Genomic DNA, 56,843 nt, shown 5'->3' on the forward strand with positions numbered 1-56,843 from the left:
AGTGACTGGCGTTATGCCGATTTGCGTTACCCCAACGGCTTTGCCTTGCGCATGCCGCGCAGTGGCGCCTGAGAATAAGACTGCCAGAAAGAAGTTCAAGGAAAAGACATGAGTAGAGTCAGAGAAGATAAAAATTTAATCGTGGGGCTGGATATCGGCACCTCGAAGATTGTTGCGATTGCGGCCGAGATTTTGCCGGAAGGCACATTGAAGGTAATTGGTGTCGGGCAACATGCTTCCCGTGGCTTGAAAAAAGGCGTGGTGGTGAATATTGACTCCACCATGCAGGCGATTCAGCGTGCGATTGAAGAAGTCGAGCTGATGGCGGATTGCAAAATTAATACCGTGTACTCAGGCATTGCTGGCAGCCATATCAAGAGCCTGAATTCACATGGCATGGTGAAGATTAAAGAGAGCGAAGTGTCGCAGATGGATATCGACCGCGTGGTGGAAACCGCCCGCGCGATTGCCCTGCCTGCTGACCAGCAGATTCTGCATATCCTGACCCAGGAATTCATTATCGACGGCCAGGAAGATGTACGCGAGCCACTGGGCATGAGCGGCATCCGCCTCGAAGTGCGTGTGCATATCGTCACTGGCGCCATTGCGGCGGCACAGAACATCGTCAAGTGCATCAAGCGCTGCGGGCTCGAAGTGAGTGACCTCATTTTGCAACCGTTAGCGTCGAGTGAGTCTGTGCTCACTGATGATGAAAAAGAACTGGGCGTGTGCCTGGTGGATATTGGTGGCGGTACGACTGATTTGGCTGTGTTCAAGAATGGTGCCATTCGTCATACGGCGGTGATCCCGATTGCCGGTGACCAGATTACTAATGACATCGCGGTGGCCTTGCGCACGCCGACGCAGTCGGCAGAAGAAATCAAGGTCAAGCATGGCTGTGCCTTGCGCCAGCTGGCGGATCCGCGTGAAGTGGTGGAGGTGCCGGCGGTGGATGGCCGTGAGCCACGCCAGTTGTCTTGCCAGGCCTTGACCGAGGTGATTGAAGACCGGGTGGAAGAGATTTATGAGTTTGTGCAGCAAGAGCTGCGCCGCAGCGGCATGGAATCCATGATTGCCTCCGGCATCGTTATTACCGGCGGCGCGGCACAAATGCGTGGCATGGTTGAGTTGGGTGAAGAAATTTTCCATACCCCGGTACGCCTGGGCGTGCCCAGGGGTGTGGAAGGATTGTCCGAAGTGGTGGGCAATCCACGTTATGCCACCGGCATAGGCTTGTTGTTGATGGCCAAGCAGCAGGTAGAAAAACAAATGGTGGGTAATTTGCAATCTGGCTCAGTTGGCAGATTGCTGGAGCGGATGAAGAGTTGGTTTACCGGTAATTTTTAGGGTTTTGTTGTTTTTTAATATGTTTTAGGGCGAGTGTGCGGGGCAAACCAATCACTCAAATAATAGGCAATGGAGGGTTAGTATGATTGAGATTTTTGACAAAGAGAATGACGGCGCCGTGATCAAGGTAATTGGTGTCGGTGGTTGCGGTGGTAACGCCGTTGAGCACATGATGACCAAGAGCGTGACTGGCGTTGAGTTTATTTGCGCCAACACCGACATGCAGGCACTGAAGAAGAGCCATGCCAAAGTCGTGCTGCAAATTGGTTCTGATATCACTAAAGGTCTGGGCGCTGGCGCCAAGCCGGAAATCGGCCGCGAAGCTGCTTTGGAAGACCGCGACAGCATTGCAGAAACCATTGATGGTGCCGACATGTTGTTTATTACAGCGGGGATGGGTGGCGGTACTGGTACCGGTGCGGCACCAATTATTGCCGAAGTGGCCCGTGAAATGGGTATCCTGACTGTGGCCGTGGTGACCAAACCTTTTGCGTTTGAAGGCAAGCGCGCCAAAGTGGCACAAGAAGGCCTGGAAGAACTTTCACAGTATGTCGACTCTCTTATCGTTATCCCTAACGAAAAGCTGATGGATGTATTGGGTGAAGACGTGACCGTGGTTGAGGCCTACCGTGCTGCCAACGATGTGTTGCACAACGCGGTGTCTGGCATTGCTGAAATTATCAATTGCCCAGGCATGGTTAACGTTGACTTTGCTGACGTACGCACCGTGATGTCTGAAATGGGCATGGCAATGATGGGTTCTGCAGAGGCCAGCGGCCCTAACCGCGCACGTATTGCCGCCGAACAAGCAGTGGCCAGCCCATTGCTGGAAGACGTCAACCTGGCAAACGCTCGTGGCGTGCTGGTTAACATCAGTGCCAGTGGCAGCTTCAAAATGCGCGAATACTATGATGTGATGAACACCATCAAAGAATTCACTGCAGAAGATGCAACGGTGATTGTGGGTAATGTGATGGACGAAAGCATGGGTGACAACCTGCGCGTGACCATGGTGGCCACCGGCTTGAACGGATCACTGGGCAAGCGCCAGGCCAAGCCTGAGCTGAAAGTCATGACTACGCTGCGTGATGGTACGACTAACCAGCCGATTTTTAACACGGTTGAAGAAGACGAGCCGGCAGTGTTTACCAGCAACAGTCGTCGTGCCCAGGTAGAAGCGATGAAGAACTCCGGGATTGAAGAATATGATATCCCAGCGTTTTTACGTAAACAGGCCGATTAGTGATGAGGTCTTGATTGGCTTATAATGAAGTCAATCAGTTAACACAGAGAAAACCATGTTAAAGCAACGCACGCTTAAACAATCGATCAGCGCCACCGGCGTTGGGCTGCACAGCGGTGAGAAAGTCACGCTGACGCTCAAACCTGCGCCCGCTGATCACGGAGTGGTGTTCCAGCGTGTCGATTTGCCCGATACGCCTGCCATGCGGGTCGCCCCGACGGCAGTGAATGACACTCGCCTGAGCTCCGCCCTAGAGTTTTCAGGTGCGCGCGTTGCAACCGTGGAGCATTTGATGTCTGCCCTCGCCGGTTTGGGGGTAGATAATGTGCTGATAGAACTGACGGCCGCTGAAGTGCCCATCATGGATGGCAGTTCAGGGCCGTTTATCTATTTGCTGCAGACTGCAGGTCTGCAAGAACTGGAAGTGCCGAAGAAATTTGTGCGCATCCTTAAACCGGTAGAAGTGATTGATGGCGATAAATGGGCAAAATTTACGCCGCACCATGGCTTTAAAGCCGAATTTACCATTGATTTTGCACACCCTGTGTTCGAGTTCTCCGGCAAAACCGTGACCATCGATTACGATAGCCAGAGTTATGTCGACGAAATCAGCCGTGCCCGCACGTTTGGTTTTATGCACGAGGTGGAATACCTGCGCGCGAATGGTTTAGCGAAAGGTGGCAGCCTGGATAATGCGATTGTGCTGGATGAATATAAAGTCCTCAATGGCGGTGGTTTGCGCTATGACGATGAGTTCGCCAAACACAAGGTACTGGATGCGATTGGCGATCTGTATATTCTGGGCTACCCGATTATTGGCCAGTTTACGGCCTTTAAATCTGGCCATGCGCTGAATAACCAGTTATTGCGCGCTTTGCTGGCAGATGAAAGCGCTTGGGAATACTGCACCTTTGACAATGATGCACAGGCGCCGGTTGGCTTTCTTAAACAACGCGACTATTTTAGTCCGGCACCCTTGCTGCCTGCCTGATTCATATGTGGTGGATACGTATTTTATTTGCAGTACTGGTGATCAGTACGCTGGTACTGGTACTGTTAGGATGGCAAACCGGCCAGCCACGTTATTGGCGCTGGCTCAAAACCGTCTGGCGCAGTGGCTTTGTGCTATTGCTGCTACTGTTGCTGTTTTTCTTTCTGAGTCGGTTGGCCAGAATTTAATTGTCATCACGTTGTGTACGTGATCGTTGACACATGAAGACTAGACTCACTTCCTTCCTTATTTTTGGCGCCTGTTTGCTCGGTTTGGCCAAGTCAGTCTTCGCTGGAGATGGCGATGTCTATCTCCAGGCCAAGCAGGCCTATCAAACCCGCAACCTGTCACAACTCGCTGAGGCTACTGAAACCCTCAGGCAGCGTCGTTCACCCTTATTGCCCTACCTGCAATACTGGCAAATGATCCTGACCATGGACCAGCTGTCTTACACCCAGGTGCAGGTATTTTTACAGGAAAACAATGAGTCCTTGTTGTCGCAGCGCGTACGCGAGCTGTGGCTCAAACGGCTGGGCCGCGTGCAGTTCTGGGACCAGTTTATCGAGATGCGGGCGCAAATGCCGATGTATTACAGCATCAATGATGTGGGTAACCAGTGTTACCAGGTACAGGCAGGCATTGCGCTGGATGACCCCAATGCCTATGAAGATGGCAAAAAACTGCTGCTGGCGGGTAAGGACTTGCCTGCAGACTGCCAGGGCATGCTGGAAGCCTTGCAGCAAGTGGGCGTGCTGGATGAAAAGCTGTTGCTGACCTTGTATCGTGATGCCTTGTTTAGCAATAAAACCGGCTTGGCCAAAGTGTTGGCCAAACGTAGCAGTAAAACCGATGCAGGGTTGCTGAAACAGATTGATGACATGGCGCAGAATCCGGCCCTGGCCCTGAAAAAAGGCGGCATTCAAGAGCGCTCGCCCTATGCGCGTGCGCTGTACATGTATGCGATTCATCGCCAGGCTAAGGCGGATCTTGGCGTGGCTAAAACCAGCTACCAGAAATACAGCGGTTTGCTCGATAACGATGAAAAGCAACTGGCTCAGGCCTATATGGCACTCGAAGCCGCGCGCAAGCATGAGCCCGAGGCATTGCAGGGCTTTGGCAAAGTCAATGCCGCGTTGTTGAGCAGTGAGCAGTGGGAATGGTATGCACGCACTGCCTTGCGCCAGCAGGACTGGGGCACGGTGCTGAAAGTCATTAATGACATGCCAGCCGTCTTGGCTGAAGAGTCCACATGGCGTTATTGGAAAGCACGGGCTTTGATCGCCAAAGGCCAGGTGGCAGACGCCAACCAGATACTGGCCAAGCTTTCCCAGGAGCGCCATTTTTATGGCTGGCTGGCGGCGGAAGATTTGGGGCCGGTAGTCAGTGAGCCGATGGCCACCTATCAGCCCAGTGATGAAGAGGTACGGCAGTTTGCCAAACAACCCGCAGTGAAACGCATGGAGGCCCTGTTCGATGTAGAGGCCCGCTATGAGGCGCGGCTGGAGTGGATGTATCTGCTGGAAGCGCTGGATGATCCTACGCGCATTGTCGCCGCACAATATGGTTTATTAAAGGGCTGGTACGATCTCGCTGTGTTAGCTGCAGACAAAACCAGCCGTACACACAATTTTGAATTACGCTATCCGACGCCGTATCGCGATTATTTGCAAAAAGCCTCGCGTAGCCGCGCCATTGATGAAGCCTGGGTCTATGGCATCATTCGCCAGGAAAGCCGTTTTATGCACTACGCCAAGTCATCGGTGGGGGCAGGTGGCCTGATGCAGGTAATGCCTGCTACCGCCAAATGGATTGCTAAAAAACTCGGCTGGAGCAGTTATAACGATGGCATGTTGCACGACATTGATACCAATGTGAACCTGGGGACTTATTATATGCGCTATACACTGGATACCTTTAACGGCCAGGAAGTGATGGCGACGGCGGCTTATAATGCAGGTCCCAGTCGCGCCAGGCGTTGGGCAGCCAACGCCCCCTTGGAAGGCGCCATTTACGCAGAAACCATCCCGTTCAGTGAAACACGCAATTATGTGAAAAAAGTGTTGGCCAATGCGCATATGTACGCCCCGCGGCTGGGCCTGCCCATGCTGACACTTAAAAAACGTTTGGGCACCATCCCTGCCCGCAGTACGGGTGACGTTGAAAACGTGACCACCACTATCAGCATTTCGGAGCAGGAGTAGCTTGCATCTGGATTTTGGTACAATAGGGCTAATCGCAAGACGGATCAGGAATAAGCATGATGAAGACAGTGACTGTATTAGGTGGTAGCGGCTTTGTAGGCAGTAGTGTAGTTGCCAGGTTAGACCAGGCAGGCTATCAGGTCAAAGTACTGACGCGCCGCCGCGAACAGGCCAAGCACCTGATTTTGTTGCCCAATGTGCAAGTGGTTGAAAGCGATATCCACGACCAGGCCGCACTGAAGGCGCAATTGCAGGGCAGTGATGTGGTGATTAACCTGATCGGTATTTTGCATCAGACCAGCGACAATGGTTTTGAAAAAATGCATCACCAGTTTCCACGCCGTGTCGCGCAATTATGCGAAGAGTTAGGCATTCCACGTTTGTTGCACATGAGTGCCTTGCAAGCTTCTGTGAATGCGCCGAGTGAGTATTTACGCAGCAAAGCGGCTGGCGATCAGGCCGTACTGGAATTCAGCAAAAAACTGCATGTCACCATTTTCAGGCCATCGGTTATTTTTGGGACCCGCGACCGCTTTATTAATTTATTCGCCAAACTGATACAAGTCATTCCGGTGCTGGCGCTCGCCATGCCGCAAGCCAAGTTTCAGCCAATTTGGGTAGAGGATGTCGCCGCTGCCATGGTCAATGCTGTGGATGAACCCGCAACTTATGGCAAAACCTATGAGTTGGGTGGCCCGGCCATCATGACCTTGCAGCAAATCATGGAAGCGGTGATGAAGACGATTAACGTACAACGCCCCATTATTGGCCTGAGCCTGAATATGTCCTTGTTGCAAGGCAGTTTTATGCAGCTGCTACCGATCAAACTCCTCTCTCGCGACAATGTGAAATCGATGCAGGTGGATAATGTCTGCCAGCAACCGATGGCCAACGAACTGTGTGTGGTGCCTACGGATATGTTTGCGGTGATCTCGGGTTACCTGGTGAAGAACAATCCGCGCGGCGCTTATGACCAGTTTCGTGCCGCTGCCGGTCGTGTCATTAACGCCAGGCGCTAACCAGGCATGCAGATTTACCAGGTAGGCGGCGCGGTCCGCGATAGTCTGCTTGGCTTGCCGGTGAAAGACCGTGATTATGTGGTCGTCGGTGCCACCCCTGAACAAATGCTGGCTGCTGGCTATCGCGCCGTTGGCAAAGACTTCCCGGTGTTCCTGCACCCCAAGACTCAGCAAGAGTATGCGCTTGCACGTACCGAGCGTAAAACCGGCAAAGGCTACAAGGGATTTAGCGTCTATGCTGATCCTGAAGTGACGTTGGAAGAAGATCTCGCGCGACGCGATTTTACGATCAATGCCATCGCGCAAGCGGAAGATGGCAGCCTGATAGACCCTTTTAGCGGCCAATTGGATATCCAGAAAAAAGTCCTTCGACACGTCACCGATGCTTTTGGTGAAGATCCGGTGCGTATCTTGCGCGCCGCCCGTTTTTTAGCGCGGTTTACCGAGTTTACTGTCGCGCCGGAAACCTTGTCCCTGATGCGCGAGATGGTGGCTGCCGGCGAGGTTGATGCGCTAGTGCCTGAACGTGTGTGGCAGGAAATCGCCAAAGGTCTGATGGAAAAACAGCCTAGCCGTATGTTCGAGATGTTGCGTGACTGCGGCGCGTTGAACATCATCCTGCCTGAGCTTGACCGCTTGTGGGGAGTGCCGCAAACGGCTACGTATCATCCGGAAATCGATACCGGCATTCACGTCATGATGGTGATTGATTATGCTGCCAAGCAAGGCTACAGCTTGCCAGTCAGGTTTGCTGCGTTGACCCATGATTTGGGCAAGGGCACAACACCTGTAGAGGTATTGCCGCGCCATATCGGCCATGAGTTGCGCAGTGTGGACCTCATTCGCGAAGTGGTTGCCCGCTTGCGGGTACCTAATGACTGCAAAGATCTGGCACTGGTCGTGGCTAAATATCATGGAAAATTGCACGCCGCCCGGCAAATGAAAGCCAGTACTTTATTGCAGTTTCTGGAAGAGCTCGATGCTTTCCGCCAACGTCCACGTTTCGCGGATTTTTTGCTCGCTTGTGAGTGCGATAGCCGCGGGCGCTTGGGGCTGGAAGCGTGCCCCCTCGAAGATGCAGCGCATCTGACCATTGCCTTGCAAGCGGCACTCACTGTAGATGCAGGTGCCATCGCCAAACAATGCAGTTCCCCTGCCCATATCAAGCAATCTGTGGCCGAGGCGCGTATACACGCCATTCAGGCCGCGCTGCATTAGCGCCGCCAGGCCTGCTTCAAATACTTTTTACCTCAATCCGATTCCTGCCATTGCGTTTGGCTTGATACATCAGGGCATCCACAGACTCAACGAATGTTTTGAGGTCATCGGTTTGGCTGGGCGTGATGCTGCCCGCACCAACACTAATCGTCAGTATCTGGCTGACTTCTGATTTTGCATGCGGGATTTGCTCTTTGAACACCAGGTTACGGCAACGCTCGGCAATTTTGCTGGCCGAGACGTCATTGGTCTCTGGCAGGATCAGCGCAAACTCTTCACCGCCAAAACGGGCAAAAAAATCCTTGGCGCGCACACCCGCCTGCGCCAGTGTCTGAGCCACCTGCTTGAGCACTTCATCGCCTTGCAGGTGTCCGTAAAAGTCATTGAACTGCTTGAAGTAGTCGATATCAATCATGATCAGTGACAACGGCTGCTGGTGTTGTCTGGCTTCCAGCCATTCACGTTCCAGTACCGTATCAAACATACGGCGATTGGCGACACCGGTCAAGCCGTCTTTGTAAGAAAGCTCTTCCAGTTTTCTTTGCATGATCAGCAATTGCTCTTCGGTCTTTTTGCGTTCACTGATATCAAACATAAAGCCGATGAGCGCTTCGGGCTCACCGCTAGGCGCCCGTATGACATGCACAACATCACGTATCCAGACAAAATCACCAGTGGCCGTCAGTGCGCGGTAATCCGCTTCGTGATCCAGGCCTTGCAACGATTGCTGGACGCAAAAGTTGAACACACGCTCACGGTCTTCTTCATGAATACGGTTAACCCAGTCTTCAACTGATTGCCAGCTCGATGGTGCCCAGCCCAGCAATGGCTCGATTTGTGGGCCGATGTAGCTGAATTGCTTGCTAGCCCAGTCTATCTTCCACGGGATGGCCTTGGTCGATTCGAGTAACGTTTTGTAGATGTCACTGTCGTTGGGAGGGGAGTTGTCCATATCACGCAAGTATTTATCACTATGTATGGCTTAGAGTAGCGGACTGCGGCAAACGTCGCAATAGTCCATTAGCGTCATTCACGTAATAAAGCGTTAACTTGGTTAGCCATGGGTTGCCTTGGTAGCAGGTGTTACGCGGCATCCAGAAGGGTACGACTCAGTGGTAGGTTATTGATCTATTGGTCATTGCCACAATACATATGTATTCGTTTCTGGTGCGCTTATTTAATTGAATCCGGTATGGCACCACTGACGTTCACAAGGGATGCCATCGCCATCGCCATCCATTTCAGCGCTTGGGCAGCGAGACAGCCACTGTTTTGCTTCCGCACATGAGTGCATTTGTGAGCAGTGAGTATGCCCATCACAAGTGGCATTTAAACTCTCCTGCATGGCAGGTTCAGCCTCGTGTGTCGGGGTAGCTATTGCTGTGTTGTCATGCACGACTGTTGTCGTTTGCGGTTGTGGATTATGTGCCTTAAGTGAGGGAAGAATAACATTATCAAAAGCAATGTAACCTGCGCAACATAACATCACTATGCTGAATATTTTGATAATGTTCATGGGCTCAGTGTTTTTTGCTCAAGCATCTGACTTTACTGAATATTCAAATAATGCTGAATCAACAGCTTGGCCAGGAAACCTACCATGCCTAATGTGAGCGCGAGAAACAAGGCGAATGTCCCAGTTTTACCCGCTTTGGATTTCCAGGCCAGGTTGCCGACAATAAAAACGATGAACAGAATGAGGCCGGCAAGGCCCCAGCTCATGCCAAACTCGGTCAGCTGGGCTTCATTCATGCCAAAAACAGTGGTTTCCATCTATAACGCTTTCTTACTATTGCTTATTGCAAACAGCCGGTAATCAGTTGTGTGACGTGCTGTTCAAGGTTGTCGCTGGGTTTACGCTTGAAGCCGCTTTTGGCAAAGGCATGCCAGCGGCCAAGTACAAAACTGATCATGGTGTTGGCGGCGATGCCAGCATCGGTGATTTTATTGCCTTGAGCCTCAGCAATACGCAGTGACTGCTTCAGGCTGGCTTCGAGGCGGTCCAGTAACTGGTTGATGCGGGCTTGCAAGGCGTCGTCTTCATTGACCAGCGCATCGCCTATCAGCACGCGTGACATGCCCGGGTTGCGTTCGGCAAACTTGAGCATGGTTTGCAACATCAGTTGCACTTGCTTGAGGCCGTCGGTTTCATCGGTGGTGATTTTATTCATCACGCCAAACAGCGCGCCTTCAATAAACTCAATCAGGCCTTCAAACATTTTGGCTTTGTTGGCAAAGTGGCGATATAACGCTGCCTCTGACACATCCAGTTTGGCTGCAAGCGCGGCGGTCGTGATTTTTTCACCGCGCGGTGTTTGCAGCATGCCTGCCAGTGTTTCCAGAATTTGCTGTTTGCGGTTTGCGCGTACTTCTTTATTGATGGTTGCCATAATGATTTCGGGACCCAACCCCATGCTGATGTTGTTATTTTGACCGCTATTTTAACTGTATTCGCTCAGCACGGGAATGCATAGGGTGCTTTTTTCAATGCACTGTGAGTGAGTGCCAACACATGCGGCAACCTATATTGCACAAAGTTTGGTTTGTGCAATCGACGGCTGATCCATACGGTGCGCATGCCGAGTCGTTTAGCCGTCATCAGGGCAGGCAGGCTGTCTTCAAACAGGGTGCAGTCTGCGGCACGGCATTGCAGTTGCCGCAATAACAGGCGAAAACCACGGACGCTGGGTTTGGCATGGAAACGGCTGGATTCGACGCTGAATACCAATGAAAAACAATCGGCAATACCCAGCACTTCCAGCACATGCAGGGCGTACACGCGCGGCGCATTGGTGAAAACACATTTGCGCCCTGGCAAGCGGTGAATCAATTGACGTAATTGCTTGGTGGTTTGCACCATGTTGTCAGTCAAAAAGGCGTGCGTTGCGGACAGGAAATGATGGGGATTGACACCATGATGGCGCATCAGGCCTTTGAGGGTAGCGCCATAAACGCGCCAGTAATGCTGGCGTAGCTGGTGCGCGGCCGCTTCTTCCATATCCAGCGTCTGCATGATGTAACGCGTCATGGATTGATTCATGACCGGGAAAATATGCGCAGAGGCATTGTGCAGGGTGTCATCCAGATCAAAAATCCACACCCTGCGCGACATATATTGCAATGCTTGATTTGTTAGTACGTAAGTAGGCGCTTACTTGGCTTTGATTAATGTGCCGACACCTTCATCGGTCAACACTTCCAGTAATAACGCGTGTTCTACGCGGCCATCAATAATATGCACCGATTTAACGCCGCTGCGCGCAGCATCCAGCGCTGAGCTGATTTTTGGCAGCATGCCGCCACTTAAGGTGCCGTCTTCTACCAGGTCGTCAATTTGTTTGGGCGTCAGGCCGGTCAGCAATTGACCATTTTTATCCAGCACACCAGGTGTGTTGGTGAGCAAAATCAGTTTTTCGGCATTGAGTATTTCTGCCAGTTTGCCCGCCACCACATCAGCGTTGATGTTGTAGGTTTCGCCATCACGGCCAACCCCAATCGGCGCCACCACAGGAATAAAGTCGCCGCTATCGAGGAAGTTGATAATACTCGGGTCTATGGCAGAAATTTCGCCAACCTGGCCAACATCAATCATCTTGCTCGGGTCTTTGAGGTCTTCCATCAGCAGCTTGTGCGCATGGATAAAGTTACCATCCTGCCCGGTCAGGCCCACGGCCTTGCCGCCATGGCGGTTAATCAGGTTCACGATCTCTTTGTTCACCTGGCCGCCGAGTACCATTTCCACCACGTCCATGGTTTCTTCATCAGTCACGCGCATGCCCTGGATGAACTCGCCTTTTTTGCCCAGTTTATCCAGCATTTCATTAATTTGCGGGCCGCCGCCATGTACCACCACCGGGTTCATGCCGACCAGTTTGAGTAACACCACGTCTTGTGCGAAGCACTCTTTCAGGCGCTCGTCAGTCATGGCATTGCCGCCGTATTTAATGACAATGGTTTTATCAAAAAAGCGTTTGATATACGGTAGCGCTTCAGACAGGGTTTGTGCTTTTTGGCTGGAGGTCGAGGTTTGCATAGGTCAAACTTTCATTCAATCATCAGGCGATTGCAGTCAATCGGGTACAGGCAGAATTTTAGCTAAAAACTCATAACGATTTGATGAAAACTTTGGATTTTCTTTGAAAATTATAGAGTTTTTGTTTTTCGTGCGGTAATTGGTCAACATTTTGCTCGGTAAAACCGCGCTCCAGGAACCAGTGCTCAGTGCGCGTGGTCAGGCAAAATAACCTTTTAAAGCCTTTTTGGCTGGCTTGTTCCTGGCAATAATTAAACAATTTATCGCCACGGCCACCGCCACGATAGGTCGGGTCTATCGCCAGGCAGGCAAATTCCACCATTTTTTCCTGGGCAAACGGATACAGCGCCGCACAACCAATCACGCGGTTATCGTGTTCCATCACGTAGAAATAATTAATTTCCATCTCGATGCGTTCGCGCCCGCGCCGCACCAGGATACCTTCGTTTTCCAATGGTTCAATCAGCATCAGGATGCCGCCGACATCATCAATATTGGCCTGGCGCATGGTTTCCAGTGGCAGCTCGGTAATCATGGTGCCTATGCCTTGTCGCGTAAACAGCTCCTGAATAATGGCGCCATCAATGTGGCGCGAGATCAGGTGTGTCCTGGTCACGCCATGCTCGCAGGCGCGCACGGCGGCAGGCAGGTAGTAATTGACGTCTTCCGAGTAATGAATAGGCACATCGCTCTCCTGCACATTGCGCAGCAGGTTTTTGGCTTTGGCCGAAGTCATTTCACGTAACAGTTCGCCACGCAGGTTATGCACGCCTTCTGAGTCCATCAGGAAAATCAGTTTTTCGGCATCCAGCGCACTGGCGGCGCTGACCGCCACATCTTCCAGTGTCAGGTTGAAGGTTTCGCCGGTGGGTGAGTAGCCCATGGGGGATAAAAGCACCAATTCGCCGTCATCTAGCCGCTTCTGGATGCCAATAGCATCTATCTTGCGTACTTCTCCGGTATGTTGCAAATCTACGCCATCGCGCACGCCTAATGGTTTTGCCGTAACAAAGTTGCCACTGGCGACGCGGATATCACTGCCCGCCATCGGCGAGTTGGCAATGCCCATCGAGAGTAAGGCTTCAATTTCGACGCGGATGGCGCCATTGGCTTCTTTCACTGCCTCCATGGCGGCATCGTCAGTAATGCGCAGGCCGTTGTGCAATTTTGGCGTCAGGTTGTCTCGCTTGAGGCGTTGTTCAATTTGTGGCCGGGCGCCATGCACCAGCACCAGTCTCACTTCCAGGCTGGCTAACAGGTTAAGGTCATGTGAGAGTGCGACAAATTGCTGCTCGCTGACCACTTCGCCACCAAAGGCAATCACAAACGTGCTGCCGCCAAAGGCGTGGATATACGGCGCCGCCGAACGGAACCAGTGCACAAAGTCTTTGCTATTGGCACTGGAAAGAATGGCCGGTGGCGTGTTGGTCAGTGAGACGGGTGTCAGGTTGGCGTCATACAGGCGGCCAGGTGTGGTGTTCAATGCCTGAGCCGCTGCGCGTAGCAGGACTTCTGAAATACCAATTTCGCCACGTTCAATGCGTGACAAATTACTTGCGTCTGTGCCCATACGTGAAGCCAGTTGTTGCAAGGTTAAATTTTGCGATTTACGCAAATCTCTGATGTTTGATCCAAGCATTTGTTATTTATTCATAATGATTATGCAAAATAATAATTAAAAATGGTTTTTATTGCAAATAAAATGGGGGTGAGGGTAGGGGTTTTATTTGTGTGCATTGGTCGTGCATTCAATGCACAAAAAAATGACGGCAACAGCCGTCATATGAGGTCAAGAACAGAGAGACTACGTCAACATCAACTTGCTGGCGCCGGGCGCATTGAGCGGTACATACGGTTGCTCTGCCGTTTGCTCAATACCAGTTGCCAGAGTTGCCCTTGCCGGGCGCGGAAATAGCCTGCGCAACACATCAGGTAGTATTTCCACATCCGGTAAAAACTTTCATCATATTTAAATTGCAGTTCCGGCCAGGCGCGATTGAATTTGTCCCACCAGGCCATCAGCGTGCGGTCATAATCGGGTCCGAAATTATGCCAGTCTTCGATCAGGAATTTCTGTTCAATGGCCTGGCTGATTTCGCTGGCCGAAGGCACTTTGCCATTGGGGAAAATATAGCGGTCTATCCAGGCGTCGGTATGTAAGGCGGTTCTGTGGTTGCCTATGGTGTGCAGTAAAAACAGCCCGTTATCCTTAAGCAGTCGGTGCGCCGTTTCAAAATACATGGCGTAATTTTTTTGCCCGACATGTTCGAACATGCCCACGGATACGATCTTGTCGAATTGGCCGTGCAGTTCGCGGTAATCCTTTAATTGGATATCCACTGGTAATCCGGCGCAACGTTCTTTGGCCACGGTTTGTTGCTCGACCGAGACGGTGATCCCCACGACTTGTACGCCATAGTATTTGGCCATGTGTCTGGCCAGGCCGCCCCAGCCGCAACCGATTTCGAGCACACGGTCACCAGCTTGCAAATCAAGTTTTTGGCAGATCATGTCCAGCTTGTTGAACTGCGCTTCTTCCAGGGTGTTGGCGTGCTGCCAGTAGGCACAGGAGTAGCTCATGCTGCTATCCAGCATGGCTTCAAACACATCATTGCCAATATCGTAATGTTGTTGCGCCACCTGGTAGGCACGGTGAGGCGCCTGCAAGTTAAATAGCGTGTGGCGGATCACTTCGCCCAGCAAGGTCAGTTTGGCCATACCGCCCATTTTTTCATCAATGTCGGCACGCATCACGCGGTGAAAGAATTCGTCCAGGCGTTTGCAGTCCCAGCGGCCTTCGATAAAAGCCTGCCCAAGGCCAAGCGTGCCTTTGGTCAATACGTCGCGGTAAACACTTTCTTCATAGACCTGAATATCCCATGGCGCATTGCCATTAATGGTCACGCCGGTTTCAGCGAGCAGGCGGGTGAGCGTCTCGGGTGGCGCAGGCTGCTGCGCCATATATTGGTTGGTCGTGGTTTTCGGCATAATCGTCTGATAATCCCAAATAACACAAAGCGAAAGGGTGGCGGGTTAGTAGCATCTTAAAAACAGTCGCTGCTGCTGACAACTCGTCATATGACGTATGACAGCATGCATCATAAAAATTCACACGAAATGCGTGATTTCACGTGTGAATACGCGAAATAATATTGAATTTATGGCTGTAAGATGACAAACCAGAGTGACAGGCTGCCGATGCTGAGCAGGGTGCTCATGAACACGGCTGCGGCGTACAGAGCGCCGTCCAGTCGGTAGCGTTCGCAAATGACAATACCAAACACCATGGTAGGCATGGCGGCGAGCAGAATGCAGGCTGTGAGCTGGTCGCCATGCAGACCCAGGGCGATGGCGGTATATTGCGCCGCCAATGGTGCAATCAGCAAACCGATCACGCACACGGGCAGCAATAAGGGAATCAGTTTGAGTTTAAAGGTATCCCAGCGGATGCTCATGCCGAGGGCGATCAGCATCAGCGGCACCACGCCGCCTGCCAGCGTGTGCAGCGCATGGCCGATCATGATAGGTTGCGGCACATGACTCACGTTCAATATTGTCGCCAGCAGCAATGCCCACAGTGGAGGTACGCGCATTAACTCCCTGATCGGGTGCGATTTGTGTTCAGATTGGCCATAGGTTTGCGCCATCAGCATGCCCAGCGTCAGCAATACCGGCGTACAGGCGAACAGATCAAATTTAAGTACGATTTCATGCGTCCAGTCGCCAAGTACTTCGCTGGTCACGGGGAGCCCTAGATAAGTCGCGTTGGGAAACGTGGCCGCCAGCATCAATGCGCCTTGTTGCGCACGCGAAATAATCATGACGCGCTGCAACAGTTGCAGCGTCAGCCACATGCACAAGGCGGCCACTGTGAGGCGACTGAGCGCGGTGAGCGCAATGCTGAGTGTGCTGGCATCAAATGGCGCCTGCCATAAGATATCCAGCACCAATGCAGGTAGCAATATGTAAAACACCAGGTCGGTCAGCGCGCGGCGGTGCGCAAGCGCAGACATATGGTCAGGCGCCATGCGTTGCCAGAGCATCCCGGCAGCGATCAATAGCGCCATTTGTAACATGACTTGGAACATGGGGCGATGCTACCTGATTAAAGAGTCAAAAAGAGTCATTAAAAGTCACCTTCTATTGCAGGCGGATTCATTTTCTCGATTTTTTTAAGCCATGGTTGATGCAAAAAACCACTTTTGATGCTGACCTTTACTGAATCATTTTTTTCTATGTGATTATAAAATTGACCTGAAATACTGAGGTTATCCGGTAAGGGTGGTTGGTTCGGGCTAACAACCAAATGATATGTATGGTATTTGCCATTCTTTACGCGATGTGTCACGGAATATTTATCTGTTACATGGAGTACACGGGTCTCGTAGGGGCTGTGGTCAAGCCGAATATTGGCATCGTACATCCAGCCGTAACACGCAAAGGCCAGTCCAGGAAAACCAAACATACATATTTCAGCGAGTATCAGGTGTCGGCGGGCAGAAACCGTGATTGAAGTCAGGCAAAAAATAATGATGAGTATTGCACCTATGAGGGCGGTAATGATGGCATAAGGGGCCAAATCCCATGGGTGGAGTAATTCGTTGTCGTGAAAACCAAAGAAACGGATAAATTCCAGTCCTCCTACTACAGCCAGTGCTGAACTGAGGGCCAAGGTAATGGCTGCGTTGCGCTGGTTAGGCACTTTCCAGAAGTGAGGGTTTAACTCTTTTTGCTGCCTTAATGCGTTCGCCAGGGATTGTAGAGCGGGTAGTTTCTCATCAATAAAATTGTCTTTAGCAGGCCGATCCTTGGCGGGATAAGAGAGCTTCAAAAAAAGATGCTGCCCATCACAAATTAATTCGCTGCCAGGATGAAATGAAATATTGTTCGCATCTGTTTGGAGTGCAAGAATGATTTTTTGTGAGAGTTCTGGTTGTTGGCCAATCAGGTCTGCATCTTCCTGGGTAATGCAGCTCAGATAAATGCGCTCATCAAAGCTTTTTTCTCCAGTCTGGCATTCATAAGATAATCCTGTAAATTTTGCCCACTTATCAAAGCCTCTTTCAAGTCTGGCAGAAAACTGTAATGAGGATGAACAGGGAATTTCGAGACGACCAGTCGCTGGCGCTTTATCAGTTGCATCGGACCAGTTGTATTTGTATTTTCCATGAACCGGGATAAGGCTTTTATCCCGGTCCTGCAAGGCTGAATGCAGGGACGTTTTCTGATGCAGGCGGATGATAATTGCGATGACAGTGGTAAAAACTCCCAAATAAAACCACATTAAAAATCGCCCCACAGTGACTGCATGCTGGCGATGGCGGTGAGCGCGGCGGTTTCGGTACGTAAAATTCTGGGGCCGAGGACGATAGACTGGAAGTGATGTTTCGTGGCGAGTTCAATTTCAGCCGGGCTCAAGCCACCTTCAGGGCCAATCAGCAAATGAATGGCGTGCTCAGGTTTGTTTAAAACTGCCAGCCGTTTGGCACCTACCGGATTGAGTAATAGATTGAGGCAATCTGGTGTGGCATGTTGGCCCAGCCATTGCGCTAGCGTAACAGGCGCATGCACCAGCGGCACAGTAGCGCGCCCGCTTTGCTCGCATGCCGCGATGGCTACACCTTGCCAGTGCTCAGTGCGTTTCTCGGCACGGTCGCCGCTGAGTTTGGTCACGCAACGCTCTGTGCTAAGCGGGTAAATCTCGGTCACGCCGAGCTCTACCGCTTTCTGGATGGTGTAATCCATACGGTCACCGCTGGAGATGCCTTGCAGCAAACGAATATTGAGTGGCGATTCCTTATTCACTTCATTTCTGCTTAACACTTCAACCTGTGCGGACTTTTTCTCTATGCTGGTGAGCGCGCACTGGTAGTCAAAACCATCGCCGCAAAACAGTGTCAGCGTATCGCCCATTTTCAGCCGCATGACCCTCACTGCATGCGCCATGGCGTTTTCACTCAACGGGGCTTGCTGGCCGACAATCAATGCAGTCGGGCTATGAAATCGTAAATTACTCATGACTGGCATTGTAACCAAAATGCCACTATTTATGGCGCTAGCGTGGTACGCATGACGATGCGGGCGCGCTGTCCACGAGATTCACCTCGGCGCCTTAATCACGTACCATATTGTTTTAGAATTTAATGGCAGGAGTATTCTGATGGCAAGTATTAGCCCACCCGTATGTGATTTTGGCTGGAAGGCCCCTCTGTTTAATCTGTTTAGCACCGATAAAAAGGCGGTCAGCATTAGCGATAGCATGGGTTCAAACGGCTTGTTGGTGATGTTTATCTGCAATCATTGCCCGTATGTCAAAGCCATACTGCCGCGGCTGATTGCTGATGTACGCGAGTTGCAAACCTTGGGCATCAATACCGTGGCTATTTCGAGTAACGATGACTTCGAGTATCCTGAAGATAGCTTTGAAAACATGCAAAAAATTGCCACCGAGATGCAGTTTCCTTTCCCTTATTTGTGGGATGAGCGGCAAACTGTGGCGCAAGCTTATGGTGCGGTCTGTACGCCTGACTTCTTCGGCTTTAATAAAAACTTCGAGCTGCAATATCGTGGCCGCTTTGATGAAAGCCGCAAGGAGACCGCGCCTGGAAGTACGCGCGAGCTGTTCAAGGCCATGAGACTGGTGGCAGAAACAGGGAAAGGGCCACAGGAACAGATCGCAAGTATCGGTTGTTCGATTAAGTGGAAAGAATAAGTCTTAACCGGGCGTTCCATCGATACGTGGTTGACTGAGTATCGGCCAATAGACGATAGTAAATAGCGTGAATGCGGCGATCCAGCCACCAGCCGCCAGCATCACGGATAGGCGGTAAAACTCAGGCAGCACGATGGGCAGGAGCACCCGGCTCAGGGTAGCGAAAATCACCAGGCCAAATACGCAGACCACGCTGCGTGGTGGTGTGTGGATATTGCGGCCGGTGTGACCTAATGAGACGCGTGCCATCATGGCCAATGTAATCACGCCGATGCCGCCAATGGCCCAGCAGTGGATAGCAAGAATGACGGAAATGCTGTGTGCGAAAAAGCTGGTGGCATAAAGTAGAAATCCCAGATTGATTAACCACAATCCACAATAAAAACTCCATAGCAACGGTACTTGCCAGATACCTGGCGTGTGCCAGCGCCATAATCTAAACCCGGCACTCAAACTGATAGTGAGTCCTAACACTGCGTTAAGTATTTCGGCGTTAACGGTCAAGATATTGATCAGTAAGGCTGCCAGGCACACCATCAGCAATCGGTCTATCCAGACGCTGTTTTTTAGGGCCACTTCTTCTTTTACGCCGCGCTCGATAAACATCGGCAAGATGCGGCGGCTGATGACCATAATCAGGCTGACATTGAGCAGCAGGCCTATCCATAATGCAGCGTGTGCGCCATTGGTGGTCAAGCCTAGTGCCTGGGTATAAAAAGCGGCATTGCCTGCCGTGAGAAAAATGATTTTCGACAGCACGCCAAGTTGCCGCCATTGTTTGACCTTGATAATCGGACGGGCGACTGCGGCGATGAGCCATCCATTAAAGAGCAAATCGAATATTGCTGCCAAGAGTACCTGGCCGGGGGCGACCAGCATCACACTGCGGGCAATGGCCCAGCAGGCAACGAGACCCAGCAGCGGGCGGCCATGCAGGGTTTGTATGCCGGTCCAGTTTTTAACTGCCGTCAGCAAAAAACCGGCAATCACGGCAAAAGCAAAGCCATACAGCATTTCATGGGCATGCCACTGCGAAGGGGAAATCGTGGCCAATGGCTGGGCATACAGCTGAAAATAGTTCGCCATCCAAACCAGCATAGACAGGGCGGCAAAGCCTGCCGCCAGCAGGAAGAATGGCCGAAATCCGAGGTTCCATAACGCAAATCCTTGCGCGGGGCGCTTGCGGCTAGGCGGGGAAATTTGAATCAGCGGCTGCATTGATGCTCCTTGGAGACTGGCAATGCATATCAGCATATCAATTTAAAGTTGCATTGTAAATGAAACATATTTAGAATGCAGGCATGCAACTCAACAAATTTACCGATATTGGCCTGCGCGTACTCATGTATTTGTCGCAGTCACGCTTTGGTCAGCAGGTGACCATAGACGAGATCGCTACGACGTTTGATTTACCGCGTAACCACCTGATTAAAGTGATTACACGCCTGAATAAACTGGGCTGGATCAAGGCGACACGTGGCCGCAATGGCGGGTTGGAGTTGAATCCTGAGTCGCTCAATTTGCGCATAGGCAATATTTTGCGCGAGCTTGAGAATACGACTGAGTTGATTAATTGCGAGAAGCCGGTGTGCCAGTTTCATGGTAATTGCCTGCTCAAAGATGCTTTGCAGACAGGGTTGGAGTCTTTTTATACCCATATGAATCAACATCGCCTGCTGGATATCGTCAACAACAATACCAGGGACAAAATTATTTTTATGCACAAAGCCCATGCGGCATAGATTGTAGTGATTTGCGTGAGCGGTCTTTTTTAAAAGGCCATTTTTTTACATTAAATGTTTCATTTTAAATGCTAGTTAAAGGAGTGTTTATGTTATCCAGTGCCGCCCGTCCGTATATCCAAGCCAGTGTGCCCGTGTTGCAAGCGCATGGTTTGGCGATTACCACCACGTTTTACAGCAATATGTTTAACGCGCATCCTGAGTTGAAGCATTTGTTCAATATGGGCAACCAGGCCAATGGTAGCCAGCAGCAATCGCTGGCCGCGGCGGTATTTGCTTATGCGGCCAATATTGACCAGGCCCATGTGCTGCAGCCAGTGATCGACCGCATAGTGCACAAACATGCTGCGGTAGGCATCAAGCCAGCGCATTACCCGATTGTGGGGCGTCATTTACTGGGAGCGATTGCCGAGGTGTTGGGTGAAGCCGCCACGCCACCGTTGATCGCGGCTTGGGATGAGGCTTACTGGTTGTTGGCTGGGGAGTTTATCGCTGCCGAAGCCAGGTTGTATCAAAGCACCGGCTATACGGCAGACCAATGGATAGCTGCGCATATCACTGAGGTTAACCCAACCGCAGACGGTATTCTGTCGATTCAGTTGGTGGCCGAAGATCAGGCATTGCCCGCGTTCAAGGCCGGGCAATATATCAGCGTTGCTGTTACCTTGCCTGATGGTTTGCGTCAGATCCGCCAATACAGCCTGTCAGATGCCGAACAAAATGATGGCTACCGCATCAGTGTCAAACGTGAAGCAGGCGATACACACACGCCACAGGGTGCGGTGTCTAACTGGCTACATCAGCAGGCAGCAGTGGGTGGGCACTTACTGATCAGCCATCCTTATGGTGAATTCACGCCCGACCTCAAGGCAAAGCAGCCGTTGGTGCTGATTTCGGCTGGTGTTGGTATCACGCCCATGTTGTCGATGTTGAAGACGCTGGTGCGTGACCAATCCACACGCGATGTCTGGTTTTTACATGCTGGCCGCAGCTTGCAGCATGTACCGCATCTAGATGAGCTGATTGCCAGTACCGAGCAACTGCCAACACTGAATTTGGCCTTGTATATTGAAGACAAGCCAGGCTTTGCGACCGAGCGTTTGGTACAGGCCGGGCGCATGCGTTTGGCCGAGTGGCCATTCAATGCCGCACTCAATGCTGAATATTACCTGTGTGGCCCGCTGCCGTTTATGATCGAACAATGGCAGGCATTGCTGGCGCTGGGCGTCCCACCACAGCACATTCATCGCGAAGTGTTTGGCCCCGAAAGCCTGAACCAGGCGGCTTAGCGGCATGTACAAAAGCAGCAGTATTCACAAACTGGCGTTAGAATGACGGTCTTCGATCAGCGCCTGGAAAGGGTTCAAGCATGCAAAAACAACTTAAGTGGGGCATTCTCGGGGCTGCGCGGGTCAATGAGCGGTTGCTGCCCGCCATTGTTGAGGCCGCAAACTCGCAACTTGTGGCGGTTGCCAGCCGCCGCGCCGGGGCAGCCAAAGCGACGCTGGATAAATATGCGCCCAACCTCGGCGGTGTCGCTTGCTATGACGACATGGATAGCCTGCTGGCTGACAGTAATGTTGAAGCCGTGTATTGCCCGATGGCCAACGAGGAGCATGCTGAATGGGCGCTGAAGGCGATTCAGGCGGGCAAGCATGTGCTGATTGAGAAACCGATGACCACCAATCTGGCCGATATCGATACCATTGAATCTGCGGCTAAAGCCAAAGGCCTGACGGTGATGGAAGGCTTTATGTACCGCTTTCATCCGCAGCATGCCAAAGTGGCCGAGCTGGTGGCCTCCGGCCTGATCGGAGATGTATTGTCCTGTCGCGCCAGTTTTTCATTCCTGATGGCGCCGTCGCGTATGTACCGTATCAACCGTGATATGGCAAACGGTGGCGGAGCGATGTGGGATATTGGGCCTTATGCGATACACGCTTTGCGCTGGTGTTTTGGCAAAGACAATGTGCCTGCCGAACCGCAACATGTGGTGGCGTATGGCAAACTGAACGAACATGGTGCTGATGTGGTGGCCAGCGGCGTGCTCGATTTCGGGCCGGATGCGCAAGGTCGCGCGCGTTTTGGCAACTTTGACGTTAGCTTTGAACGTGGCCGCAAAGCTGAATATGAGCTCATAGGCGATAAAGGTTGGATCAAGTGCCACAATATGTGGGCGTACCCAGGTGATGATCCGGTGATTAGCTGGGAGGCCGGTGGCAAATCAGAAACCATCGTGTTGCCTAAAGCCAACCACTTTAATTTAGAGATTGAGCATTTTAGTGATTGCGTGCTTTATGGCAAAGCGCCTTTGCTGACGTTTGATGATGCGCGTGGCAATTGCAAAGCGATTGAAGCGGTGATCACCGCGTTAAAACGCTAAAGTTAGCTTAATAAAAAAGGATGCCTGGGCATCCTTTTTTATTATTTAAATCTTGGCAGGCTTTTATATTTTGCCATGCTTTTAGATCTTTCCATCTAAGCCCATCTGGTAATACTTATGCACGATTTTCTCCTGGTTTTCCAGTAACCAATCAATGCTAGGCTCATGACGCAAGGCTTTCTGGATCGCCTTGAAAGTCGCTTCGCGGTGGATATCAAACAGGGCTTTATGGTCGATTTTCTCTTGTTCCAGAATCGCCGGACTTAGCCACACGGAGACGATAATGCCCAGGTCGTTGGCTTTCTCTTTTGGGATATCACCGCTACGCACCGCATCCAGCACGCCGTTGGCAATTGCGCCTTGCACCGTACCCATCAAGATATTGGTATAACGTGGGTCTTTCACCGTCACCTTGCTCACCATCAGGGTTGCCGGGCGCACCATAATGTCGGTATTCATAATTGCCAGCACACGGGTGTGGCCTTTAACCTGGTCACCGAGCAGGTTGGCAAATGCCGTGCCCATAGGCCCGTTCATTTCGCCAATCGCCACTTCCGGCTCCGCTGCGGTTCCGGGTGGGCCGCCAGCAACCAGAGCTTCACCTACACGCATGATAATTCGTTCGTCAGACATCATTACTTCCTTTGCTATCAATGTTTTGTCATGGTAGGGGAAACCCTCGCTGAAAGCTACCCTTGCTGGCAGCAGAATGACCTTTTTCATAGGTCAGTCATAGCAAAACCATCATGAGAAAAAGGTGATTAACGCTTGAAGAAAAACAGGTTCTAGTGAATAATCTAGCCTTTCCGTAAAAGGCGGGTTTTCTGGCCTTTTTAAAGAATTCAATCAAGGTTTTGCAGCATTTTGTGTAAGACCGCTCACTTTCACTCTAGGGAGAAAACAATGGCAACTCGTGTCGACTTGTGCAACGCCATCCGTGCTCTGAGCATGGACGCTGTACAAAAAGCAAATTCCGGTCACCCAGGCGCACCTATGGGCATGGCTGAAATTGCTGAAGTAGTGTGGAACCACAACCTCAGCCACAACCCAACTAACCCACAATGGGCTAACCGTGACCGCTTCGTGTTGTCTAACGGCCATGGCTCTATGCTGATTTACTCCTTGCTGCACCTGACAGGTTACGATGTATCTATCGACGACATCAAAACTTTCCGTCAATTGCACTCCAAGTGTGCTGGTCACCCTGAGTTTAGCTACGCACCAGGCGTAGAAACCACTACTGGTCCATTGGGCCAAGGTATCGCTAACGGCGTTGGTTTCGCGATGGCTGAAAAGTTGCTAGCTAGCCAGTTCAACAAGCCAGGCCACGACATCGTTGACCACTACACATACGTGTTCCTGGGCGACGGTTGTATGATGGAAGGCGTTTCTCACGAAGCTTGTGCTTTGGCTGGTACATGGGGCCTGGGCAAACTGGTTGCTTTCTGGGATGACAACGGTATTTCTATCGACGGCCACATCGAAGGCTGGTACACAGACGACACTGCAGGCCGCTTCAAAGCATACGGCTGGCACGTTGTTTCAGTAGATGGTCACGACCAGGCTGCGATTCAAAAAGCCGTTGACGAAGCTAAATCAGTAACTGACAAACCATCACTGATCTGCTGCAAAACCATCATCGGTAAAGGTTCTCCAAACAAATCCGGTTCACACGACTGTCACGGTTCCGCACTGGGCGACGCAGAAGTTGCTGCAACCCGTGCTGAAATCGGCTGGCCACATGAGCCATTCGTAATTCCTGCTGACGTATACGCTGGTTGGGATCAAAAAGCCAAAGGTGCTGCACGTGAGTCTGCATGGAACGACAAGTTCGCTGCTTACGAAAAAGCATTCCCAGCAGAAGCTGCAGAATTCAAACGCCGTATGGCAGGTGAATTGCCAGCTAACTGGAAAGCATTGACTGACGCAATCATTGCCGAAACTAACGAAAAAGCTGAGAAATTGGCTACTCGTCAAGCTTCACAAAAAGCAATTACTGCTTTGGCTCCAATCTTGCCAGAATTCCTGGGCGGTTCAGCTGACTTGACAGGTTCAAACCTGACAGCAGCTAAAGAGTTCAAACACGTGAGCGGCAAAGAGCCAGGCAACTACATCTCTTACGGTGTACGTGAGTTCGGTATGGCTGCCATCATGAACGGTATGGCATTGCACGGTGGCTTGTTGCCATACGGCGGTACTTTCCACATGTTCTCTGACTACATGAAAAACGGCATGCGTATGTCTGCGTTGATGCATCAACGTGTGGTTTACGTATTGACCCATGACTCTATCGGTCAAGGTGAAGATGGTCCTACACACCAACCAGTTGAAAACACTTCTGGCTTGCGTCTGATTCCTCGTATGGATGTATGGCGTCCAGCTGACTCTACAGAAACAACCGTTGCATGGGTTGCTGCAGTAGAGCGTACTGAAGGCCCAACCAGCTTGGTATTGAGCCGTCAAGCTGTGCCAGGTATCAAGCACGACAGCAAAGACTTCGACTTGATCCGTAAAGGTGGCTACGTATTCTCTGACGTGGCTGGCGCACAAGTCATCATCATCGCTAACGGTTCCGAGTTGGATCTGGCTATTCAAGCAGCTGCCGAGTTGAACGCAGCGGGTACTAAAGTGCGTGTGGTTTCCATGCCATCCACCAACGTATTCGACCGCCAAGACCAAGCTTACAAAGACAGCGTTCTGACACCAGGCGTAAAACGCGTGGCTGTTGAAGCTGCTCACCCAGACTTCTGGCGTAAGTATGTTGGTTTGGAAGGTGCTGTTGTCGGTATCGACACATTCGGTGAGTCTGCTCCAGGCGGCGTGCTGTTAAAACACTTCGGCTTTACAGTTGAGAATGTTGTAGCAACTGTTAAATCTGTTCTGTAATCAGACAGCTTAACCGATAAAAAACCGCTTCCTCGTGAAGCGGTTTTTTTACGTCTACGCTTAAATGGCGTTATAACGTCATAGTGCTATAATGTCTGAAAATTCATTCACAGGAGAACTCAAATGGCCGAATTGTCCAAACGTTCAACCGTCTATTTTGATCCAGCCATTCATCAAGCTTTGCGCTTAAAAGCAGCCACCAATCACAGCTCACTTTCTGAACTGGTAGATGAAGCTGTGAGACTGTTAATGCGTGAAGACCAAGAGGATCTGGATGCCATCAATCAGCGCGCGAACGAGCCAGAGATAAGCTACGAAGCGATGCTCAATGCTTTAAAGCAAGATGGCAAAATATAATATTAGTTTTAAAGCCTCGGTTGCCAAAGACCTGCGTGCCATCCCCAAGCCGGATGTGGCACGTATACTCAGCCGCATTAACGCCTTGGTAGAAGATCCTCGTGCAGATGGCTGCATCAAACTCACGGGGCATGATTGCTACCGTGTCAGGCAAGGGCTCTACCGCATCGTCTATGAGATTCACGACGATAGGTTAGTGGTGTTGGTGATTAAAATCGGTCACCGTTCAAGCATTTACGATCAGGTTTAAATGCCGCCCAATGAGGCGGTTTTTTTATATCTGATATTGCGAAATCTCTTTGCGCGACAAGCGAACTAGGGTATTCAATAATAACCCTGTAAAATATATGGTTTTATTGTTTGCACCAAGAAAGCCCCAATGTCTACATTACCAGCCTGCCCACAATGCCAATCCGAATATACCTATGAAGACGGTGATAACTACATCTGCCCAGAATGCGCAAATGAATGGAGTAAGGTTGCAGTCTCAGATTCAGACGAAGTGAAAGTCGTGCGTGATGCCAACGGTAACGTGCTGCAAGATGGCGACACCATCACCGTGATTAAAGACCTTAAAGTCAAAGGCTCTTCGTCAGTGGTGAAGGTCGGCACTAAAGTGAAAAACATTCGCCTAGTCGATGGTGACCATGATATCGACTGCAAGATTGATGGCTTTGGTGCAATGAAGTTAAAGTCGGAGTTTGTGAAGAAAGCTTAGTACAATTTAGATATCACATAATATAAAACCGCCCTCATAGGGCGGTTTTATATTATCCATAATCTGACTAGCTAAATTTCTTCTGCTTTCCAATTTATGTATTTGCACAAGCCTTCCATGTCAGGAAATATGGTTTGATAACTTATACCAAGCGTGTCCAAATCTTTTAGAATTTCTTTCCTGCTTTCTGGATTCACTTTGACTTTCACCATACCCTCCGCGTGATGCTCTTGTTCACCTAAAGGTATAAATTTTCCATGTTTTCTGGATGGTGAATGTACTGTAAGCCATCCATCTTGAGCTATTACTCTTGAGTCCTCCAAGCGAGTTCTTAGTATAGATATTTGGATATGATCCTTAGTGTTGCGAATTGACTCTCTGTCCAAATGGTCTATTCCCCAGTGCGGAAGCAAAATGTAAACATGAGGTTTATTTTGAGGATTATTCTCGTAACAAGCAAACCAAATTGCAACCAATGGGTTGCTAGTCCAGTCAAGTAATCTTGTAGCAAGTCCATAGTGCTGCGCTAAGGTAAGTAGGCCCCATACATCCAGTTGTGAAATATCTTTATGTCTGTGTCCTCTAATTTTCAGCTCGGTCAACATGAAAGATTCTTTTTCCAAGACTTGGGACGATTTATTATTCCTTGCAATTTTTGGCAGTAACGGGAAATCTTGGCTTTGCCCGCGATAAAGTGGTTCAGAGTCTTGCTTTACTTGATTGTCTCTGTCTTTGTGTTCTAATCTTACTTCACTGACTAATTTTAAATATTCAGTCAAAGTATTTATAGCTTCAGTCCTCATATATTTCCCTAAAGCTCTTATCTACGAATCGCTTTGGCATATCGATTAGTGAAATATTTTTTGATGGAATATACAAATCATAGCCTTCTTCATTACTACTAAAATCTAAGATTGCTGCGGTTTCGAGTTGTATATGAAATAAGAAATGAGCAAGCTTGTCTGCTTCAATAAGGTGAGATTGAACATTGCCACTTATATCGTGGATATGTGTTTGTGTCAGTAAGTCTCTCACTAATTCGTGGTCTAAATCGTGTACTTCGGTGAAATTGTCTATATCTTTCTTAGAGTAATCTGATACCTCTTCATTTTCATACAAATCAATTCCATCTTTCTGTGTGCAGAATGCTTCTAATGCTTTGTAAAACTCACCAGGTTTGCCAAAGTAGTCAGGTACATACCAGTCACTATTAGGAGGTTCTGCGCTCTCATCTAAAAGCCATATATGCTTTAGACGAGATGGCTCAAATACTAAAGTTCTATTGTTTAGAGTGTCTAGCACGACCCACTCACCTTTAGATTCGTAACTCGCTAATATGCTTGATACTCGGTCAGCTGTATTTAAGGTAATTGGAAACCATTGAGTTTTAGTTTGGTTAATCACGCCGATACCGATGTGTCCCCACCAACCATCTAAGGAGCTTTTATCAGAGAAAGTATAATGATACTTGTTGGTACTTAGGTCTGCTTTGTTGCCGATGATTGCTTCTTTTAAAGCTTCAGAAGATAAACCGAAATAATAAGCGAGGCTGCTCAAGTCATTATTCGTAATCTTCTTAGGGGATTTTTCCCACTTTTCAATATTTTTAAGATCAATATTAACTTCTTCACCCAGCCGTTCTTGGCTAAGGTTAAATGATTCTCTTATTTTTCTTAAAATAGACAATTTATAAGTTCTCGTTAACAAATTCAATCTGTAGCTTAATAGTATTCAAATAAACACATTAAGATCAATAGGATCAGTTGCACACATTCAGTAATGGATACAAAGTTCTCTAACAAGCTGGCTCTTGATAGTATTTCAAATTTCCACTTTTCCTACACTGTTTTCAGCAACTGTCTGATACCACTATCTTTCTCAGAAACTATCATTTAACTACTAAAAATTTAAATTAAATGAGGAGGCTGTATGTCATCGTTCGTTCTGTATCTTATCGGGTTCGCTATTCTGATTGGCGGGATTGCATGGGCGTTGGTTGAAGCGGGGGTGCCGCATTTGTACATTGTGATTGCTTCAGTGATACTCACAGGTATTGGCATATTAAAAGCGGTGTCACATACCAGAACTAAGGATATTTCCCGTAGCTAAGAGGTAGTAGGAGTTTTACTGCTACCAAACCAAGTTTCTGAAGTTAGTGTAATGAATAATCTGAATAAAACTGATTTAACGCTGGATGGCTTGAGTATTGTTGGCCTGTATCTGGAGATGTATTTTCGGTATGGGAGCATTTCGACAAAAACGCGAATAAGTACTTTACGGTTTTCATGATCAATAACTCCCGCATCACTGTGCCAGCAACTGCAGAAGAGCTGGGGTCAGAGCAAAAGTTAGATAGGATTGATTTTCTTCAAGGCTTCATTAATCCGAGTCTGCCAGCCTGAACCTGTTGCTTTAAACTTTTCTACGACTTCATTATCCAGCCTAATATGCACAAGCGTTTTGTTACTGCCAAGTGGCCTGCCGCGCATTCGTTTGAATTGCGCATCACTCACTTCAAACGTGTCTGGGTCAGCTGCGATACCAGCGTTGATGCGAGCTTCTTCAGCGTCATCTGGTAGTTCAAGCTCCAGGTTTTTAATCTTCAATGTTTGGGCGTGCTTGGACATATCTTGTTACCTCGCGTGTATTTGCTTTTCGCAAACTAATCACATGGATCACTTCATTACGTTCTGTATAAACGATGCAATACAGACGATTCCCTAGTGGTGCATAGCCGATTAAGCGAACTTCGCCGTAGTCTTGTCGTTCATCTTCAAGAAATAACAGCAAATTCCAATTAAGTAATCTGGCATCTTCCAGCGAGATGCCGTGCTTTTGGATATTTGATAAGTTCTTGAGTTGAGTGAAACTGAATTTCATATTATTGTAATTACAATAAATAATTAGTCAATCATTAGGCGATTTAACCATAACATATGTTAATTTGTGCTGTAAAAACATTTTGCTAACCATGTGATTAAACCAATTCCGCAACTGCAACTCTCAAATATAATCCCTACTTAAACTATAAACATCAGGTAACCCCATGCGAACCGAAAACGCTGTTGCACCCAAAACCATTTACCTCAAAGACTACACACCTGCACCGTATAATGCTGCGCAGGTGAATTTGAATTTTAACCTGTTGCCTGGTAAAACCATTGTCACGTCTGAAGTGAAGTATGTGAAAAACTCAGCGGGTGTGTCGAATGATCTGGTGCTGGATGGGGAAGATCAGATCATCCTTTCAGTTGCGATTGATGGTCAGCCATTTGATGGCTATGTCGTCGCTGATGGGCAAATGACGATAGTGAATCCAGGTAATGAATTCACGTTAACCATCGTCAGCGAGATTGACCCGGCGGCGAATACGGCGTTGGAAGGTTTGTATCAGTCACAGGGCAACTATTGCACGCAATGCGAGGCGGAAGGCTTCAGGCGGATTACGTACTATCAAGATCGCCCTGATGTGCTGAGTGTGTTCACCGTGCGTATTGAGGCGGATGCCAAGTTGTATCCGGTGTTGCTCTCAAATGGTAATTTGCAGGAAGAGGGCGGTTTGCCGGATGGCCGTCATTTCCGCGTTTGGCATGACCCTTTCCCTAAACCTTGTTATTTGTTTGCGCTGGTGGCGGGCGATCTGGAACGCGTGGTGGATACGTTTACGACCCTATCTGGCCGCAAGGTGGATTTGCATATTTATGTGCGCGCTGGCGATGAGAAGCAGTGCGACCACGCGATGGAATCACTGAAAAAGTCGATGCAGTGGGATGAGGAAGTATATGGCCGCGAGTATCAGCTCGACTTGTTCAATATTGTCGCGGTGAGCGATTTTAATATGGGCGCGATGGAAAACACCTCGCTCAATATTTTCAATACGGCGCTGGTGCTGGCGCATCAGGAAACCGCGACCGACAGCGATTTTATGAGTGTGGAAGGCGTGATTGGGCACGAGTATTTCCACAACTGGACCGGTAATCGTGTGACTTGCCGCGACTGGTTCCAACTGTCACTCAAAGAAGGTTTTACCGTGTTCCGTGACCAGGAGTTCAGTGCTGACCTGAATTCGCGTGCGGTGCAGCGTATTGATGATGTCAACGGCTTGCGCCGCTTGCAGTTCGCTGAAGATGGTAGTCCATTGGCGCACTCGGTACAGCCGGACCAGTTTATTGAAATCAGCAACTTTTACACCAAAACCATTTACGAAAAAGGCGCTGAGCTGATTCGCATGCAGCATACTTTGCAGGGCGCGGAGACGTTCCGCAAAGCGACGGATTTGTATTTTGACCGCTATGACGGTCACGCCGTGACCTGTGATGATTTCGTGCAATGTATGGCGGATGCGTCTGGTCGCGATTTATCGCAGTTCTTCCGCTGGTATAAACAGGCCGGCACACCAACACTGCAAGCCAGCAGCCATTATGATGCGGCGCAGAAGACCTATACACTGACGTTCAAACAATCTCAGCTGGATACCCCAGGGCAGAGCGATAAACAGCCTTTGCATATCCCGATTGCGGTTGGCTTGCTGGATGCCTCGGGTAAAGAGATTCTGTCGACACAAGTACTGGAAATGACGGCACGTGAACAATCATTCACTTTCGAAGGGATTGCCGCCAAGCCGGTACCTTCCATTTTGCGCGGCTTCTCGGCGCCGGTGAAACTGGAAACGGATTTAAGTGATGATGACCTGCGCTTGCTGCAAGTGCATGACACTGACGGTTTTAACAAATGGGAGGCGGGTCAAACATTGGCCTTGCGTACTATTCAGCGTGTGATGGCAGACCCGCAAGCTGATATTGGCCAGTTTGTGGCCGATTTTGGCCGCTTGATTGAGCAGGGTTTAAATGGGCAGGGCGATAAAGCCTTGCTAGCACGCGCGCTGAGTTTGCCGATGATAGGCGTGATTGGGCAGTATCTGCCCGTGGTCGACCCGGCGGCAATTGATGCCGCGCGCACCAGCATCCTGACGCAGATTAAGCGTGCCCATAAAGATACGTTAGCGGCGCTATACGACGCGAACAGCAACCCCGGCACATTCTCGGTAACGCCTGAAGCCATGGGCCGCCGTGCCTTGCAAAGTGCCGTGCTGGAAATTCTCACTGTGACCAACGGCACGGGCTGCGCTGCACGCGCCAAGGCGCACTATGACGCCGCTGATAATATGACAGACCGTGTCGCCGCACTGGCTTGCCTGAGCGACAGCACGCAGCCGCAACGCGCGGAAGCATTCTCGGATTTCTACCAGGAATTTGAAGCTTATCCGCTGGTGGTGGATAAGTGGTTCTCATTGCAAGCCTTGGCTAATCGCGAGGCGATTTTTGATGACCTGGCCATGTTGCGCAAGCACCCGGATTTTAATATCAAGAATCCGAATCGCGTACGCTCACTGTATACCGCGTTTGCGATTAATAACCCGGTCAAGTTCCATGACCCTAGCGGCAAAGGTTATGCTTTCTTACGCGATGCGATTATCGAGCTGAATACCATTAACCCGCAAATTGCGGCGCGCATGGTGACGCCATTGCGCGAGTGGAAGCGCTATACGCCAGCGTTGCAGGCGCAAATGAAAGCGGCGCTGGAAGCCGTATTGGCCACGCCTAATCTGTCCGGTGATGTATTTGAGGTAGTCAGCAAAAGTCTTAATGGGTAATAAAAAAAGCGGAGTTTAAACTCCGCTTTTTTGTATGTTTCTAAGGGAAATTATTTGCCCATTGCTTCGCCCAGGCGTATCGGTTTGCCTGGGTGCCAACTTGCATTAAAGGTGAGCACGTCTTTTTCAAACAGCATCACTACCGTAGAGCCCAGCAGGAAGCGGCCCATTTCTTCACCTTGTTTTAAGGTGATATTGCGGTCTTTGTAATCCCAATGCACCACTTTGCCAGGGCGTGGCGGGTTGATAATGCGGTCTTTGGCATCGTGCCAGACGGTGGCCATGCTGCCGACAATGGTGGCGCCGACCAGCACCAATACAAACTTGCCATGCTGGGCGGATTCAAATGTACACACCACGCGCTCATTACGCGCAAACAGGCCGGGCACATTGGCCGCAGTCAGTGGATTCACCGAGAATAAATCGCCAGGTACATAAGTCATCTGCAGCAGTTTGCCATCACATGGCATATGGATGCGGTGATAGTCTTTCGGGCTTAAATACAGGCAGGCAAAACTGCCGCTATCAAAATTCGCCGCTAAATTAGCATTACCGCCGACTAACGCTTGTGCAGTGTAATGGTGACCTTTGGCCTGGAATATCTGGCCTTGCTCAACCTTGCCAAATTGGCTGATAGCGCCATCTACCGGGCACACAAAAGCATTGTCTGCCAACGGGCGGGCACCTGGTTTTAATGGGCGGGTAAAGAACAGGTTAAATGAGGCGTAGCTGGTAATATCACCATTGAGTGCTTCTTCCATATTGACATGGTATTTGCGCACAAACCAGCCGATAAAGGCCGTGGTCAGGCCACCTGCTTGCCAGTGCGCCAGTTTGCCGGCGGCAGCGGTGAGTAATTGTTTGGGGGCGATGTATTGCAGCAGAATGGCGAGTTTCACTTCTATCCCTTATTGAGCAGTTCTTGTTTGTTGCAAGAGCTGGTTTTTCATCTTGTATTTATTCGTGATTCTACAAATAAAAAAGCACAGGCGATATATCGGCCTGTGCTTTTTGCCTATGACTGTTAAATTAAACAGTTTTCGGCTTGGTTAAATTCCAAAATTAGTTCTTGGATTGATCAACCAGTTTGTTTTTCGCAATCCAAGGCATCATGGCGCGCAGTTTGTTACCGACTTGCTCGATTGGATGAGCAGCGTTCAAACGACGGCGTGCAGTCATTTCTGGATAGTTAGTGCGGCCTTCCAGGATGAACTGTTTAGCGTAGTTGCCGTTCTGGATGTTAGCCAGGCATTGACGCATTGCATCTTTAGACTGGCTGTTGATCACTTGTGGGCCAGTCACGTACTCACCATACTCCGCGTTGTTGGAGATGGAGTAGTTCATGTTGGCGATGCCGCCTTCGTACATCAGGTCAACAATCAGTTTCAACTCGTGCAAGCACTCGAAGTAGGCCATTTCTGGCGCATAACCAGCTTCAACCAATGTTTCGAAACCGGCTTTAACCAGCTCAACCGCGCCACCACACAGCACGGCTTGTTCGCCGAACAAGTCAGTTTCTGTTTCTTCACGGAAGTCAGTCTCGATCACGCCACCTTTGGTGCCGCCGTTAGCTGCAGCGTATGACAAAGCGATGTCTTTGGCTTTGCCAGAAGTGTTTTGGTAAACCGCGATCAGTGAAGGTACGCCGCCGCCTTTGAGGTATTCGGAACGTACAGTGTGGCCTGGGCCTTTAGGGGCGATCATGATCACGTCCAGATCGGCGCGTGGCACGATTTGGTTGTAGTGAATGTTAAAGCCGTGGGCGAATGCCAATGCTGCGCCTTTTTTCAGGTTAGGGGCGATTTCAGCGTGGAAAATTTCTGCCATGGTTTCGTCTGGCAGCAATACCATCACCACATCAGCTTCTTTCACTGCTGCAGCGATTTCGAGTGTGGTGTGGCCAGCGCCTTCAGCTTTAGCCCATGAGCCGCCGCCTTTACGCAAACCGATGGTGACGTTGACGCCGCTGTCGCGCAGGTTAGCTGCGTGCGCGTGGCCTTGGGAGCCGTAGCCCACGATAGTCACTTTTTTGCCTTTAATGATGCTTAAGTCGGCGTCTTTGTCGTAATAAACGTTCATGTCTGCTTTTGCCTTTCAATACAAATGCTTAGGTAATAGTGTAGAAATACTGTCTCGATTAAACTTTAAGGATGCGGTCGCCGCGACCAATGCCGGACGCGCCGGTACGCACGGTTTCCAGAATCGCACTGCGGTCGATGGCTTCAATAAACGCATCCAGTTTGCTGCAAGAGCCGGTAAGCTCAATGGTGTAACTATTGTCGGCCACATCGATAATACGGCCGCGGAAAATGTCGCACATGCGCTTCATTTCGTCTTTATGGACGCCGGTGGCTTTGACCTTGACCAGCATCAGTTCGCGCTCAATGTGCTTGCCATCGTTGAGGTCCAGCACTTTGACCACGTCAATCAACTTGTTGAGTTGCTTGATAATTTGTTCAATCACATCATCAGAGCCTGTCGTCACAATGGTCATGCGTGACAGGGTGGGGTCTTCAGTGACCGCCACCGTGAGTGATTCAATGTTGTAACCGCGTGCGGAAAACAGGCCTGCCACGCGTGACAGAGCGCCTGCTTCGTTTTCCATCAGCAGTGAAATGATATGACGCATTATTCTTCCCCTTTCAGGCGGCTGGCCGTGCGTGGGCTTAACACCATTTCGGATAAGCCCTTGCCGTTTTCAACCATAGGGAAGACATTTTCGGTTTGGTCGGTTAAAAAGTTCATAAATACAAACTTGTCTTTTTTATCAAACGCTTCTTTGAGCGCACCTTCTACGTCGGCCGGATTAGTAATCTGCATGCCAACGTGGCCATAAGATTCCGCCAGTTTGACGAAGTCCGGCAGGCTGTCCATATAAGACTCGGAGTAGCGGTTCTCGTAGAAGAACTCTTGCCACTGACGCACCATGCCCAGGTAGCGGTTATTGAGCAGAATCACCTTGATCGGCAGGCCATATTGAGCACAGGTCGACAGTTCCTGGATATTCATCTGGATACTGCCTTCACCGGTGATACAGGCCACTTGCGCGTTTTTATCGGCAAACTGACAGCCCATGGCGTATGGCAAGCCCACGCCCATAGTGCCCAGGCCGCCGGAGTTAATCCAGCGGCGTGGCTTGTCAAATTTATAGTATTGCGCTGCCCACATCTGGTGCTGGCCGACGTCAGAAGTCACATAGGCTTCGCCTTTGGTCACTTCCCATAGTTTCTGCACCACGTACTGTGGTTTGATCACAGTATCAGAGTAAGCGTAATCCAGCGATTGCACGCCGCGCCATTCGTTAATCTGTGTCCACCAGTCAGCGGTATCCGTGGTCTGGTTTTCTTCCTGGGCCAGGATTTCATTCATATCGGACAGGACAGACTGCACATCACCGACGATAGGCACATCCACTTTCACGCGTTTGGAAATGCTGGATGGGTCAACGTCAATATGAATGATGGTGCGCTTCTGGCTGCTGAAGTGTTTCGGGTTGCCGATCACGCGGTCATCAAAGCGCGCGCCAACAGCCAGCAACACATCACAGTGCTGCATGGACATATTGGCTTCATAGGTGCCGTGCATGCCCAGCATGCCAACAAACTGCCTGTCTGTCGCCGGATAGCCGCCTAAACCCATCAAGGTGTTGGTGACTGGGAAGTTGAGCGCTCTGGCCAGCTTGACCAGCTCAGCTGCGCCGTTACCCAATACCAAGCCGCCGCCGGTGTAAATCATCGGACGTTTGGCACCCAGCAGCAATTTGACTGCTTTTTTGATCTGGCCGCTATGGCCTTTTAAAATTGGGTTGTAAGAGCGCATTTCTACCGTTTTTGGGTAGATAAAATCAGCCACGTGGGCAGTGATATCCTTAGGAATATCCACCACGACCGGGCCTGGACGGCCAGTTTTGGCAATGTAAAACGCTTTTTTAATCGTTGGCGCGATATCTTTGACGTGCTTCACCAAAAAGTTGTGTTTTACACAGGGGCGCGTTGCACCCACCATGTCGACCTCCTGAAAAGCATCCATGCCGATAGCGGGCACGGGTACCTGGCCACTGATCACAACCAGTGGAATCGAATCCATATACGCGGTGGCAATGCCGGTGACGGCATTGGTTGCGCCCGGGCCGCTGGTGACCAGTGCAACGCCGACGTCGCCAGTGGCGCGTGAATAAGCGTCAGCCGCATGGACGGCTGCCTGCTCATGGCGCACCAGAATGTGCTTGAAACCATTCTGTTTATAGAGTGCGTCGTAAATGTGCAAGACCGCGCCACCTGGATAGCCAAATACAAATTTGACTTTCTCTTCATTCAGGCAGGAGACAACGATGTCCGCACCTGTCATGGATTTGGCGTGGGTGTCTGTCGCGGAGTGGGCTGAAGCGTCCATAAAACCTTGATTTTTCGGCTAATAAATGTTGAACCCTATACATTAGCTTGCTTTACTAATTTGGTCAAGATTGTCGATCAAACGAAAAGGGCGATATCACCGGCGTGTTGGGTGTATGCCTAATTGTCGGCTTGGCTTTGCTGCAGATTGCAAACAATAGTTGACATCATAAATGAGAAACATTATCATTTGCATAAACGATTAAATGAAAGTCATTGCAATGCAAGTTAATTACGCAGCGCCAGCCAGTCATTTGTTTGATCCGGATTTGCCAACGGCCAGTGCGGTGTTGGTCTCGCTGAGTTGTGTCGCCACGCGTTATGCCGTGAATCCTTCTGAGGATCTGGCTTTGCTGGGGTGTAGTTTAGCGCAGACGCTGACAGCCCCTGAGTATGCGGAAAGTGGTTTGATTCAATCCGCGGCCAAGCAATTGCTGCAGGATTGGCAAGCGTTGTTGCAGGCGCATCAGGAGTTCGCGCTGCAGCAGGCGGTGACTGATTTTGTCGAGCAGTCGGCCACGCTGCAATAACAGGCTGCTGACGGCAAATTTACCGAATAGTAATAAAGATAAATCAAGAAAGGCTATAGATTCATGGCAAGAACCACAGGACCCAGACTGAAGATTATGCGCGCATTGGGCGTTGAACTGCCCGGATTGTCACGTAAGTCGATTGAAAATCGTCCTAATCCACCAGGTCAGCATGGGCAGCAGGCGTCACGCCGCCGTCGTTCTGACTTTGCAGTCAAGCTGGTAGAAAAGCAGAAGATTCGTTTTAACTATGGCGTGAGCGAAAAGCAAATGCGTCGCTTGATCCTCGAAGCCCGTAAAGGCAGCGAGCCAACGGGCGAAAAATTGATGTCTCTGCTGGAGCGTCGTTTGGATAACGTGGTGTTCAGGGCTGGTTTTGCGCCGACAGGGATTGCCGCACGCCAACTGGTGAACCATGGTCATGTGTTGCTCAATGGTAAATCGGCCAACATTGCGTCTATTCGCTTGCAAGTCGGTGATGTCGTAGCTGTGAAAGAGAAAAGCCGCAAGATCCCGATGGTGGTCGATGCATTGGCAACCCCAAGCCTGACGATTCCTGAGTGGTTGTCGGTAGAAGCGGGATCTGCAACTGCAAAAATCGGGCATTTGCCATCTATTGAAGATGTGCCGTTCCCGGTGGATGTGCAACAAGTGGTTGAGTATTACTCTAACCGCGTTTAATTTTTCGCTGGCCAGACACTGATCAGGTTTGGCCGGTAAAGCATTTGAGCAGTGCTCCTAACCCCAACATGTCATTGCTCAAATTCGGCGTGATGTTATGCGCCAACCTATCCCTGGTAAGGGTGTTCCTTGAAATCCTATGCCGCGATGCTTTTGCATATAAGTCGGCCTTTTTTTAGACTGGATGTTAATGCATGACTAGCCGCTTGCAATCATCGCGCCACTTGCAATTACCCCTGGGTGAAGCGCAAAATGCGGCCAGTGTTTCTCTGCGTCGCATGCCGACTATTGAGGCGAGTCAATTGTTGGGCGATGTCGGTATGTTGGCGATTGTGCATGGTGGTGAGACTTATCAGTTGACCCGTACCAAGCAAAATAAATTACTGTTGACCAAGTGTCATGCGATGAAAACATCGGTATTGGTGCAGCAAGATTAATTGAGGTTTTGGCGTGAAATGTGTATGTAATATTGGCAACCTAGCGTTGCCTTTTGTGGTTTTGCCGGAGGAGTGTGCGAATGATGCAACGTGAGTCTTTGCAGGGGCTGTCATTGAAGCCCGCGCGCGCGTCAGCGTCTCAACTGCCTGAGTTTAGCCTGCATCGTCGGCAACTAGGTGAGTTGGCCGGAATTTTCCGCTGGTCTGTGCTGGCCACCGAAGATTGGCTACAACGCGATAAGCGCCAGGACTGGCATGGTTTGGGCATGCTACTGGTGGTTGCCTTGCATGCCGCAGTCATCGCCTCCCTGATGTTACAGCAGGAGCCTATCATCATTGAGCCTAAGCCAGAGCCAATGACGGTTTCCCTGATTACATTGCCGGCTAAGAAAGAAGAGGCGCCTGCGCCGGAAGTGGTGCCTATCATCAAGCAGCAACCGGTGGTGAAACCGGTCATCAAGCCTAAAGATACACCGGTGAAGCCGATTGAGCGCCCGGTGCCCGTGGTCGAACGTATTGTGGAAGCTGCGCCTGACCAGCCGCGTTTTGAGGCCAGCACGCAGGCATCCGCACCACCGTTAGAAGCGCCAGCGGCCGCCGCGCCAAGCAAGCCCGCGCCCGTTGCCTCTGCACCTCCCAAGCAGGAGGTGGTTGAAGAAAAAGAAGAGCCGCCGAAATTTGGTGTGGCCTACCTGAATAATCCGAGACCTGAATATCCTAGACTCTCCCACCGTGCTGGTGAAGAGGGTAAAGTGCTGATGAAGGTGCTGGTGTCTGTTGAAGGTCGCCCGGAGTCGGTAGACGTGATTAGTAGCAGTGGTTTCGAGCGCCTGGACAAGGCGGCAGTTGCCGCGGTCAAGCAATGGCGTTTTGAGCCAGCACGCAAGGGTGGCAAAGCATTGAGTGCTTATGTCAATGTACCATTGTCATTCTCGCTGACGCAGAATTAAGCAAGTTTCGAGAATAAGTTAAGTTTCAAGTGAAAGGGAATTTTTGATGCAATCAACAAGTGGTTTGGCTTTTATCACCGAAGGCGGTGTGGTGTCGGTTTTAGTGGCACTGATTTTACTGACAATGTCGGTGCTGAGCTGGTATTTTATTCTGGTTAAAACCTGGCAAGTATTCAAGCGCAAGCGCGATGTGTCTGCTTATGTGCGTCAATTCTGGCGTAAGGCAACCTTGCAAGAAGCCTTGCAAGAGCCGCAGTTGCAATCGCCGGCGTTTCGCCTGGCAGTGACGGCAGCCGAATCTACCCAGCATCACCAGCAGTATGCCAGCCAGTCATTGGGTGCGGCTTGCAGCCAGGATGAGTTTATTGCGCGCCAATTGCGTCGCACTCTGTCGCAAGAACAAGCGGCATTAGAGAGTGGCCTGTCAGTGTTGGCTTCTGTTGGCAGCGTGGCGCCGTTTGTCGGCTTGTTTGGTACGGTGTGGGGGATTTACCACGCCTTGACGGCGATCGGTCAATCTGGCGTCGCCACCATTGATAAAGTGGCCGGTCCGGTGGGTGAAGCGTTGATCATGACGGCGATTGGTCTGGCGGTGGCGATTCCTGCTGTGCTGGCTTATAACGCGTTTATCAAGGCTAATCGCGGCATCATGGCCGAGCTGGAGAGTTTTGCGCAAGACTTGCATACCTTGCTGACGACTGGTGCGCCATTAGTGATTAAGGCAGGCGGCAAACCAGCAAATGTGACTGAACTGCATGCCAAAGTAGCGAACAAAGGTGGCAATGTATGATGGGGCAAAATCCATTTAGCGCCGGTGAACACACTCAACCTATGAGTGAAATCAACACCACGCCGTTGGTGGATGTGATGCTGGTGCTGTTGGTGATTTTTATTATTACTGCGCCATTGCTGACGCATGCGGTCAAAATTGATTTGCCGCAAGCGACCTCGCAACCGCTGGAAGAAAAACCGGAAGTGATTGACCTGGCAGTTGATGTGGATGGCAAAATTTTCTGGAATGACAGCGAAGTGTCAGTCGCTGACTTATCTGCACGTATGACAGATGCAGCGGCCAAGCAACAACAGCCGGAATTGCAGATTCGCGCTGATAAAAACACACGCTATCAAGTGTTGGCTGAGGTGCTGGCAAAGGCACAAACGGCAGGCATGAAAAAAGTGGGTTTTGTCAGCCAGCCGCAACCATAAGCCAGCAAACTGAGTATTTCTATGTCGACGCAGTCCTCTATCCGTACCTGGGCGTGGGTGCATAAATGGTCCAGCCTGGTCTGCACGGTCTTTATGTTATTGCTGTGCCTGACCGGCCTGCCATTGATCTTCCACCACGAGATTGGTGACTGGCTGGGCAATCATATCGAAACACCACAGATTGCACATCAGGGGCCGCTGGCCAGTATGGATGCCTTGCTCGCATCGGCCAAAACCAAGCAGCCAGGTATGGTGCCTTTGTATATGTACCGTGAAGAGGATGAGCCGTTGCAATGGGTCATCAGCATGGCCAAAACTGCGACAGCCGAAAGTGGTTTCAAGCAGGTGGTGCTGGATGCACGTACCGCGCAAGTGCTTGGCGAGCCGCTAGTGGAAGAGGGCTTTATGTACGTCATGTTCAAGTTGCATGTCGACTTGTTCGCTGGCCTGCCTGGCATGCTGTTTCTAGGTTTGATGGGCTTTTTGCTATTGGTGGCGATTATCTCTGGCGTCGTGCTGTATGCGCCGTTTATGCGCAAGCTGGCATTTGGTGAGATTCGCCGCCAGCGTGGCAAAAAGCTCAAGCGGCTGGATGTACATAATTTCCTCGGGATAGTCATTCTAAGTTGGGCCTTGGTGGTCGCTGCCACCGGCGTGATTAATGCCTGGTCAGACTTGCTGATTAAGTACTGGCAGTTTGACCAGATGTCACAAATGATTGCGCCTTATAAAAACTTGCCGCCACCTGATCGCTTTGCGTCATTGCAGGCATCTGTACAAGTGGCGCAACAAACCGAGCCAGACATGCAATTGGGCTTTATTGCCTTCCCCGGTACCGCCTATGCCAGCCCGCATCATTACGGTATTTTCATGCGTGGCGATTCCCCTATCACCAAGCGTTTGTTTAAGCCTGTGCTGGTGGATGCGCGTACGGCAACCTTGACCGATAGTCGTGACTTGCCGTGGTACCTGGTGGCTTTGCTGGTGTCGCAGCCGCTGCATTTTGGCGATTACGGCGGCATGACCTTGAAGTGGTTATGGGCCGTGCTGGATGTGATCACGATTATTGTGTTGTGGACCGGTTTGATGCTGTGGTGGAAAAAGCGGCATCAGTATGTGCCGGATATCCGTTCGAGAATTACGCTGAGTGAGGCCTATTAAACACAGGATGACTGTGGGCTAGGCATTGCAAATGCGCTTAACCTACAAGTGAGGTGAATAATGGTGACACATCTATTTATGCCGAATAAACAACTTTCGCAAATCTTTTTCTGGCCGTTGCTGATCGCTGTGGTCTCAATGGCTGGCTTGATCTTCGCCCTGGTCGTCGATGATGCGCGTGAATACCTGGCTAATGCAGCTATCGCGATTCCTGTGCTGGTCGCGGTGTTTTTCTACTGGATATACCCGCTGTTTTCACGTCGCTAACCACCTCTTGGTGAGCGACCTATGCTCGCTTCCGGGTGGCCATTCTGCATGCGCTTTAATGATCAGGCGCCCGCCTGCTAGTGGCTAGTGCTTCATATTTCACATCAGGTCGCTAGCGCTGATAGTGAGCATCTTTTCTTTTTTTCTTACCCTCGTTTGCGCTGTATGCATGATTCATTAATTCTTTGTTGTGAATAAGAATGATTATCATATAGAATATCATTAATTGATATGTCACTCATTCATGGATGAGATGGCGACCATAGCCCAAATCAGCGCATGTTGAAGAAGCGTATTTTCAGCAAGCATTGTGCAAGCAAAAATTAGCAATGCCTTGTTTCATGAATCTAAGGAGAAGAAGTAGATGAGCGATACCGAAAAGTTGCAAGCCATAGGCGCGGAAGCCGCGGCATTTCAGGGCCAGTTTCAATCAATCCAGCTGGCCACGACCAACGCACAAGGCTTGCCAGAGGCCAGTTATGCTGCCTATGTAGCACATGAGCATAAATTCTATGTCTACGTGAGTGAATTGGCGACGCATTGTGCCAACCTGCGCGACACCGGCCGTTGCTCCATGATGTTTATTGAGGCAGAAAAAGAAGCGGCGCATTTGTTCGCCAGAAAACGTCTGGTATTTCAATGCGCTGCTCAAGAAGTGGCCAGAGATGATGCCAAATTCGACCTCGTCATGGGCTTGTTCTTTGACAAATTTGGCAAGTTTATGGATGTGATCAGCAAGCTGACTGACTTTCACCTGATTGAATTAACGCCTGCGCATGGCAGCTATGTGTCCGGGTTTGCCAAAGCCTATCATTTGAATGGCAAGGACTTGACGCAAGTCACGCACCGCAATGATCAGGGCCACGCGTCTCCGGACAAGGCCACACAGCAAAAGATGGATCAATTGGCCTGATCATGAATTTGCCGTTAACGAATGACCCTTTAGCCGCTATTCGCGAACAGTTTGCACTGGCACGGAAGGCTGGTCTCGCGCGTCATCGTGAGATTGCGGAAAACTTGCATATTTCTGAAGGGGAGTTGATTGCCGCACATATTGGCGCGGAAGCTACCACTTTGATGCGGGCAACACGGTTACAACCGCGTTGGGCTGAGGTGCTGACGGCACTGGAATCTTTGGGTGAGGTGATGGCGCTCACACGGAATGCCTCCTGTGTGCATGAGAAAGAAGGCCGCTACGCTGCGGTGACTGGCGCCAGTGTGTGTGGCTTGCATATTGATTTGCATTGCCATTTTGCGCAGTGGCAGCATGGGTTTGCGGTAGAGGAGTCTGGTGAAAAAGGCGTGCAACGTAGCCTGCAGTTTTATGATGCGACAGGTACTGCGGTGCATAAAGTGTTTTTACGGCCGCACAGCGATTTGTCTGCTTATCTGGCGCTCGTTGATCACTATGCCGATGCAAATCAGCAGCCTGGAATTACTGTGCAGTCACTGCCAGTCGCTGGAGTGGGGGCGGATTTCCCTGCGTTTCTGACTGCCTGGGATGTGGTGAATGATGCTCGTGATCTACATACGCTGCTGGCGCAAAGCCAGGGCGGTGCGCTGTCTTATTTGCAGCAAATGCGCGCTGAGTCGGTGCAAGCTGTGTCCGTCAATGCAGCCAGAACATTGCTTGAAAATGCGGCGACTGAAGCTGTTTCAGTATGCATCCTGGTGGGTAATGCTGGAGTCACGCAGGCGCATCAAGGTGCCGTAGATAAAGTTGTCGTCATGGGGCCATGGCTGAATGTACTGGATCCTGGCTTCAACTTGCATTTGCGCGAAGATCATATTGCGTCTGCGTGGGTGGTGGTTCAGTCCGGTGTGCAAGGCATGTTCTCCGCGCTTACTTTATTGGACCAGTCTGGCGCCTTAATTGCATTGTTTGCTGCTGATCGTGTGGCTGGCAAGCCTGAGGCTGGCGCCTGGGCAGCACTGATCGATCGTTTACCAAAGGCTTAATCTGTATGTTGACTCTTGATGACTTAGAACAAACTGTCAAACCGCTGCCTCGCCGTCACTTTTTAACTCAGCTGGGCGCGATGATGGCAACGATTGCTTTGCCGCAGCTTGCATTCGCGAATGAGCCTGGCAAAAAAGCCGCCCGCCGCATTGTCAGTGTGGGTGGCGGGCTGACTGAAATCATTTATGCCTTGGGTGCCGAAAAAGAGCTGGTAGGGGTAGATACGACCTCGCTGTATCCGCAGGCGGCGACCAAGCTGCCTAGCGTAGGTTACGCCAGGGCATTGTCCAGCGAAGGCATTTTGGCTTTGAGTCCGACGCTGGTATTGGCCAGTGAAGATGCCGGGCCGCCAACCGTGTTAAGGCAGATTGGTACGGCAGGCGTGCCGGTGACCGTGTTGTCTGCCAATGATAGATTCGAGGGCGTGGTTGAACGCATCCAGCGCGTAGGTGCATTGATTGACCGTGGTGCGCAAGCCAGCCAGCTCGAAAACCAGTTAAAACAGGATTGGCAGCGCGCACGTGCGCCTATCATCGCGCGCAAAACACCAGCCCCTCGCGTGTTGTTTATCTTATCGCATAGCCCAGGGCAGGTGATGGTGGGTGGTAAAGGCAGCAGTGCGGATGCCATGATTGCCTATGTCGGTGCGCGTAATGCCATCGAAGGCTTCGAGGGTTTTAAGCCATTAACACCAGAGGCGGTCATTGCCGCCCAGCCGGATATCATCTTGCTGACAGAGCAGGGCATGAGTGTGGTCGGCGGCGTGGATGGGGTCTTGAAGTTACCCGGTCTGGCTCAGACAGCCGCCGGTCAAAAACGTCGCGTGGTCGCACTGGAAGCCATGTTTATGTTGGGCTTTGGCCCACGCTTGCCGCAAGCCGTTTCGGCATTGGATCAAGTGCTCACCAAAGCCATGCAAGCCTAGCTCTCCACAAGGAAAGTCATGCATGTGACAGGCATGACCAATCACTATGACACTTTCAATTTCACCGCCATCCCGTATGGTCAAATCACGTTTGTTTTTCTCTCAACAGCTCACACAGCGGCCGGCATGGTTGCTCACGCTGCTATTGATATTGGGCGTATGGGCGGCTGCTACCATGGGCGCAGTCACCATCACCTGGAGTGATTGGTTGGCGATATTGCAAGGCGACGATGAGCCGCTGTCAGGCGGGGCTTATGTCTTGTGGCATTTACGGCTACCACGCATCTTGTTTGCCGTGATGATAGGCGCGGCCTTGGCATTATCTGGCGCGCTCACGCAGGGCTTGTTTCGTAATCCGCTGGCTGATCCGGGCTTGCTGGGTGTGACTAGCGGTGCCGCCTGTGCTGCCGCACTGACCATTGTGCTATTGGCTGGCAGTGGCATTGAAGTCCCGGTTGCCTTGCGTTACTGGTTGCTACCGGCAACGGCTTTTGCTGGCGCAGTCGCCGTCTGTTTTATTTTAGATAGCGTGGCACGCTGGCTAACAGCAGATTCGATCGCCGGATTGTTATTGACCGGCATTGCACTGAACGCCCTGGCGGCAGCAGTGATCGGCTTATGCACCTATCTGGCCACAGACGAGCAATTGCGCAGTTTGACTTTCTGGACACTGGGCTCACTGGCTGGTGCAAACTGGGCATTAACCACGGCATTGCTGCTTGCGCTGATATTGGCTTTCTGGGCATTGCGTCGCTTGACGCATACGATGAATGCATTGGCACTGGGTGAGGCCGCAGCCGCGCATGTGGGCGTTAATGTGCGCGCGTTACGGGTGCGTGTCATCATGCTGGTGGCCGTCTTGTGTGGATTCGCGGTGGCATGGTGCGGCATGATTGGCTTTATCGGCCTGGTCGCGCCGCACATAGTGCGTTTGCTGGTTGGGCCAGACCAGCGCCGCCTGGCACCACTGGCCATGTTGGTCGGCGCCATTTTGCTGCTGCTGGCGGATACTGCTGCCAGAACCGTGGCCATTCCGGCTGAAATCCCGGTCGGTATTTTTACCGCATTGCTAGGCGCGCCTTTTTTCCTCATCCTGTTGGCCAGAATGCGTAGAGGGAGTTAGGCATGTCACATTTGCACACGTCTGCAACCGCGTTGCTGTCATTTAACCAGGTCACCGTCGCGCTTGGTAAACGTCAATTTGGCCCGTTCACCCTGTCTATTCAGCCGGGAGAGCAAGTTGCCATTTTAGGCCCCAGTGGCGCGGGTAAGTCTACCTTGCTCAAGCTGCTGGCGCGTGAATTAACGCCTGCCAGCGGGCAGGCACAGTTTGAACAACGGTCCCTGCATGACTGGTCACTGGCAGAGCTCAGCCGTCGCCGGGCCATTTTGCCGCAGTCGCATGAGGTCGCCTTTGGTTTGCCGGTTGATTTGGTTATTGGCCTCGGTCGTGTGGCACGCACTTATGACCCGCAGTTAAGCAGCATTGTGCAGCAGGCGGCCGAACAGGCCTGTGCGCTACATCTGCTTGACCGCCGCTTTGATACCTTATCCGGTGGTGAAAAAGCGCGCGTGCAAATGGCCCGGGTGTTTGCCCAGTTGTGGGACGTTGAACAGGGCTTGTTGCTGGTGGATGAGCCGTTAGCCGCGTTGGATCCGGGTTTGCAGTTTAGCTTAATGGAAGCGATTTATACCTTCGCCTCCAAACGTGGTCACGCCATTTTGGCCATCCTGCACGATATTAATCAAGCGCTGCAAGGCTTTGAGCGCCTGATCTTTATTAAACATGGCGCCATGGTGGGCGACTATCAAACGCTACATGTCACTCTGCCATTGCTTGAGGCTTTGTATGAGGTCAGATTGGCCAGCGCCGTGACCGAGGCGGGCGAGGTGATTGTGGCACCTAGCTTGAAGCAGAAAATATCTGCGTAAAATTTGCACCAATATGTTTTATTCTGCTTTAAATATTGAATGATAATTGTTATCATTCAATATTTAAAGCAAGCCAACGAGTCATTACTCCTGTAGCCAGCAATTTATTGACAGGGGAGCCTCGTGCACAATTCAAAATTACAATATTCATTCCGTCGTCGTAGCCTGGTAGCCGCGCTAATGCTGGCTATCCCTTATTTAGGATATGCTGAAGAGTCGGGACATAAGGAAGAGATAGAGTCTCTGCCAGAGGTGAAGGTCACCTCTCAGGTAGAAAAAGACCGACCCTCAGAAAAAACAAAGTCTTATACGGTGAAGTCTACTTCAACCGCCACGCGTTTAAATACCAGCATCCGTGAGACCCCGCAGTCCATCTCAGTCGTGACACGTGAGCAATTGGATGATTTTCGTGTCTTGACCGTCAATGATGCATTGTCTTACGCAACCGGCATTAAAGTTGAGCAGTTTGAGACAGACCGTACCGAATATACCTCGCGTGGCTTTAATATCACCAACTTTCAGGTAGACGGCCTGAGCACGCCGATTAGTTTTAGCGGGACAAATTATGGCGATCTGGATATTGCCACGTATGACCGTATTGAAGTGCTGCGTGGCGCCAATGGATTGTTAACTGGACCTGGCAATCCTTCTGCAACCATCAATTTTATTCGTAAACGTGCGACAAGAGATTTTCAGGCTAAAGCCAGCGCCTCCCTTGGTTCTTGGGATAACAGGCGCCTGGATGCCGATATCTCAGGCGCTTTGAATAGTGATGGCAGTGTACGTGCACGCCTGGTCGCAGCCCATCAGGAGAAGAACTCTTATCTTGACCGTTACAGTAGTACACGAGATGTGGTCTACGGCATTATTGAGGCAGACCTCACAGAGAACACCAGTTTCTCGATTGGCCATACCTATCAAAGAAACGACGCCAGCGGCAATATGTTTGGTGGTTTGAGTTTATTGTATTCTGATGGCAGCAAGCGCCCTTACAAAGTGTCTGATTCGACCGCGCCGAGCTGGAGTCAGAGGAATGTGGATACTAATATCAGCTTTGCCGAGTTAACGCATTACTTCAATAATGAGTGGAAGGTTAAAGGTCAGCTCACACAAAAAGCAGTGACCTCTGCCGGACCTCATGATTATGTCTCTGGTAGCGAAGACCGCACTACAGGCTTGGGCTTAAGTACCAATCCTTTCTTTTATACCTTTAAGACTCAGGACTATGTGGCGGATGTTTATGCCAATGGGCCGTTTGAGTTGGGTGGCCGCAAGCATGAGTTGGTCGTCGGTACCACTTTAAGCCGGAGTAATATGAGGGAGTTTTCTCGCAGTGTGGCGGGCGTGCCACTCGACAGCTTTGATGCTGCCGGAGATGTTCCTTATCCTTCTTTTGGTCCTGAAAGTAAAAGCTCTGATTATTCAACTAGAACCACTAATATTTATACTGCTGCCAAATTGAATCCGGTAGATGGTTTGAAAGTGACGGTGGGCGGTAATTTGTTAAGCTACAAATTGGACGGTAATGCTTATACTTTGCCTCAGGAGGCCAAGGAAGATAATAAGTTCACTCCTTATGTGGGTGCTATATACGATTTGACCAATGCGCATTCGTTATATGCCAGCTATGCGGGCATTTACAGGCCGCAAATTGAATTGGGCACCAACGGCAAAGTGCTTGCGCCATTGCAAGGGAGAAACTATGAAACGGGTGTTAAAAGTGAGTGGTTTAACAAGGCGTTGAATAGTTCGTTTGCATTGTTTAAAACCGAACAGGAAAATCAACCAGTATACAGTTCGCAGTCGACACCAGATAAGTCGGTGTACGAAGCCATAGAGGCGATGAGCAAAGGCTATGAGTTTGATGTCTCCGGAGAAGTGAACGACCATTTGAGCATGAGTGCAGGCTATACACGCTTAACGAGTATTAAAGGGCAGGGTGGGGCGAGTGCAAACACTTATACACCTAAACATATGGCGCATTTGAGCCTGGTGTATAAAGTGCCATTTGTGCAGAACCTAAAAGTCGGCGCCAGCGTCAATTGGCAGAGTGATATCTATGTGAATATTGGCAATGTGCGCTATGAGCAAGATAGTTACGCTGTTTTAAATCTGATGGCTAATTATAAAATCGACAATCACTGGGATGCCGCCGTTAATGTGTATAACGTGACAGATGAAAAGTATTTGTCGAGCTTTAGATATTCTGCGTATGGACAAGCTTTTTACGCAGCGCCAGTGAATGCCATGGCTACGCTTACCTGGAAATATTAACCAAACAAATCATATGGGTATTTGAGCGATATCCGCTTAATCCATCAGTTGTTTTTATGCAAAATAATTATCGAGATAGGTGTTTTTGTGTAAAATAGCTTGTGTTAATAAATGAGAATTATTATCATTAATTCATGTAAATAGCTGGCAATCAAATAAGCTAAAAAAGGCTACTGAACATTCAGTAGCCTTTTTTTATTGATGGCAATTTTTTAACGAATGATGAGAGCTTTAATGATCCTTATAGATAAAAGTGGCGTTTCCAATATGCAGCTGCTACCCAAGAAATCGGTTGTGGCTGTCATGTTGGCTTTTGCTGCAATCCCTGTATTTGCACAAGATGCCGCAGCTGAAAAAGATGACACGGTCACGTTGGAAGAGGTCAAGGTAAAAGCATCGGCAGATGCAAACGCTAAAGGCTTGATGAAGCCATATGCTGGCGGCCAGGTGGCCAAAGGCGGCCGGGTTGGCGTGATGGGTAACCAGGATGCTATGGATACGCCTTTTTCAATCAATGCTTACACTAATGAGCTCATTCAAAACCAGCAAGCTAAAAGCGTCGGTGACGTGTTATTGAACGACCCTTCTGTGCGCGTCGCGCGTGGCTTTGGTAACTTCCAGGAATCGTATTTTATTCGTGGTTTTCAATTGTATTCAGATAGCGTTGCTTATAACGGCTTGTATGGACTGTTACCCAGGCAATATATTGCGGCAGAGCTTTTTGAACGTGTAGAAGTGTTGCGTGGTGCTTCTGCATTCTTAAATGGCGCCAGCCCCAATGGAGATGGTATCGGTGGCTCTATTTCATTATTGCCAAAGCGTGCGCCAAATGAGCCACTAAGCGTGGTGAATGCTGGCTGGAGTTCTGGTAACCAGCAATTAATTTCTGCCGATGTGGCTAGACGCTTTGGGCCAGATGATCGTGCCGGTATTCGACTTAATGTCTCCAAGCGCGATGGCGGTACGGCGGTTAATAAAGAACATGCTGATGTGGACCTGGTTTCATTGGCGTTAGATTGGCGCGGTGAGAAATTACGCTTGTCTGGTGATATTGGTTATCAGGATAACCACTTGAAGCAAACGCGCACCAATGTTTCTCTGGCGTCAGGTATAGATGTACCTCGTGCCCCGAAAAGTGATACGAACTGGGCACAGCCGTGGTCATATTCTAACGAGAGAGACACATTCGGGAGCTTGCGTGGTGAGTATGATTTGACCGGAAAAGTGACAGCTTATTTTGCTGGCGGATTCCGTGAATCACATGAAGCCAACTCCCTGGCTAACTTGACGGTTAGTAATGCTGCAACAGGCGCAGGTAGCCTGTATCGATTTGACAATACCAGAGAAGACTCTGTGAGAACTGGTGAAGTAGGCGTCAAGGGCAAGTTTGAAACAGGTTCGATTGGGCACGATGTGGTTCTGAATGCGAACTTATATCACTTTGAGAAAAAAGCAGCTTATACATTTGATTTTAGTGGCACTTCAGTCAGTACTAATTTGTATTCGCCAGTTTACGCCTCACTGCCGGCCTTTACTGCAACTGCTGGTTCAGGCGGTGTGCTCAATAATCCAAAGACGACAGGCAGAACGATATTGCGAAGTGTTGCACTGGGTGACACAGTGTCTATGCTGGACAATCAGCTATTGCTGACGTTGGGGGTGAGGCATCAGCAAATAGTCGGTACAACTTATACCTACGATGGCGTGTTTGATGATGCTTATGATAAGAGCAAGTTAAGTCCGGTATTGGGTGCCGTGGTAAAACCTTGGGACGGTATCTCCCTGTATGCCAATTATATTGAAGGTTTATCGCAAGGCGCGACTGCACCGGCATCAACAGTGTCTCAGCCAATCTCAAACCCTGGGCAGACGCTTGCGCCCTATGTATCCAAACAAAAAGAAGTGGGTGCTAAGTTTGACTTTGGTAAGGTTCGCGTGACTACCGCTTACTTTACAACTGAGAAACCACGTGGATTTGTCAATGCGGCGGATGTATTTACCTCACAAGGTAAAGAGGAGCATCAAGGGGTTGAGCTGATGACTTATGGTCAAATTCTACCAAGCCTGCGCGTGCTAGGCGGGATTACCTGGTTGGATGCTAAGCAGAAAAACACTGGTGATGCTGCTTCTGAAGGTAAGCAAACCATCGGTGTGCCGGATCGACAAGCTAACCTGGGGATGGAGTGGGATGCATTTATGGTGCCAGGTTTAACTTTTGATGCGCGCGTGATTGCTACTGGTCATGTATATGTCGATAGTGATAATACGCAACGTGCTCCAGGCTGGACTCGGTTAGATATCGGAGCGAGATATGCAACCGAAATTAAAGGGCATTTATTGACTGTACGCAGTCGTATTGATAACGTAACAGACCGAGATTACTGGGCTTCCGCAGGTGGTTATGCTGGTACTACCTCTAATTCTGGGTATTTGGTATTAGGCGCTCCACGCACTGTGACGATTAGTGCACAACTTGATTTCTAGTTTGAGGTGATGTGATTTGCGTTCGTCTTTGTTATTAATTCATCGCTGGCTAGGCCTGGCAAGCGCCTTATTCTTATTGCTTGCCGGCCTGACTGGCGCAGTGATTTCCTGGGATCACGAGCTAGACGAGTTGCTGAATCCCGCATGGATGCATAGTGAGTCACAAGGTTTGCATCAATCGACACTAGCGCTTGCGAAACAGGTTTCTGAGCGCTATCCGCAAGTGCAAGTCAGTTCCATTCCGCTGGCGGTGCAGCCGGGACATACGCTGGCGATTGGTGTGCGGCCGCTACCGAACCCTCCCAATGGCCTTGAGCCAGTCACCTTTAACCAGGTGTTTCTCGATCCTGTGACTGGTGAAGAGTTGGGCAAGCGTGAATGGGGTGCCGTGTGGCCTGTGGATCGCACCAATGCAGTCTCGTTTCTGTATAAGCTGCATTACAGCCTGCACCTGCCCGAAATGTGGGGCATAGACCGCTGGGGCATCTGGTTATTAGGTGGCGTGGCGATTATTTGGCTGGTGGATAGTTTTGTGGGCTTCTACCTCACCTTGCCCAAGTCTGCCAATACACCAAAAACCAAACTACACAAAGCACAGCGTCATGCCCAAGCTTCTCTCTGGCAACGCTGGTGGCCAGCCTGGAAAATGCGCTGGAATGGCAGCACGCATAAACGCTATTTTGATATGCATCGTGCATTTGGCTTATGGACATGGCTGCTGCTAATTATTCTGGCATTTTCGGCGTTTGCGCTGAATCTGCGGCGAGAAGTGTTTATGCCAGTCATGAAGTCTGCTTTCACGCTGACGCCTACGCCTTCGGATGTGCGTCCACGTTTACCCGGGCCGCAACAATTGCCGCCGAAGGTGGATTATGAAAAGGTGCTGGATCTAGCGATCAATGACGCGCGTGCGCAAGGTTGGCAAGAGCCTGCGGGGCGTATTTCATATAGCGCAGCTTACCAATTATTTAATGTGGATTTTTATCACCCTGATGCCGATCATGGCGTGGCAGGCGCTGGACATAAGCGGTTGTATTACGATGGGCTGGATGCACACTATGTTGGCAAGCGTATTCCTTGGGAAGGTGGCGTTGGGGATGTGATCGTGCAGGCACAGTTCCCGCTGCATTCTGGCCGGATTCTTGGCTTGCCAGGCCGCATCCTTATTTCAGTCATGGGGCTGGTGGTTGCAATGCTTTCTGTGACCGGTGTTTATCTCTGGTGGAAAAAGCGTAAAGCCAGGAAAGTATCTTCCACTATTGTGCAAGGACAGGCACCTGCACCTGGCCGCATGCGTTCTGCCACACGCTGACCTGAGATTTCGAAGACTTCGACATCGCTCAAGGTCAACTCTCATTATCCAGTATTGATCAAGTATTGAGGTAAGGCCGCCGGGCCGCCTCAATAGCATTAGTTTTTTCTATGGCTGATATGCAATAATTTAGCCTTTATCCCCGCCACTGTTTATTTCACAAGTGAAAGTCAGTCTTACCAAATGGGCGGCCAGTTAAGGAAGAACTCACATGCGTATTTTGGTCATTGAAGATAACAAGGATATTCTGGCGAATATTCTTGATTACTTTTCAAAAGAGCATAAGGTCGATTGCGCACAGGATGGCCTGTCCGGGCTGCATTTGGCGGTGACGCAAGAGTTTGACCTCATCATCCTTGATGTCATGTTGCCCGGAATGGATGGTCTGCAGTTAGCCAGTCGCTTAAGAAATGATGGCAATGTGTTCACCCCTATTATCATGCTGACGGCGCGTGATACCTTGGCCGACCGATTAAAAGGCTTTGAATCTGGTTCTGATGACTACTTGGTGAAGCCTTTTTCACTGGCTGAATTAGAAGCCCGCGCACTGGCGATATACAGGCGCAGCAAAGGTATTAATAACAATATACTCATGGTGCACGACCTAACCTTTGATATGAAGGGCTTGGTCGTCAGGCGTGCAGGAGTCATCCTGAAAATTCCGCCTTTGGGATTGAAGCTTTTGGAGACTTTGATGCAGCAAAGTCCTAATACACTAAAACGTAGTGACCTGGAAGAGCAGTTCTGGGGAGATGCCGTCACCCGCGGTGACAACCTGCGTGCGCTCATACACCAGCTACGTACTGAAATTGATAAGCCCTTTGACGTTCCACTTGTGCATACCATTCACGGCATTGGTTATCGCATCGGGCTTGAAAATGAATAAAGTTTCGATCAGATGGCGGATTGTGATCGCTTTTACGCTGATCACTTTATTTGTTGCAGGCGCCTTTACCCTCGGCATTTATAAAATTGTTCATGCCATGGAGGACGAGCTTCTTTCACAGGAGATGCATGCAAAACTCAGCTTGATCGTCGTCAACCCCGTGCGCTCTGATAGTACTTTAAGGAAGCTGGGTCTGCATTTGTTTAGCGCTGATACGCCAGCAGACCCCAATATTTCTAAATATCTAGTGAACCTTAAACCTGGCTTTACTGAGGTCGAGGCCAGCCCATACAGCTATTATTTCTATCGACAAACAATTGATGGGCAAGACTACATTCTGGTGCAGGACCAGAGTATGTATGAGGATGGATTTGAGCGGAATCTGTTTATTGCCTTGAAGTCAGGCTTTCTGCTGACGGTGTTACTGGGGATACTGGTTGGCTGGTTGTTAGCTCGGCAAATTATTTCACCAATTATTAGGCTCTCTGAAGTGTTTTCTCGTCGCAAGTTGGACACACTTGGTGAAGAACCCATCGCCAGCAAGTTTTCGCAGGATGAAATTGGGCGGGTTGCGCAAGCATTCGAGGATGCCTATGCCAGCATCAAAGATGCCTTGTGGCGTGAAAGGCTATTTACCAGTGATGTGAGCCACGAGTTTCGTAGTGGCTTGATGATTATTTCTTCTAGCTGTGAGTTATTAATGCAGGCCAGGGAGAAAGGCACTTCTGATTACGAAAGGATTGAGCGCATTGCACGTGCGAGTCAGGAGATGCAGCAATTGATTGAGTCCTTACTGATCGTAGCGCGTGCAGAATATACCGCCATCAACCCCACCAAAACGCAAACGCTGGAACAAATTGCGCAGGAAGCATTTCAACGCTGGCAACCCGGGTTTGGGGAAAAAAATATTATCTTTAGTTTGATCAAGAAGCAGGCGCCGGAGTCTCGTCTATTGAACGCTGATTTATTATTGACTGCCTTATCAAACCTGTTGAAAAATGCATTGAATTACACCCACAGTGGTAAAGTGGAAATCATCATTAATCAAGCGTCTATTTCAGTTGTAGATACAGGCATCGGCATTGATTTTGATCAGCAAAGCCAGGTCCTGAGACCATTTATACGTGGCAACGAACTCCCGTTGGATGGGCTGGGTATGGGGCTGTCTTTAGTCCAGCGGATCTGTGAAAATCAAGGTTGGCGTCTCAGTTTGTTTTCTGAGCCTGGACGCGGGTCTACATTCACGATCAATTTGTAGCTTATTCACAAAAAAATCACAAAATACCCACGAAATACTAATGCTGCTTTATTTATCATGACTGCTTATGAGAAGTATTCTCATTAACAGATAATTAGCATTACGCATAAAAGGGATATGATGACACGAAATAATACGCTACGCATGCGGCCGATTGCCGTCATGGTTAGCTTGCTTAGTTTGGGTGGGCAAATGGCATATGCTGAGGGCGATGACCAAAAAAGCCAAACACTGCCAGAAGTTGAAGTTAAAACTCAACGTATTCAAGACAAGCCAAATAAAGGCTATCAGGCGACCAAAACCCGCGTTGGTAAAACTTACCAGGATCCACAAGATGTACCACAAGCGGTGACCACGCTGACCAGGGAATTGCTGCATGATCAGCAAGTGGGCTCATTGCGTGAAGCTTTGCGTAACGTGGTTGGTTTGTCTGTTAACGCCGCTGAGGGTGGCCGTGCGGGTGATAACTTTAACCTGCGTGGTTTCTATACTTTTGGCGATCTGTATCTAGATAATATGCGTGATACTGCACAGTACAACCGCGAAACATTTAACCTGGAGCAGGTAGATGTATTACGTGGTTCTGCAGCCATGTTGTTTGGTCGCGGCCAAGCGGGCGGCGTGATTAACCAGGTTTCCAAACTGGCTGAATTGCGTGATAAAAATACTCTGAGCGCAAGTGGCGGTGAATACAACTATCACCAGTTTACCGGTGACTTTAATAAACAATTGACTGAAACAGCTGCCATTCGTGTCAATGTGATGGACAGGCACGATGAAACTTATCGTAAGAACCCAACCACAGGTGACCGCCCATCATTTGACCGCCAAGGGATTGCGGTGAGTTTTGGTGCTGGTATCGGAACAGAAAATGAGTTCTACCTGAACCATATTTACACGCAAACTCGTGATGTGCCGGACTTTGGTGTGCGTTTCTTCAATAAGCGTCCATTAAATAATGCGCCAAATGGTGCCAGTGATCGTACTTTCTGGGGTGATAACAATAACTTCGATGACAGCGATACACGCATGACGACCGGTATTTTTACGCATAAGTTTAGCGATGATACACAGTTGCGCACACAATTGCGTCACGCAAACTACAAGCGTGCCTATTGGGCAAAAACGCCACCTAACAATGGCAACCCTGCTTTCCCGACAGATAACAGCAGTATAGGTGGTAACGTAACTCGCTACATGGATTACGAGACCATTAACTTGCAATCTGACTTTAGTACCAAGTTTGAGCTGGCTGGCATGAAGCACTCGGTGTTAACTGGCATTGAATATTTGAAAGAGGACTCATTCCGCTCTACATTGCTGGACCAAGACCCTTCAGCAGGCGCTAGTTTTTCACGGCATATCAAGAACTATGCCGCGCGTGTCACATTTGATGCAAATAACTACGCTGCTTATGTGCAGGACAGTATCGAGTTTATGCCTAACTGGACATTGCTGGCCGGTGTACGTCGTGACTATATGAGCTCAGATAACTACACGGCAAACAACGACACCATGCGTCATTTGAAGTTTGGTGAGAACAGCTACCGTACAGGCTTGTCCTGGCAGCCAAACCCTGACCGTCATTATTACCTGACATATAGTGATTCTTTCAGCCCAACAGCTGATTTGTATCAGTTGTCAGTTAAAGCGCAACCGCCTGAGCGTAGCCGTTCTTATGAGTTG

58 protein-coding genes (2 of these 58 only partly in view) are annotated in these 56,843 nt (G+C 50.0%); 37 read left to right on the plus strand and 21 right to left on the minus strand.

Annotated elements, in window-relative coordinates; translation table 11 throughout:
- The 8 genes from OH31_RS09765 to OH31_RS09800 form a co-directional block, all read left to right on the plus strand.
- Window positions 1-72, plus strand: partial view of a cell division protein FtsQ/DivIB gene (locus OH31_RS09765; RefSeq protein WP_019883477.1) — the 3' end only. 633 nt of this gene lie to the left of the window's left edge; 72 of the gene's 705 nt are visible here — the last part of the coding sequence; its start codon lies off the left edge, out of view; the stop codon is at window positions 70-72.
- A gap of 36 nt (window positions 73-108) precedes the next feature.
- Window positions 109-1,347: a cell division protein FtsA gene (gene ftsA, locus OH31_RS09770; protein WP_019883476.1), complete on the plus strand. Its 1,239-nt coding sequence runs from the start codon at window positions 109-111 to the stop codon at window positions 1,345-1,347.
- A gap of 82 nt (window positions 1,348-1,429) precedes the next feature.
- Window positions 1,430-2,590, plus strand: a complete 1,161-nt coding sequence (gene ftsZ, locus OH31_RS09775) for a cell division protein FtsZ (RefSeq protein WP_024930572.1) — start codon at window positions 1,430-1,432, stop codon at window positions 2,588-2,590.
- Window positions 2,591-2,645: 55 nt separating this feature from the next.
- On the plus strand, window positions 2,646-3,581 hold the full coding sequence (lpxC, locus tag OH31_RS09780; RefSeq protein WP_024930573.1) for a UDP-3-O-acyl-N-acetylglucosamine deacetylase: 936 nt from the start codon (window positions 2,646-2,648) through the stop codon (window positions 3,579-3,581).
- A 5-nt stretch (window positions 3,582-3,586) separates the two neighbouring features.
- Window positions 3,587-3,769 carry a hypothetical protein gene (locus OH31_RS09785; RefSeq protein WP_024930574.1) on the plus strand — a complete coding sequence of 61 codons (183 nt, stop codon included), beginning with the start codon at window positions 3,587-3,589 and terminating at the stop codon, window positions 3,767-3,769.
- A gap of 33 nt (window positions 3,770-3,802) precedes the next feature.
- A complete protein-coding gene (locus OH31_RS09790; RefSeq protein WP_242402255.1) occupies window positions 3,803-5,782 on the plus strand; it encodes a transglycosylase SLT domain-containing protein in 1,980 nt (659 codons plus the stop codon).
- A gap of 56 nt (window positions 5,783-5,838) precedes the next feature.
- Window positions 5,839-6,801 carry a complex I NDUFA9 subunit family protein gene (locus OH31_RS09795; protein WP_024930576.1) on the plus strand — a complete coding sequence of 321 codons (963 nt, stop codon included), beginning with the start codon at window positions 5,839-5,841 and terminating at the stop codon, window positions 6,799-6,801.
- A gap of 6 nt (window positions 6,802-6,807) precedes the next feature.
- The gene (locus OH31_RS09800) at window positions 6,808-8,019 is read left to right on the plus strand and encodes a multifunctional CCA addition/repair protein (RefSeq protein ID WP_024930577.1); all 1,212 of its coding nucleotides are present in this window, start codon (window positions 6,808-6,810) and stop codon (window positions 8,017-8,019) included.
- A gap of 16 nt (window positions 8,020-8,035) precedes the next feature.
- Here the strand turns inward: OH31_RS09800 and OH31_RS09805 are convergent, their stop codons facing one another.
- The 11 genes from OH31_RS09805 to OH31_RS09855 form a co-directional block, all read right to left on the minus strand.
- Complete coding sequence (locus OH31_RS09805) at window positions 8,036-8,971, minus strand: sensor domain-containing diguanylate cyclase (RefSeq protein ID WP_036299064.1); 936 nt, start codon at window positions 8,969-8,971, stop codon at window positions 8,036-8,038.
- 225 nt (window positions 8,972-9,196) lie between these two features.
- The gene (locus tag OH31_RS14805; protein WP_081755148.1) at window positions 9,197-9,535 is read right to left on the minus strand and encodes an excalibur calcium-binding domain-containing protein; all 339 of its coding nucleotides are present in this window, start codon (window positions 9,533-9,535) and stop codon (window positions 9,197-9,199) included.
- Between the two features lie 32 nt (window positions 9,536-9,567).
- Complete coding sequence (locus OH31_RS09815) at window positions 9,568-9,792, minus strand: DUF2788 domain-containing protein (protein ID WP_024930579.1); 225 nt, start codon at window positions 9,790-9,792, stop codon at window positions 9,568-9,570.
- Window positions 9,793-9,815: 23 nt separating this feature from the next.
- Complete coding sequence (gene slmA / locus OH31_RS09820) at window positions 9,816-10,409, minus strand: nucleoid occlusion factor SlmA (RefSeq protein ID WP_024930580.1); 594 nt, start codon at window positions 10,407-10,409, stop codon at window positions 9,816-9,818.
- A 65-nt stretch (window positions 10,410-10,474) separates the two neighbouring features.
- Window positions 10,475-11,131, minus strand: coding sequence for a pyrimidine 5'-nucleotidase (locus OH31_RS09825; protein ID WP_024930581.1), 657 nt, complete (start codon window positions 11,129-11,131; stop codon window positions 10,475-10,477).
- A gap of 39 nt (window positions 11,132-11,170) precedes the next feature.
- Complete coding sequence (argB, locus tag OH31_RS09830) at window positions 11,171-12,052, minus strand: acetylglutamate kinase (RefSeq protein ID WP_019883464.1); 882 nt, start codon at window positions 12,050-12,052, stop codon at window positions 11,171-11,173.
- 70 nt (window positions 12,053-12,122) lie between these two features.
- The gene (argA, locus tag OH31_RS09835; RefSeq protein ID WP_019883463.1) at window positions 12,123-13,691 is read right to left on the minus strand and encodes an amino-acid N-acetyltransferase; all 1,569 of its coding nucleotides are present in this window, start codon (window positions 13,689-13,691) and stop codon (window positions 12,123-12,125) included.
- Between the two features lie 176 nt (window positions 13,692-13,867).
- A complete protein-coding gene (gene cfa / locus OH31_RS09840; RefSeq protein WP_024930582.1) occupies window positions 13,868-15,040 on the minus strand; it encodes a cyclopropane fatty acyl phospholipid synthase in 1,173 nt (390 codons plus the stop codon).
- Window positions 15,041-15,210: 170 nt separating this feature from the next.
- Window positions 15,211-16,140 (minus strand): AEC family transporter, encoded by a 930-nt coding sequence (locus OH31_RS09845; protein ID WP_024930583.1) that lies wholly within the window; start codon window positions 16,138-16,140, stop codon window positions 15,211-15,213.
- Window positions 16,141-16,178: 38 nt separating this feature from the next.
- Window positions 16,179-17,336, minus strand: coding sequence for a hypothetical protein (locus tag OH31_RS09850; protein WP_024930584.1), 1,158 nt, complete (start codon window positions 17,334-17,336; stop codon window positions 16,179-16,181).
- Window positions 17,336-18,070 carry a 16S rRNA (uracil(1498)-N(3))-methyltransferase gene (locus OH31_RS09855; protein ID WP_024930585.1) on the minus strand — a complete coding sequence of 245 codons (735 nt, stop codon included), beginning with the start codon at window positions 18,068-18,070 and terminating at the stop codon, window positions 17,336-17,338. The genes OH31_RS09850 and OH31_RS09855 overlap by 1 nt, the downstream gene beginning before the upstream one ends.
- A 142-nt stretch (window positions 18,071-18,212) precedes the next feature.
- Between OH31_RS09855 and OH31_RS09860 the strand changes: the two genes are divergently transcribed.
- A complete protein-coding gene (locus OH31_RS09860) occupies window positions 18,213-18,764 on the plus strand; it encodes a thioredoxin family protein (RefSeq protein ID WP_024930586.1) in 552 nt (183 codons plus the stop codon).
- 3 nt (window positions 18,765-18,767) lie between these two features.
- Here OH31_RS09860 and OH31_RS09865 read toward each other — a convergent pair whose 3' ends face one another.
- A complete protein-coding gene (locus tag OH31_RS09865; protein WP_024930587.1) occupies window positions 18,768-19,982 on the minus strand; it encodes an NnrS family protein in 1,215 nt (404 codons plus the stop codon).
- An 83-nt stretch (window positions 19,983-20,065) separates the two neighbouring features.
- On the opposite strand from OH31_RS09865, the gene OH31_RS09870 reads away from it, so the two are divergent.
- From OH31_RS09870 to OH31_RS09880, 3 genes are all read left to right on the plus strand, one after another.
- Window positions 20,066-20,506, plus strand: a complete 441-nt coding sequence (locus OH31_RS09870; RefSeq protein WP_024930588.1) for an Rrf2 family transcriptional regulator — start codon at window positions 20,066-20,068, stop codon at window positions 20,504-20,506.
- An 89-nt stretch (window positions 20,507-20,595) separates the two neighbouring features.
- Window positions 20,596-21,795, plus strand: a complete 1,200-nt coding sequence (locus tag OH31_RS09875) for a globin domain-containing protein (protein ID WP_024930589.1) — start codon at window positions 20,596-20,598, stop codon at window positions 21,793-21,795.
- 80 nt (window positions 21,796-21,875) lie between these two features.
- A complete protein-coding gene (locus OH31_RS09880; protein WP_024930590.1) occupies window positions 21,876-22,889 on the plus strand; it encodes a Gfo/Idh/MocA family protein in 1,014 nt (337 codons plus the stop codon).
- An 81-nt stretch (window positions 22,890-22,970) separates the two neighbouring features.
- Here OH31_RS09880 and fae read toward each other — a convergent pair whose 3' ends face one another.
- Window positions 22,971-23,522, minus strand: a complete 552-nt coding sequence (gene fae / locus OH31_RS09885; RefSeq protein ID WP_024930591.1) for a formaldehyde-activating enzyme — start codon at window positions 23,520-23,522, stop codon at window positions 22,971-22,973.
- A 270-nt stretch (window positions 23,523-23,792) separates the two neighbouring features.
- Between fae and tkt the strand changes: the two genes are divergently transcribed.
- From tkt to OH31_RS09905, 4 genes are all read left to right on the plus strand, one after another.
- Window positions 23,793-25,775 (plus strand): transketolase, encoded by a 1,983-nt coding sequence (gene tkt, locus OH31_RS09890; protein WP_024930592.1) that lies wholly within the window; start codon window positions 23,793-23,795, stop codon window positions 25,773-25,775.
- Between the two features lie 123 nt (window positions 25,776-25,898).
- A complete protein-coding gene (locus OH31_RS09895; protein ID WP_024930593.1) occupies window positions 25,899-26,132 on the plus strand; it encodes a hypothetical protein in 234 nt (77 codons plus the stop codon).
- On the plus strand, window positions 26,119-26,382 hold the full coding sequence (locus OH31_RS09900) for a type II toxin-antitoxin system RelE/ParE family toxin (protein WP_024930594.1): 264 nt from the start codon (window positions 26,119-26,121) through the stop codon (window positions 26,380-26,382). Before OH31_RS09895 ends, OH31_RS09900 begins: the two co-directional genes overlap by 14 nt.
- Before the next feature lie 129 nt (window positions 26,383-26,511).
- A complete protein-coding gene (locus OH31_RS09905; RefSeq protein ID WP_024930595.1) occupies window positions 26,512-26,850 on the plus strand; it encodes a zinc ribbon domain-containing protein YjdM in 339 nt (112 codons plus the stop codon).
- Between the two features lie 71 nt (window positions 26,851-26,921).
- On the opposite strand, the gene OH31_RS09910 is transcribed toward OH31_RS09905, so the two are convergent.
- Entirely contained in the window at window positions 26,922-27,653 is a 732-nt protein-coding gene (locus OH31_RS09910; RefSeq protein ID WP_024930596.1) for an FRG domain-containing protein, read from the minus strand.
- Complete coding sequence (locus OH31_RS09915) at window positions 27,643-28,536, minus strand: helix-turn-helix transcriptional regulator (RefSeq protein ID WP_024930597.1); 894 nt, start codon at window positions 28,534-28,536, stop codon at window positions 27,643-27,645. Before OH31_RS09915 ends, OH31_RS09910 begins: the two co-directional genes overlap by 11 nt.
- 243 nt (window positions 28,537-28,779) lie before the next feature.
- Between OH31_RS09915 and OH31_RS09920 the strand changes: the two genes are divergently transcribed.
- A complete protein-coding gene (locus OH31_RS09920) occupies window positions 28,780-28,959 on the plus strand; it encodes a hypothetical protein (protein WP_019883446.1) in 180 nt (59 codons plus the stop codon).
- Between the two features lie 239 nt (window positions 28,960-29,198).
- On the opposite strand, the gene OH31_RS09925 is transcribed toward OH31_RS09920, so the two are convergent.
- Together OH31_RS09925 and OH31_RS14810 are read right to left on the minus strand one after the other, a co-directional pair.
- On the minus strand, window positions 29,199-29,456 hold the full coding sequence (locus tag OH31_RS09925; protein WP_024930598.1) for a BrnA antitoxin family protein: 258 nt from the start codon (window positions 29,454-29,456) through the stop codon (window positions 29,199-29,201).
- Complete coding sequence (locus OH31_RS14810; protein ID WP_081755149.1) at window positions 29,446-29,730, minus strand: BrnT family toxin; 285 nt, start codon at window positions 29,728-29,730, stop codon at window positions 29,446-29,448. Before OH31_RS14810 ends, OH31_RS09925 begins: the two co-directional genes overlap by 11 nt.
- 166 nt (window positions 29,731-29,896) lie before the next feature.
- Between OH31_RS14810 and pepN the strand changes: the two genes are divergently transcribed.
- A complete protein-coding gene (gene pepN / locus OH31_RS09930) occupies window positions 29,897-32,503 on the plus strand; it encodes an aminopeptidase N (protein WP_024930599.1) in 2,607 nt (868 codons plus the stop codon).
- A gap of 50 nt (window positions 32,504-32,553) precedes the next feature.
- Here pepN and asd read toward each other — a convergent pair whose 3' ends face one another.
- The 4 genes from asd to ilvB all read right to left on the minus strand — a co-directional run bounded on the left by asd (window position 32,554) and on the right by ilvB (window position 36,895).
- Window positions 32,554-33,402, minus strand: a complete 849-nt coding sequence (gene asd, locus OH31_RS09935; RefSeq protein WP_024930600.1) for an archaetidylserine decarboxylase — start codon at window positions 33,400-33,402, stop codon at window positions 32,554-32,556.
- A gap of 163 nt (window positions 33,403-33,565) precedes the next feature.
- On the minus strand, window positions 33,566-34,582 hold the full coding sequence (gene ilvC, locus OH31_RS09940; RefSeq protein ID WP_019883440.1) for a ketol-acid reductoisomerase: 1,017 nt from the start codon (window positions 34,580-34,582) through the stop codon (window positions 33,566-33,568).
- A 58-nt stretch (window positions 34,583-34,640) separates the two neighbouring features.
- Window positions 34,641-35,132, minus strand: coding sequence for an acetolactate synthase small subunit (ilvN, locus tag OH31_RS09945; protein WP_018987330.1), 492 nt, complete (start codon window positions 35,130-35,132; stop codon window positions 34,641-34,643).
- A complete protein-coding gene (gene ilvB / locus OH31_RS09950; RefSeq protein ID WP_024930601.1) occupies window positions 35,132-36,895 on the minus strand; it encodes a biosynthetic-type acetolactate synthase large subunit in 1,764 nt (587 codons plus the stop codon). Before ilvB ends, ilvN begins: the two co-directional genes overlap by 1 nt.
- A gap of 205 nt (window positions 36,896-37,100) precedes the next feature.
- On the opposite strand from ilvB, the gene OH31_RS09955 reads away from it, so the two are divergent.
- The 19 genes from OH31_RS09955 to OH31_RS10050 form a co-directional block, all read left to right on the plus strand.
- Window positions 37,101-37,424: a hypothetical protein gene (locus OH31_RS09955; RefSeq protein ID WP_019883438.1), complete on the plus strand. Its 324-nt coding sequence runs from the start codon at window positions 37,101-37,103 to the stop codon at window positions 37,422-37,424.
- Window positions 37,425-37,487: 63 nt separating this feature from the next.
- On the plus strand, window positions 37,488-38,105 hold the full coding sequence (rpsD, locus tag OH31_RS09960) for a 30S ribosomal protein S4 (protein ID WP_024930602.1): 618 nt from the start codon (window positions 37,488-37,490) through the stop codon (window positions 38,103-38,105).
- Window positions 38,106-38,299: 194 nt separating this feature from the next.
- Entirely contained in the window at window positions 38,300-38,542 is a 243-nt protein-coding gene (hemP, locus tag OH31_RS09965) for a hemin uptake protein HemP (RefSeq protein ID WP_024930603.1), read from the plus strand.
- Between the two features lie 80 nt (window positions 38,543-38,622).
- Window positions 38,623-39,492 carry an energy transducer TonB gene (locus OH31_RS09970; RefSeq protein ID WP_024930604.1) on the plus strand — a complete coding sequence of 290 codons (870 nt, stop codon included), beginning with the start codon at window positions 38,623-38,625 and terminating at the stop codon, window positions 39,490-39,492.
- Between the two features lie 46 nt (window positions 39,493-39,538).
- Window positions 39,539-40,282: a MotA/TolQ/ExbB proton channel family protein gene (locus tag OH31_RS09975; RefSeq protein ID WP_019883434.1), complete on the plus strand. Its 744-nt coding sequence runs from the start codon at window positions 39,539-39,541 to the stop codon at window positions 40,280-40,282.
- Window positions 40,279-40,698 (plus strand): biopolymer transporter ExbD, encoded by a 420-nt coding sequence (locus tag OH31_RS09980; protein WP_024930605.1) that lies wholly within the window; start codon window positions 40,279-40,281, stop codon window positions 40,696-40,698. The genes OH31_RS09975 and OH31_RS09980 overlap by 4 nt, the downstream gene beginning before the upstream one ends.
- A 21-nt stretch (window positions 40,699-40,719) precedes the next feature.
- On the plus strand, window positions 40,720-41,859 hold the full coding sequence (locus OH31_RS09985) for a PepSY domain-containing protein (RefSeq protein ID WP_024930606.1): 1,140 nt from the start codon (window positions 40,720-40,722) through the stop codon (window positions 41,857-41,859).
- Window positions 41,860-41,919: 60 nt separating this feature from the next.
- The gene (locus tag OH31_RS09990; protein WP_019883428.1) at window positions 41,920-42,126 is read left to right on the plus strand and encodes a hypothetical protein; all 207 of its coding nucleotides are present in this window, start codon (window positions 41,920-41,922) and stop codon (window positions 42,124-42,126) included.
- Window positions 42,127-42,490: 364 nt separating this feature from the next.
- Entirely contained in the window at window positions 42,491-43,039 is a 549-nt protein-coding gene (locus OH31_RS10000) for a HugZ family protein (RefSeq protein WP_024930607.1), read from the plus strand.
- Window positions 43,040-43,041: 2 nt separating this feature from the next.
- Window positions 43,042-44,085 carry a hemin-degrading factor gene (locus tag OH31_RS10005; RefSeq protein WP_024930608.1) on the plus strand — a complete coding sequence of 348 codons (1,044 nt, stop codon included), beginning with the start codon at window positions 43,042-43,044 and terminating at the stop codon, window positions 44,083-44,085.
- Window positions 44,086-44,090: 5 nt separating this feature from the next.
- A complete protein-coding gene (locus OH31_RS10010; protein ID WP_024930609.1) occupies window positions 44,091-45,011 on the plus strand; it encodes a hemin ABC transporter substrate-binding protein in 921 nt (306 codons plus the stop codon).
- A 46-nt stretch (window positions 45,012-45,057) separates the two neighbouring features.
- Window positions 45,058-46,134 carry an iron ABC transporter permease gene (locus OH31_RS10015; protein WP_024930610.1) on the plus strand — a complete coding sequence of 359 codons (1,077 nt, stop codon included), beginning with the start codon at window positions 45,058-45,060 and terminating at the stop codon, window positions 46,132-46,134.
- 2 nt (window positions 46,135-46,136) lie between these two features.
- Complete coding sequence (locus OH31_RS10020; protein WP_024930611.1) at window positions 46,137-46,943, plus strand: ATP-binding cassette domain-containing protein; 807 nt, start codon at window positions 46,137-46,139, stop codon at window positions 46,941-46,943.
- Between the two features lie 180 nt (window positions 46,944-47,123).
- A complete protein-coding gene (locus OH31_RS10025) occupies window positions 47,124-49,217 on the plus strand; it encodes a TonB-dependent siderophore receptor (protein WP_024930612.1) in 2,094 nt (697 codons plus the stop codon).
- Between the two features lie 234 nt (window positions 49,218-49,451).
- Window positions 49,452-51,701 carry a TonB-dependent siderophore receptor gene (locus tag OH31_RS10030; protein ID WP_024930613.1) on the plus strand — a complete coding sequence of 750 codons (2,250 nt, stop codon included), beginning with the start codon at window positions 49,452-49,454 and terminating at the stop codon, window positions 51,699-51,701.
- A 16-nt stretch (window positions 51,702-51,717) separates the two neighbouring features.
- On the plus strand, window positions 51,718-53,013 hold the full coding sequence (locus OH31_RS10035) for a PepSY domain-containing protein (RefSeq protein WP_024930614.1): 1,296 nt from the start codon (window positions 51,718-51,720) through the stop codon (window positions 53,011-53,013).
- Between the two features lie 211 nt (window positions 53,014-53,224).
- Window positions 53,225-53,899 carry a response regulator transcription factor gene (locus tag OH31_RS10040; RefSeq protein ID WP_024930615.1) on the plus strand — a complete coding sequence of 225 codons (675 nt, stop codon included), beginning with the start codon at window positions 53,225-53,227 and terminating at the stop codon, window positions 53,897-53,899.
- Window positions 53,892-55,157: a sensor histidine kinase KdpD gene (locus OH31_RS10045; protein ID WP_024930616.1), complete on the plus strand. Its 1,266-nt coding sequence runs from the start codon at window positions 53,892-53,894 to the stop codon at window positions 55,155-55,157. Before OH31_RS10040 ends, OH31_RS10045 begins: the two co-directional genes overlap by 8 nt.
- Before the next feature lie 144 nt (window positions 55,158-55,301).
- Window positions 55,302-56,843 carry the 5' portion of a TonB-dependent siderophore receptor gene (locus tag OH31_RS10050; RefSeq protein WP_024930617.1) on the plus strand. It continues 636 nt past the right edge of the window, so only the first 1,542 of its 2,178 coding nucleotides appear in the window; it begins with the start codon at window positions 55,302-55,304; its stop codon lies beyond the right edge, outside the window.

Source organism: Methylophilus sp. OH31 (assembly GCF_000576615.1).
Taxonomy (GTDB): Bacteria; Pseudomonadota; Gammaproteobacteria; order Burkholderiales; family Methylophilaceae; genus Methylophilus.

What these genes read in the sequence shown, in the direction of transcription:
- ftsA (WP_019883476.1), top strand. Translation starts at nt 109, where the DNA reads ATGAGTAGAGTCAGAGAAGATAAAAATTTAATCGTGGGGCTGGATATC.
- ftsZ (WP_024930572.1), top strand. Translation starts at nt 1,430, where the DNA reads ATGATTGAGATTTTTGACAAAGAGAATGACGGCGCCGTGATCAAGGTA.
- lpxC (WP_024930573.1), top strand. Translation starts at nt 2,646, where the DNA reads ATGTTAAAGCAACGCACGCTTAAACAATCGATCAGCGCCACCGGCGTT.
- OH31_RS09785 (WP_024930574.1), top strand. Translation starts at nt 3,587, where the DNA reads ATGTGGTGGATACGTATTTTATTTGCAGTACTGGTGATCAGTACGCTG.
- OH31_RS09790 (WP_242402255.1), top strand. Translation starts at nt 3,803, where the DNA reads ATGAAGACTAGACTCACTTCCTTCCTTATTTTTGGCGCCTGTTTGCTC.
- OH31_RS09795 (WP_024930576.1), top strand. Translation starts at nt 5,839, where the DNA reads ATGATGAAGACAGTGACTGTATTAGGTGGTAGCGGCTTTGTAGGCAGT.
- OH31_RS09800 (WP_024930577.1), top strand. Translation starts at nt 6,808, where the DNA reads ATGCAGATTTACCAGGTAGGCGGCGCGGTCCGCGATAGTCTGCTTGGC.
- OH31_RS09805 (WP_036299064.1), bottom strand. Translation starts at nt 8,971, where the DNA reads ATGGACAACTCCCCTCCCAACGACAGTGACATCTACAAAACGTTACTC.
- OH31_RS14805 (WP_081755148.1), bottom strand. Translation starts at nt 9,535, where the DNA reads ATGAACATTATCAAAATATTCAGCATAGTGATGTTATGTTGCGCAGGT.
- OH31_RS09815 (WP_024930579.1), bottom strand. Translation starts at nt 9,792, where the DNA reads ATGGAAACCACTGTTTTTGGCATGAATGAAGCCCAGCTGACCGAGTTT.
- slmA (WP_024930580.1), bottom strand. Translation starts at nt 10,409, where the DNA reads ATGGCAACCATCAATAAAGAAGTACGCGCAAACCGCAAACAGCAAATT.
- OH31_RS09825 (WP_024930581.1), bottom strand. Translation starts at nt 11,131, where the DNA reads ATGTCGCGCAGGGTGTGGATTTTTGATCTGGATGACACCCTGCACAAT.
- argB (WP_019883464.1), bottom strand. Translation starts at nt 12,052, where the DNA reads ATGCAAACCTCGACCTCCAGCCAAAAAGCACAAACCCTGTCTGAAGCG.
- argA (WP_019883463.1), bottom strand. Translation starts at nt 13,691, where the DNA reads ATGCTTGGATCAAACATCAGAGATTTGCGTAAATCGCAAAATTTAACC.
- cfa (WP_024930582.1), bottom strand. Translation starts at nt 15,040, where the DNA reads ATGCCGAAAACCACGACCAACCAATATATGGCGCAGCAGCCTGCGCCA.
- OH31_RS09845 (WP_024930583.1), bottom strand. Translation starts at nt 16,140, where the DNA reads ATGTTCCAAGTCATGTTACAAATGGCGCTATTGATCGCTGCCGGGATG.
- OH31_RS09850 (WP_024930584.1), bottom strand. Translation starts at nt 17,336, where the DNA reads ATGTGGTTTTATTTGGGAGTTTTTACCACTGTCATCGCAATTATCATC.
- OH31_RS09855 (WP_024930585.1), bottom strand. Translation starts at nt 18,070, where the DNA reads ATGAGTAATTTACGATTTCATAGCCCGACTGCATTGATTGTCGGCCAG.
- OH31_RS09860 (WP_024930586.1), top strand. Translation starts at nt 18,213, where the DNA reads ATGGCAAGTATTAGCCCACCCGTATGTGATTTTGGCTGGAAGGCCCCT.
- OH31_RS09865 (WP_024930587.1), bottom strand. Translation starts at nt 19,982, where the DNA reads ATGCAGCCGCTGATTCAAATTTCCCCGCCTAGCCGCAAGCGCCCCGCG.
- OH31_RS09870 (WP_024930588.1), top strand. Translation starts at nt 20,066, where the DNA reads ATGCAACTCAACAAATTTACCGATATTGGCCTGCGCGTACTCATGTAT.
- OH31_RS09875 (WP_024930589.1), top strand. Translation starts at nt 20,596, where the DNA reads ATGTTATCCAGTGCCGCCCGTCCGTATATCCAAGCCAGTGTGCCCGTG.
- OH31_RS09880 (WP_024930590.1), top strand. Translation starts at nt 21,876, where the DNA reads ATGCAAAAACAACTTAAGTGGGGCATTCTCGGGGCTGCGCGGGTCAAT.
- fae (WP_024930591.1), bottom strand. Translation starts at nt 23,522, where the DNA reads ATGTCTGACGAACGAATTATCATGCGTGTAGGTGAAGCTCTGGTTGCT.
- tkt (WP_024930592.1), top strand. Translation starts at nt 23,793, where the DNA reads ATGGCAACTCGTGTCGACTTGTGCAACGCCATCCGTGCTCTGAGCATG.
- OH31_RS09895 (WP_024930593.1), top strand. Translation starts at nt 25,899, where the DNA reads ATGGCCGAATTGTCCAAACGTTCAACCGTCTATTTTGATCCAGCCATT.
- OH31_RS09900 (WP_024930594.1), top strand. Translation starts at nt 26,119, where the DNA reads ATGGCAAAATATAATATTAGTTTTAAAGCCTCGGTTGCCAAAGACCTG.
- OH31_RS09905 (WP_024930595.1), top strand. Translation starts at nt 26,512, where the DNA reads ATGTCTACATTACCAGCCTGCCCACAATGCCAATCCGAATATACCTAT.
- OH31_RS09910 (WP_024930596.1), bottom strand. Translation starts at nt 27,653, where the DNA reads ATGAGGACTGAAGCTATAAATACTTTGACTGAATATTTAAAATTAGTC.
- OH31_RS09920 (WP_019883446.1), top strand. Translation starts at nt 28,780, where the DNA reads ATGTCATCGTTCGTTCTGTATCTTATCGGGTTCGCTATTCTGATTGGC.
- OH31_RS14810 (WP_081755149.1), bottom strand. Translation starts at nt 29,730, where the DNA reads ATGAAATTCAGTTTCACTCAACTCAAGAACTTATCAAATATCCAAAAG.
- pepN (WP_024930599.1), top strand. Translation starts at nt 29,897, where the DNA reads ATGCGAACCGAAAACGCTGTTGCACCCAAAACCATTTACCTCAAAGAC.
- ilvC (WP_019883440.1), bottom strand. Translation starts at nt 34,582, where the DNA reads ATGAACGTTTATTACGACAAAGACGCCGACTTAAGCATCATTAAAGGC.
- ilvN (WP_018987330.1), bottom strand. Translation starts at nt 35,132, where the DNA reads ATGCGTCATATCATTTCACTGCTGATGGAAAACGAAGCAGGCGCTCTG.
- ilvB (WP_024930601.1), bottom strand. Translation starts at nt 36,895, where the DNA reads ATGGACGCTTCAGCCCACTCCGCGACAGACACCCACGCCAAATCCATG.
- OH31_RS09955 (WP_019883438.1), top strand. Translation starts at nt 37,101, where the DNA reads ATGAAAGTCATTGCAATGCAAGTTAATTACGCAGCGCCAGCCAGTCAT.
- rpsD (WP_024930602.1), top strand. Translation starts at nt 37,488, where the DNA reads ATGGCAAGAACCACAGGACCCAGACTGAAGATTATGCGCGCATTGGGC.
- hemP (WP_024930603.1), top strand. Translation starts at nt 38,300, where the DNA reads ATGACTAGCCGCTTGCAATCATCGCGCCACTTGCAATTACCCCTGGGT.
- OH31_RS09970 (WP_024930604.1), top strand. Translation starts at nt 38,623, where the DNA reads ATGATGCAACGTGAGTCTTTGCAGGGGCTGTCATTGAAGCCCGCGCGC.
- OH31_RS09975 (WP_019883434.1), top strand. Translation starts at nt 39,539, where the DNA reads ATGCAATCAACAAGTGGTTTGGCTTTTATCACCGAAGGCGGTGTGGTG.
- OH31_RS09980 (WP_024930605.1), top strand. Translation starts at nt 40,279, where the DNA reads ATGATGGGGCAAAATCCATTTAGCGCCGGTGAACACACTCAACCTATG.
- OH31_RS09985 (WP_024930606.1), top strand. Translation starts at nt 40,720, where the DNA reads ATGTCGACGCAGTCCTCTATCCGTACCTGGGCGTGGGTGCATAAATGG.
- OH31_RS09990 (WP_019883428.1), top strand. Translation starts at nt 41,920, where the DNA reads ATGGTGACACATCTATTTATGCCGAATAAACAACTTTCGCAAATCTTT.
- OH31_RS10000 (WP_024930607.1), top strand. Translation starts at nt 42,491, where the DNA reads ATGAGCGATACCGAAAAGTTGCAAGCCATAGGCGCGGAAGCCGCGGCA.
- OH31_RS10005 (WP_024930608.1), top strand. Translation starts at nt 43,042, where the DNA reads ATGAATTTGCCGTTAACGAATGACCCTTTAGCCGCTATTCGCGAACAG.
- OH31_RS10010 (WP_024930609.1), top strand. Translation starts at nt 44,091, where the DNA reads ATGTTGACTCTTGATGACTTAGAACAAACTGTCAAACCGCTGCCTCGC.
- OH31_RS10015 (WP_024930610.1), top strand. Translation starts at nt 45,058, where the DNA reads ATGACACTTTCAATTTCACCGCCATCCCGTATGGTCAAATCACGTTTG.
- OH31_RS10020 (WP_024930611.1), top strand. Translation starts at nt 46,137, where the DNA reads ATGTCACATTTGCACACGTCTGCAACCGCGTTGCTGTCATTTAACCAG.
- OH31_RS10025 (WP_024930612.1), top strand. Translation starts at nt 47,124, where the DNA reads ATGCTGGCTATCCCTTATTTAGGATATGCTGAAGAGTCGGGACATAAG.
- OH31_RS10030 (WP_024930613.1), top strand. Translation starts at nt 49,452, where the DNA reads ATGATCCTTATAGATAAAAGTGGCGTTTCCAATATGCAGCTGCTACCC.
- OH31_RS10040 (WP_024930615.1), top strand. Translation starts at nt 53,225, where the DNA reads ATGCGTATTTTGGTCATTGAAGATAACAAGGATATTCTGGCGAATATT.
- OH31_RS10045 (WP_024930616.1), top strand. Translation starts at nt 53,892, where the DNA reads ATGAATAAAGTTTCGATCAGATGGCGGATTGTGATCGCTTTTACGCTG.